At 41.4% G+C, this 57,671-nt stretch carries 51 protein-coding genes, 1 tRNA gene, 1 other RNA gene and 1 pseudogene (1 of these 54 running past the window's edge); 31 read left to right on the plus strand and 23 right to left on the minus strand.

What is annotated here, in order from left to right; translation table 11 throughout:
- Positions 1-429: 429 nt before the first annotated feature.
- The 3 genes from RMX89_RS11700 to RMX89_RS11710 all read right to left on the minus strand — a co-directional run bounded on the left by RMX89_RS11700 (position 430) and on the right by RMX89_RS11710 (position 2,282).
- Positions 430-502, minus strand: a tRNA-Phe gene (locus tag RMX89_RS11700).
- A 74-nt stretch (positions 503-576) separates the two neighbouring features.
- The gene (locus RMX89_RS11705; protein ID WP_322689055.1) at positions 577-1,458 is read right to left on the minus strand and encodes a metal ABC transporter permease; all 882 of its coding nucleotides are present in this window, start codon (positions 1,456-1,458) and stop codon (positions 577-579) included.
- Positions 1,459-1,505: 47 nt separating this feature from the next.
- A complete protein-coding gene (locus RMX89_RS11710; protein WP_322689056.1) occupies positions 1,506-2,282 on the minus strand; it encodes a metal ABC transporter ATP-binding protein in 777 nt (258 codons plus the stop codon).
- Here RMX89_RS11710 and RMX89_RS11715 point away from each other — a divergent pair.
- A complete protein-coding gene (locus RMX89_RS11715; RefSeq protein WP_322689057.1) occupies positions 2,269-2,394 on the plus strand; it encodes a hypothetical protein in 126 nt (41 codons plus the stop codon). The two genes, RMX89_RS11710 and RMX89_RS11715, sit on opposite strands and share 14 nt — an antisense overlap.
- Before the next feature lie 64 nt (positions 2,395-2,458).
- On the opposite strand, the gene RMX89_RS11720 is transcribed toward RMX89_RS11715, so the two are convergent.
- Entirely contained in the window at positions 2,459-3,400 is a 942-nt protein-coding gene (locus RMX89_RS11720; protein WP_322689113.1) for a metal ABC transporter substrate-binding protein, read from the minus strand.
- A gap of 388 nt (positions 3,401-3,788) precedes the next feature.
- Here RMX89_RS11720 and RMX89_RS11725 point away from each other — a divergent pair, with 388 nt between their 5' ends.
- On the plus strand, positions 3,789-5,393 hold the full coding sequence (locus tag RMX89_RS11725) for an iron uptake porin (protein WP_322689058.1): 1,605 nt from the start codon (positions 3,789-3,791) through the stop codon (positions 5,391-5,393).
- Between the two features lie 287 nt (positions 5,394-5,680).
- On the opposite strand, the gene RMX89_RS11730 is transcribed toward RMX89_RS11725, so the two are convergent.
- Positions 5,681-6,304 (minus strand): TenA family protein, encoded by a 624-nt coding sequence (locus RMX89_RS11730; RefSeq protein ID WP_322689059.1) that lies wholly within the window; start codon positions 6,302-6,304, stop codon positions 5,681-5,683.
- 172 nt (positions 6,305-6,476) lie between these two features.
- Positions 6,477-7,247: a pentapeptide repeat-containing protein gene (locus RMX89_RS11735; protein WP_322674293.1), complete on the minus strand. Its 771-nt coding sequence runs from the start codon at positions 7,245-7,247 to the stop codon at positions 6,477-6,479.
- Between the two features lie 525 nt (positions 7,248-7,772).
- Between RMX89_RS11735 and RMX89_RS11740 the strand changes: the two genes are divergently transcribed.
- Together RMX89_RS11740 and RMX89_RS11745 are read left to right on the plus strand one after the other, a co-directional pair.
- The gene (locus RMX89_RS11740; protein ID WP_322689060.1) at positions 7,773-8,039 is read left to right on the plus strand and encodes a type II toxin-antitoxin system HicA family toxin; all 267 of its coding nucleotides are present in this window, start codon (positions 7,773-7,775) and stop codon (positions 8,037-8,039) included.
- A complete protein-coding gene (locus RMX89_RS11745) occupies positions 8,026-8,235 on the plus strand; it encodes a type II toxin-antitoxin system HicB family antitoxin (RefSeq protein WP_416211976.1) in 210 nt (69 codons plus the stop codon). The genes RMX89_RS11740 and RMX89_RS11745 overlap by 14 nt, the downstream gene beginning before the upstream one ends.
- Positions 8,236-8,593: 358 nt before the next feature.
- Here RMX89_RS11745 and RMX89_RS11750 read toward each other — a convergent pair whose 3' ends face one another.
- Positions 8,594-9,655, minus strand: a complete 1,062-nt coding sequence (locus RMX89_RS11750) for an L-histidine N(alpha)-methyltransferase (RefSeq protein ID WP_322689061.1) — start codon at positions 9,653-9,655, stop codon at positions 8,594-8,596.
- Between the two features lie 212 nt (positions 9,656-9,867).
- Here RMX89_RS11750 and RMX89_RS11755 point away from each other — a divergent pair, with 212 nt between their 5' ends.
- The 4 genes from RMX89_RS11755 (at position 9,868) to RMX89_RS11770 (ending at position 14,518) form a co-directional block, all read left to right on the plus strand.
- Positions 9,868-11,646: an ABC transporter ATP-binding protein gene (locus RMX89_RS11755; RefSeq protein WP_322689062.1), complete on the plus strand. Its 1,779-nt coding sequence runs from the start codon at positions 9,868-9,870 to the stop codon at positions 11,644-11,646.
- Between the two features lie 86 nt (positions 11,647-11,732).
- Positions 11,733-13,535 carry an ABC transporter ATP-binding protein gene (locus RMX89_RS11760; protein ID WP_322689063.1) on the plus strand — a complete coding sequence of 601 codons (1,803 nt, stop codon included), beginning with the start codon at positions 11,733-11,735 and terminating at the stop codon, positions 13,533-13,535.
- 45 nt (positions 13,536-13,580) lie between these two features.
- Positions 13,581-13,835, plus strand: a complete 255-nt coding sequence (locus tag RMX89_RS11765) for a TIGR03643 family protein (protein WP_322689064.1) — start codon at positions 13,581-13,583, stop codon at positions 13,833-13,835.
- Positions 13,836-13,984: 149 nt separating this feature from the next.
- Positions 13,985-14,518: a dihydrofolate reductase family protein gene (locus RMX89_RS11770; RefSeq protein ID WP_322689065.1), complete on the plus strand. Its 534-nt coding sequence runs from the start codon at positions 13,985-13,987 to the stop codon at positions 14,516-14,518.
- Between the two features lie 82 nt (positions 14,519-14,600).
- On the opposite strand, the gene trxA is transcribed toward RMX89_RS11770, so the two are convergent.
- Together trxA and RMX89_RS11780 are read right to left on the minus strand one after the other, a co-directional pair.
- Entirely contained in the window at positions 14,601-14,939 is a 339-nt protein-coding gene (trxA, locus tag RMX89_RS11775; RefSeq protein WP_322674300.1) for a thioredoxin, read from the minus strand.
- 228 nt (positions 14,940-15,167) lie between these two features.
- Positions 15,168-15,479 (minus strand): hypothetical protein, encoded by a 312-nt coding sequence (locus tag RMX89_RS11780; RefSeq protein ID WP_322689115.1) that lies wholly within the window; start codon positions 15,477-15,479, stop codon positions 15,168-15,170.
- Positions 15,480-15,944: 465 nt separating this feature from the next.
- Here RMX89_RS11780 and RMX89_RS11785 point away from each other — a divergent pair, with 465 nt between their 5' ends.
- A complete protein-coding gene (locus tag RMX89_RS11785; protein WP_099101757.1) occupies positions 15,945-16,160 on the plus strand; it encodes a hypothetical protein in 216 nt (71 codons plus the stop codon).
- A gap of 157 nt (positions 16,161-16,317) precedes the next feature.
- Here the strand turns inward: RMX89_RS11785 and RMX89_RS11790 are convergent, their stop codons facing one another.
- The 3 genes from RMX89_RS11790 to aroB form a co-directional block, all read right to left on the minus strand.
- Positions 16,318-16,638 (minus strand): hypothetical protein, encoded by a 321-nt coding sequence (locus RMX89_RS11790; RefSeq protein WP_322674302.1) that lies wholly within the window; start codon positions 16,636-16,638, stop codon positions 16,318-16,320.
- A 262-nt stretch (positions 16,639-16,900) separates the two neighbouring features.
- A complete protein-coding gene (locus RMX89_RS11795; RefSeq protein ID WP_322689066.1) occupies positions 16,901-17,479 on the minus strand; it encodes a Uma2 family endonuclease in 579 nt (192 codons plus the stop codon).
- Between the two features lie 102 nt (positions 17,480-17,581).
- A complete protein-coding gene (gene aroB, locus RMX89_RS11800; RefSeq protein ID WP_322689067.1) occupies positions 17,582-18,703 on the minus strand; it encodes a 3-dehydroquinate synthase in 1,122 nt (373 codons plus the stop codon).
- 235 nt (positions 18,704-18,938) lie between these two features.
- On the opposite strand from aroB, the gene petL reads away from it, so the two are divergent.
- The 11 genes from petL (at position 18,939) to RMX89_RS11855 (ending at position 26,616) form a co-directional block, all read left to right on the plus strand.
- Positions 18,939-19,034, plus strand: coding sequence for a cytochrome b6-f complex subunit PetL (petL, locus tag RMX89_RS11805; RefSeq protein WP_099101760.1), 96 nt, complete (start codon positions 18,939-18,941; stop codon positions 19,032-19,034).
- A 268-nt stretch (positions 19,035-19,302) separates the two neighbouring features.
- The gene (locus RMX89_RS11810; protein ID WP_322662783.1) at positions 19,303-19,743 is read left to right on the plus strand and encodes an ATP synthase subunit I; all 441 of its coding nucleotides are present in this window, start codon (positions 19,303-19,305) and stop codon (positions 19,741-19,743) included.
- Positions 19,744-19,803: 60 nt separating this feature from the next.
- Complete coding sequence (gene atpB, locus RMX89_RS11815) at positions 19,804-20,565, plus strand: F0F1 ATP synthase subunit A (protein WP_012411161.1); 762 nt, start codon at positions 19,804-19,806, stop codon at positions 20,563-20,565.
- A gap of 151 nt (positions 20,566-20,716) precedes the next feature.
- The gene (atpE, locus tag RMX89_RS11820; RefSeq protein WP_012411162.1) at positions 20,717-20,962 is read left to right on the plus strand and encodes an ATP synthase F0 subunit C; all 246 of its coding nucleotides are present in this window, start codon (positions 20,717-20,719) and stop codon (positions 20,960-20,962) included.
- A gap of 181 nt (positions 20,963-21,143) precedes the next feature.
- On the plus strand, positions 21,144-21,575 hold the full coding sequence (locus RMX89_RS11825; protein WP_322674306.1) for a F0F1 ATP synthase subunit B': 432 nt from the start codon (positions 21,144-21,146) through the stop codon (positions 21,573-21,575).
- Positions 21,576-21,768: 193 nt separating this feature from the next.
- A complete protein-coding gene (locus tag RMX89_RS11830; RefSeq protein WP_322674307.1) occupies positions 21,769-22,341 on the plus strand; it encodes a F0F1 ATP synthase subunit B in 573 nt (190 codons plus the stop codon).
- Positions 22,338-22,892 carry an ATP synthase F1 subunit delta gene (gene atpH, locus RMX89_RS11835; RefSeq protein ID WP_322689068.1) on the plus strand — a complete coding sequence of 185 codons (555 nt, stop codon included), beginning with the start codon at positions 22,338-22,340 and terminating at the stop codon, positions 22,890-22,892. Before RMX89_RS11830 ends, atpH begins: the two co-directional genes overlap by 4 nt.
- A 208-nt stretch (positions 22,893-23,100) precedes the next feature.
- Positions 23,101-24,615 carry a F0F1 ATP synthase subunit alpha gene (gene atpA / locus RMX89_RS11840; protein WP_322689069.1) on the plus strand — a complete coding sequence of 505 codons (1,515 nt, stop codon included), beginning with the start codon at positions 23,101-23,103 and terminating at the stop codon, positions 24,613-24,615.
- 96 nt (positions 24,616-24,711) lie between these two features.
- Complete coding sequence (locus tag RMX89_RS11845; RefSeq protein WP_322674310.1) at positions 24,712-25,659, plus strand: F0F1 ATP synthase subunit gamma; 948 nt, start codon at positions 24,712-24,714, stop codon at positions 25,657-25,659.
- 171 nt (positions 25,660-25,830) lie between these two features.
- Positions 25,831-26,221, plus strand: a transfer-messenger RNA (tmRNA) gene (gene ssrA / locus RMX89_RS11850).
- Positions 26,222-26,445: 224 nt separating this feature from the next.
- A complete protein-coding gene (locus RMX89_RS11855) occupies positions 26,446-26,616 on the plus strand; it encodes a hypothetical protein (RefSeq protein ID WP_322689070.1) in 171 nt (56 codons plus the stop codon).
- Here RMX89_RS11855 and RMX89_RS11860 read toward each other — a convergent pair.
- Positions 26,609-27,064, minus strand: coding sequence for a helix-turn-helix domain-containing protein (locus RMX89_RS11860; RefSeq protein WP_322674311.1), 456 nt, complete (start codon positions 27,062-27,064; stop codon positions 26,609-26,611). The two genes, RMX89_RS11855 and RMX89_RS11860, sit on opposite strands and share 8 nt — an antisense overlap.
- Positions 27,065-28,158: 1,094 nt before the next feature.
- On the opposite strand from RMX89_RS11860, the gene RMX89_RS11865 reads away from it, so the two are divergent.
- The 5 genes from RMX89_RS11865 to RMX89_RS11885 all read left to right on the plus strand — a co-directional run bounded on the left by RMX89_RS11865 (position 28,159) and on the right by RMX89_RS11885 (position 34,474).
- On the plus strand, positions 28,159-29,898 hold the full coding sequence (locus tag RMX89_RS11865; RefSeq protein WP_322689071.1) for a diflavin flavoprotein: 1,740 nt from the start codon (positions 28,159-28,161) through the stop codon (positions 29,896-29,898).
- A gap of 148 nt (positions 29,899-30,046) precedes the next feature.
- Entirely contained in the window at positions 30,047-31,759 is a 1,713-nt protein-coding gene (locus RMX89_RS11870; protein WP_322684061.1) for a diflavin flavoprotein, read from the plus strand.
- Between the two features lie 395 nt (positions 31,760-32,154).
- Complete coding sequence (locus RMX89_RS11875) at positions 32,155-33,216, plus strand: hypothetical protein (RefSeq protein ID WP_322689072.1); 1,062 nt, start codon at positions 32,155-32,157, stop codon at positions 33,214-33,216.
- 336 nt (positions 33,217-33,552) lie between these two features.
- Entirely contained in the window at positions 33,553-33,759 is a 207-nt protein-coding gene (locus RMX89_RS11880) for a hypothetical protein (RefSeq protein ID WP_322689073.1), read from the plus strand.
- A 535-nt stretch (positions 33,760-34,294) separates the two neighbouring features.
- The gene (locus RMX89_RS11885; protein WP_292785777.1) at positions 34,295-34,474 is read left to right on the plus strand and encodes a hypothetical protein; all 180 of its coding nucleotides are present in this window, start codon (positions 34,295-34,297) and stop codon (positions 34,472-34,474) included.
- Positions 34,475-34,514: 40 nt separating this feature from the next.
- Here the strand turns inward: RMX89_RS11885 and RMX89_RS11890 are convergent, their stop codons facing one another.
- Positions 34,515-35,807, minus strand: coding sequence for a dicarboxylate/amino acid:cation symporter (locus RMX89_RS11890; RefSeq protein WP_322689074.1), 1,293 nt, complete (start codon positions 35,805-35,807; stop codon positions 34,515-34,517).
- 193 nt (positions 35,808-36,000) lie between these two features.
- Here RMX89_RS11890 and RMX89_RS11895 point away from each other — a divergent pair, with 193 nt between their 5' ends.
- Together RMX89_RS11895 and tnpA are read left to right on the plus strand one after the other, a co-directional pair.
- A complete protein-coding gene (locus tag RMX89_RS11895; RefSeq protein ID WP_322689075.1) occupies positions 36,001-38,631 on the plus strand; it encodes a DNA polymerase III subunit alpha in 2,631 nt (876 codons plus the stop codon).
- 323 nt (positions 38,632-38,954) lie between these two features.
- Positions 38,955-39,368, plus strand: coding sequence for an IS200/IS605 family transposase (gene tnpA / locus RMX89_RS11900; protein WP_322684066.1), 414 nt, complete (start codon positions 38,955-38,957; stop codon positions 39,366-39,368).
- Between the two features lie 86 nt (positions 39,369-39,454).
- On the opposite strand, the gene RMX89_RS11905 is transcribed toward tnpA, so the two are convergent.
- Both RMX89_RS11905 and RMX89_RS11910 read right to left on the minus strand, forming a co-directional pair.
- Positions 39,455-41,188, minus strand: a complete 1,734-nt coding sequence (locus RMX89_RS11905) for an NFACT family protein (RefSeq protein ID WP_322689076.1) — start codon at positions 41,186-41,188, stop codon at positions 39,455-39,457.
- Positions 41,189-41,683: 495 nt separating this feature from the next.
- Positions 41,684-42,919, minus strand: a pseudogene (locus tag RMX89_RS11910) (glycosyltransferase family 4 protein); the annotation flags it as partial.
- A 627-nt stretch (positions 42,920-43,546) separates the two neighbouring features.
- Here RMX89_RS11910 and RMX89_RS11915 point away from each other — a divergent pair.
- Entirely contained in the window at positions 43,547-43,714 is a 168-nt protein-coding gene (locus tag RMX89_RS11915; protein WP_322674320.1) for a hypothetical protein, read from the plus strand.
- A gap of 137 nt (positions 43,715-43,851) precedes the next feature.
- Here the strand turns inward: RMX89_RS11915 and RMX89_RS11920 are convergent, their stop codons facing one another.
- The 4 genes from RMX89_RS11920 to RMX89_RS11935 all read right to left on the minus strand — a co-directional run bounded on the left by RMX89_RS11920 (position 43,852) and on the right by RMX89_RS11935 (position 50,095).
- Entirely contained in the window at positions 43,852-44,424 is a 573-nt protein-coding gene (locus RMX89_RS11920; RefSeq protein ID WP_322689077.1) for a Uma2 family endonuclease, read from the minus strand.
- Positions 44,425-44,467: 43 nt separating this feature from the next.
- Positions 44,468-46,630 (minus strand): DNA helicase RecQ, encoded by a 2,163-nt coding sequence (gene recQ, locus RMX89_RS11925; protein ID WP_322689078.1) that lies wholly within the window; start codon positions 46,628-46,630, stop codon positions 44,468-44,470.
- 344 nt (positions 46,631-46,974) lie between these two features.
- Positions 46,975-48,549 carry an AAA-like domain-containing protein gene (locus tag RMX89_RS11930; protein WP_322689079.1) on the minus strand — a complete coding sequence of 525 codons (1,575 nt, stop codon included), beginning with the start codon at positions 48,547-48,549 and terminating at the stop codon, positions 46,975-46,977.
- A gap of 139 nt (positions 48,550-48,688) precedes the next feature.
- Complete coding sequence (locus RMX89_RS11935) at positions 48,689-50,095, minus strand: AAA-like domain-containing protein (RefSeq protein ID WP_322689080.1); 1,407 nt, start codon at positions 50,093-50,095, stop codon at positions 48,689-48,691.
- Between the two features lie 585 nt (positions 50,096-50,680).
- Between RMX89_RS11935 and RMX89_RS11940 the strand changes: the two genes are divergently transcribed.
- Both RMX89_RS11940 and RMX89_RS11945 read left to right on the plus strand, forming a co-directional pair.
- Positions 50,681-51,640, plus strand: a complete 960-nt coding sequence (locus RMX89_RS11940; protein WP_322689081.1) for a protochlorophyllide reductase — start codon at positions 50,681-50,683, stop codon at positions 51,638-51,640.
- A 579-nt stretch (positions 51,641-52,219) separates the two neighbouring features.
- Positions 52,220-52,840 carry a TMEM165/GDT1 family protein gene (locus RMX89_RS11945; protein ID WP_322689082.1) on the plus strand — a complete coding sequence of 207 codons (621 nt, stop codon included), beginning with the start codon at positions 52,220-52,222 and terminating at the stop codon, positions 52,838-52,840.
- Between the two features lie 168 nt (positions 52,841-53,008).
- Here the strand turns inward: RMX89_RS11945 and RMX89_RS11950 are convergent, their stop codons facing one another.
- A complete protein-coding gene (locus RMX89_RS11950; RefSeq protein WP_322689083.1) occupies positions 53,009-53,902 on the minus strand; it encodes a tetratricopeptide repeat protein in 894 nt (297 codons plus the stop codon).
- 378 nt (positions 53,903-54,280) lie between these two features.
- Between RMX89_RS11950 and RMX89_RS11955 the strand changes: the two genes are divergently transcribed.
- Entirely contained in the window at positions 54,281-55,303 is a 1,023-nt protein-coding gene (locus tag RMX89_RS11955; protein WP_322689084.1) for a hypothetical protein, read from the plus strand.
- 135 nt (positions 55,304-55,438) lie between these two features.
- On the opposite strand, the gene RMX89_RS11960 is transcribed toward RMX89_RS11955, so the two are convergent.
- Together RMX89_RS11960 and RMX89_RS11965 are read right to left on the minus strand one after the other, a co-directional pair.
- Positions 55,439-56,608 carry a homocysteine biosynthesis protein gene (locus tag RMX89_RS11960; protein WP_322675073.1) on the minus strand — a complete coding sequence of 390 codons (1,170 nt, stop codon included), beginning with the start codon at positions 56,606-56,608 and terminating at the stop codon, positions 55,439-55,441.
- An 881-nt stretch (positions 56,609-57,489) separates the two neighbouring features.
- A protein-coding gene (locus RMX89_RS11965; protein ID WP_322675072.1) for a hypothetical protein crosses the window boundary here: on the minus strand, positions 57,490-57,671 show its 3' end. Its footprint extends 565 nt past the window's final position; only the last 182 of its 747 coding nucleotides appear in the window; the start codon falls outside the window, past its right edge; it ends in the stop codon at positions 57,490-57,492.

The raw sequence follows: 57,671 nt of genomic DNA on the forward strand, positions 1-57,671 counted from the left end.
TGACCTTTGTGAAGGTTGGCTGCTTGCAAAAGAGACTTAACGGGAAAAGTCAGCTCAGAAATGAGGGGCAATAGTTTACTGACTCAATAGCCCTAACGCCATTTCAAGGTACACCTTAGCCTTGTGAGCGCTAGCAGCTTCTCTTGGCTGTATGAGCGCAGTGAGCGATCGCAGTTATCAGCCCGTCTAGCCTTGATTACACGGCATGGCTAGCAAGAAGAACTGTTTTTGTGTCAAACATGTCAGATACACACACTAGTATCTCAGGCTTTAATAAGTTGGTGCATCTTAAAACGACTAATCGATATAAAGCTCTGCACTAGCAGAATACCCAAAATTCAGTGCTGACAACATGTCTACCATTATGTTAATGCGGTTTTTTTGTATCAGTGAACCACTGTGTCAGGGTTTTATTTGTGCTGTAATCTATGCCAGGAACCGGACTTGAACCGGTGACACGAGGATTTTCAGTCCTCTGCTCTACCAACTGAGCTATCCCGGCTGGGGCTTTTGTGAGCCACGATTAATCAATGTAGCAAAGATAAAAGAATATAGCAAGTCTTTGGAGAAAAATAGTTATGCAGGTTTCAAACTCAACTTAAACCAGACGAAAACGGCTACAAATAGGAGAAACTGGACAAGAACAATACTTGGCCCAGAAGCAAGGTTGAAAATACCTGAAACAATAATGCCAGCAATGCTGCTAATGGAACCAACTATCACCGACATGACTAGAAAGCGGGTGAAGTGGTGACTCATCAGTTTGGCGGTGGAGGCGGGAATGACCAAAAAGGCGTTCACCAGTAAAACACCAACAGCTTTAATCGCCACAGCAACGGCGAGTGAAAGCAAGACCACAAAAGCGTAGCGGTACAATTGGACGGGAACGCCTTGAACTTGCGCTACATCGGGGTTAAGGGTTAATAAAATTTGCTGTCGCAGAGTTGATAGTAAAAATATGCTACCTCCCACAAGGACTAGCAGCGTCAAAATCAAATCTGTGGTGTCGATCGCTAGAATATCCCCGAACAGTACAGCCATCAAGTTGCCACGATATCCTTTAATTTGGCTCGTGAGAATTAAACCGATCGCTAATGCTCCAGATAGCACGATGCTAAGTACGCTATCGCTAGCTAAGTCGGTTTTGTCGATGAAGTAGAGGACAATAACCCCAAAAACTAAGGTAAAAGGTAATAGCATCCAAGTAGGATTTATTTGTAGCAGCACACCTAACGCCACACCTACTAATGCTGCATGACCAACCGCGTGGCTAAAAAATGACAACTGGCGCAAGGTGACAAAACTACCCAACATCCCGCCAAGTATTCCCATCAAGGCAGCACCGACAATCGCACGCTGTATCGAGGCAAGTTGTAACAACTCTAGCAAGTCATTACTACTAGCGATCGCAAGCCAAGTTATCTGACAATCATTGAATAAATTTATAATTACTGGCATAATTCATTCTTTAATTACGAATTACGAATTACGAATTACGAATTCTTTTAATGTTGGTGCTGGTAGCGGCTAAAACCTGGCCCGTAGGTTGCTAACAGGTTTTGCGGTGAAAGGGCAATTTCTGGCTTACCAGTACAAACAATGCTTTGGTTTAGGCAAAGCACGCGATCGCAATGCCGATTTACCATATCAATATCGTGAGAAACTTGTAATACTGTCCAACCTTCCTCTCGCTTTAATTCATTTAACAAAGCGTAAAAATCTGCTGCACCTTGTACATCAACACCAGCAAAGGCTTCATCTAGTACCAAGAGTTTCCGAGGCATTACCAAACAATAAGCCAATAAAACCCGCTTGAGTTGACCGCCACTAAGAGTACCAATAGCTTGATGCTGTAAATGATAAGCATCAGTTCGCCGTAAAGCTTCTGTTACTGCTGCCGATTTTTCTCGGTCTTGTTTCCACAGTTTGGAGAAAAATAAATTCTTTTTTTTCCCTTCCTTAGTCCATCCCAGTCCAACTAATTCGCTGACAGAAATGGGAAAGCTGCGGTCAAAAATGAAGTTTTGCGGCATATAGCCCAATGCGTGGCGTAAATGCCCCAATCTGGAAATTGGACGATCTAATATTTCAATCGTCCCAGCACTTCGAGGTATCAAATCTAAAACCGCTTTTACCAAGGTACTTTTACCAGCACCATTGGGGCCAACAATGGCTGTATCTGTTCCTGGTAATAATTCAAAGGAAACATCTCGAACAGCTAGATAGCTGCCTTGATAAACAGTTAATCCTTCTACTTTCAAAATAGGAATGTCATTAGTCATTGGTTATTGGTCATTGGTTATTGGTCATTGGTCATTGGTCATTGGGCATCGGGCATTGGGCATTAGGCATTGGTCATTGGTCATTGGTCATTGGTCATTGGTTTATGCTTAGTAACTTTAAATAAAAGACAAAGGACAAATGACAAATGACAAATGACAAAGGACAAAGGACAAATCTATTTACATGATGTTTCCAAAATTTTTAAATTAGCTTTCATTGCCTTGAAATAATGCTGTGGATCTGTTTCTCCAGTTTCTAAAGAATCCAGAGTACGCAAATTTAATTTCAAGTCTTTAGAGAGGCTGTTGAGCAGTTTATTATCTACTCCTGGTTCGCTAAATAAAGCTTTAACTTTGTATTTTTTCACAGCGCTGACGGCATTTTGGACATCTGTTGGTGAAAGTTGATCTTCAGGAATTTGCACCACAGCAACTTGCTTGAGGTTATAGCGTTTAGCTAAATATGGAAATGCATCATGAAAGGTAATAAAGGTGCAAGTGGGATTTTTCTGTAAAGTCTGCTGAAATTCACTGTTTAAACTTTCTAATTCTTTAATATAAGCTGTAGCATTTGCTTCGTAAGTAGCTTTGTTCCTCGGATCGGCAGTAATTAATCCGTCTCGAATATTTGTTACCTGCTGTTTTGCTAAAACTGGATCTAACCAAACGTGAGGATTACCTTGACTATGTTCGTGGTCTTTTTCATCTGACGTAGTTTTTACAACAGGTGAAATTGCATTTAAGGGTTTAATACCAATACTTGCATCAATTTCAGTTAATTTGGGATTTTGGGCATTTTTGACAGTACCTTCCAAAAATTCCTCTAAGCCTAAACCATTTTTCACTAACACCTTAGCAGTAGCGATCGCTTTGACATTTCCTGGTGTCGCTTGGTATTCATGTACCTCCGTACCAGGTGGCACTAGAATTTCTACATCTGCAACATCCCCAGCTACTGCCTTAGTAAACAAATATATCGGCAAAAACGTCGCTATTATTTTAGTTTTTCCCGACTGCGCCTGTGGGGTAGAAGCAGCTTCCTGTGCTTGCGGCGATTGTTCGGAAGTTGTTCCCTGATTTGGATTCGATTGGCTACACCCAGTAGCCATCGACAACATTAGCAGAGCAATTATAGGCAAGATGCCGCTTCTTTGCCTACCTGTTCTAATTTCTCTGCAATTCACAATCACCTATTTTGCCTCCAAAACGGATGCTGACTCTGCCTATGTCAAAATTCCTATTGACAACTTTATACTATAATAATTCTCATTCTCATTCTCCGTATATAATATCATTCTGGGTTTGCTGTGTAATGAGTAATAACAAAACTTTTTCAGACGGTACAGCCCTCTCCAATTTAGTTTTCCCTAAATAATTAGGATTTCTTGACTTTTTTTGTTAAAAAGTTTCCTGACTTCTGATAAGATTGCTGACAAATATTCTCATAAAATACACGTTTTTTAAACGTGGTTTGGGTGTGAGTTGGAGATCGGTGTGAGGAGAGAAATGCAAAAATTCTGGAAATATCTGCTAGTTAGTCCAGCAGTCTGCAATGTCATGCTATTTGTGAATACTGCTACATTTGCAGGTGAAACTTCTAGTATGTCTGAAATCAATCAAGTGCAAGTTTTAGCTAATCCAGACACAAAAGTTCAGACAAAAGCGCAAGTTACCTCCGTGTCTCAATTTTCTGATGTACAACCAACCGACTGGGCATTTCAAGCATTGCAGTCTTTGGTTGAACGCTATGGCTGTATTGCAGGATACCCAAATAGCACTTATCGCGGTAATCGGGCATTAACGCGATATGAGTTTGCTGCTGGTTTGAATGCTTGTCTCGATCGCGTTAACGAACTTATTGCTACAGCCACTGGCGATTTAGTTAACAAACAAGATTTAGCCACATTACAAAAGTTGCAAGAAGATTTTTCCGCCGAACTGGCGACACTCCGAGGTCGTGTGGATACAGTAGAAGCGCGAACTGCTGAATTAGAGGCGAATCAGTTCTCAACTACAACTAAATTGCAAGGACAAGTTGTTGCAGTTGTTAGCGATGTGTTGTCAGGAAATACAGTCAACGGTGCGGAAATTACAGATAAGAATACAACTTTAGGGTTACGGGCGCGGATAGAATTAGTAACCAGTTTCACAGGGAAAGATACGCTGTTCACCAGAATCCAGGCTAATAATATTCTCGGCCCTAATATTGGTACGCCAGAGGGTAACTTATTTTTTACTGGCGAGGATGGTACTACTGATGCTGCGATAGATGCACTGTTTTACAGATTTCCCTTGGGCGAAAAAACAGAGGTTGTTGCTATTGCTAATGCAGGTGCAGCAGACGACCTTACCACTACTGTGAATCTCTTTGATGGTGATGGTGCTTTTGGTGCTTTGTCCACCTTTGGTACACGTAACCCAATTTATAACCAAATAAATGGCGCGGGGTTGGGAGTAACGCACGAGTTCAATGATAAATTGGCACTAAGTCTAGGGTATTTGAGTGGTACAGCTAATGACCCTACACCCAATAATGGTTTGTTCAATGGTTCTTATGGTGCGTTGGCGCAGCTGACAGTTAAACCAAGCGATCGCATTTCTATCGGTTTAACTTACATCAATTCCTATAATCAACCACTACTCACGGGTAGCAATGCCGCCACTTTCCAGGATATAGCAGCTATCCAGGGTTTACCAGAAGATCAAGTAGGATTTTCCAGTAATTCTTACGGTGTCGAAGCATCCATTGGCATCACTGATAACATCGTCTTAGGTGGTTGGGCTGGATACACCAACAGCCAAAGCTTGAGAGGAACTCGTGGAGACGTTGATATTTGGAACTATGCTGTCACCTTGGGCTTCCCTGACCTCGGTAAAAAAGGTAACTTAGCAGGTATCATCGCTGGTGTGGAGCCGAAAGTGACAAGTTCTGACATCGCAGGGTTGGATAGCGATCCTGATACATCCTATCATCTTGAGGCTTTTTACCAATATAAGCTGAGTGACAATATCACCATTACTCCTGGAGTCATCTGGTTAACATCTCCAGATCACAACGACACGAATGATGATGTTGTTATTGGTGCATTGAGAACCACATTCAGTTTCTAATTTTTAAAATCTTAAAAGAAGACGCAAAAGATAAATTTGCGTCTTTTTTTGTGTATAGGTTTAAAAATAGAACTTAGCATTTTTACCCAGCTTGATATAGCAAGGGACTGGGGACTGGTGACACTTCGACAAGCTCAGTGCATCGCTGGGGATTGGGTGAAAAGTCTTGTTGTGTCTAAGTTTTATCATCTGTTAATGTCCTAACCACCAAGGCTTGTGCTATATCTGAAAACAACGCGAGTTTGACAGTTAGGAAAAGTCAAAAAAGTTGCTCGATATGAATTTGCTTAATTGAACATCCACGCAGCTTGAAAAAAGTCGCGTTCGCAAAACATTGCATAACGATAAGTTGAATGCACAACAGAGTTGGTAGCGGCATAATTGTCAACCAAATTTTCTAATTGTTGTGTTAGTGGTTGAAAATCTGCACTGCTATAAGTACGAATCCAGTCTGCATATTGATGATCGGGAATACCGTTACCAGCCAATTTTTCTCCTAAAAAGGCATACAAACGCATACACGGAGACATCGCCGCCGCAGTTAAACCTACATCTTTGCTCCAAGCAGTTGCTAACAAAAAATCAGTATAGCGGCGGGTAGCAGATGCAGGTTCTACAGCATACAAATTGACTCCCCACTCAGAAGCATAACTACTATGCAGCCGTAGTTCTTCTAAAACCCCACTAGCTAAATTATGAAATGTGGTGAAACCTAACCAGTCTGGTGCTTTAGCTGCGGCGATACTGTAGGCACGGGCAAAAGCTTCTAAGAAAAAAGCATCTTGCCCTACGTAGTAAGCAAATTTAGCTCGCTCAAGAGTACCATCGCCAATACCTTGAACGAAAGGATGCTCTAAGCAAGCTTGGGCTAAGTCTTGATTTGCTGCCCATAATTCGTTAGATAAAGTCATTTGTTATTTGTCATTTGTCATTTGTCATTTGTCATTTGTACTGCCCTTCAACTACGCTCAGGAACCGCGAACGCGAACAGCGTCTCGTAGAGAAGCCGTAAAGCCTGCGGCATAGCTTCGCTTAAGGCGCAGCGTCTCGTAGAGAAGTATTTGTTAACTGTTATTATCTCTTTTAAAAAGGGAAGAAATTGAGCAAGACTGAGCCAATACTTCCCAAAAAGTCAACGAAGCTGGGTTTACCAGTACTTACCTTCTCATTGACGGGTGTTTGCAGTTCTTTGATAAAAGTTTGGGCTGTTAGGGTTCCAGTGCTGTTGTTTTGGGATGTAAACAATTTTTGTGCAACTTGAGCATCTTGGAATGCACCTTGTCTATCTAGTATTTGGTAACGGGCGACACCACGAGCTAGATAAGCATCTGCATATTCTGGTTTAATTGCGATCGCTTGATTAAAATAACTGATTGCTTGCTGTTGGTTGCCTTTTTGCCCTTCTGCTACACCCAGAGCATAAAAATCTGCTGGTGAAGCAATTTGTGATGGTATCGCAACTGCACCTTGAAAGTTAGTCCCATTCAAGTAAGCGCCAGTTAGTTCTGCATTTGCTAAATAAGTATTTCTCAAATCAGCACCCGTCAAATTTGCCCCATTAAATTTAGCTTCGCTCAGGTTAACGCCAAATAAACTCGCGCCACTTAAGTTTGCACCCCGCAAATCTGCACCGCTCAAGTTTGCACGGCTGAGGTTAGCACCTGTGAGATTAGCACCGCTCAAATTGGCTCCAGATAAGTCAGCCATCACTAAACCTGCACTCGTCAAATCACAGTTTTGACATTGTTTGGTTGCTAATAACTGTTTAACATGTTCAGAATTAGCTGCTTGTACGGTCGTTGTCAAACTAATCGTGGTTAAAAATGCAACTGCACTTAGAAGTTGATTCTTCATATTTATGTAATATTTTTTACTTAATAGCAGTATGAACTGAGATGGATTTATACCTCAGCATTATGATATGAGCAATCTCAATAATTTGTCCTCTGTAGTTGCCTACATCACTTATAAATTGGTGATACCTTTCCTGTGGAACCTTACGCTAAAGGATTATAGAAAAGTCGGAAAAGTATAAATTGAGCCGATATTAAGATTGATAACCCCAGTAACAAGGGTAAATGAGCATCATTCGTCAAGATAAATGATACACTTTACTAGAGGCGAAACTGATGTTACAAAATTAAACTCACTGCAAAATATCGCTTCCAAAAAATCATCTGTAACATCCAAATAATTAGTATTTTTTAAAATCAAGTCAATTAGTAGAGCAGTATCCAAGCCTAAAGTTTGCCCTATAACTGGACTAGTCATTGTCATCAGGGATGCTCTAACTCAGGAGCAAAATGATAGATTTGCTTTTGGATACCCTGATTTTAAATAAATATGAGACTATAGAAACATTAAGGCAGTCAGAAAAACGTGAGTCAGCAAGACAAACTCTTAGACAAAATTATCTCTGGGACTTCTGATACAGATATCCCCTTCGCCCAACTGTGGCAACTTTTATATACACTAGGCTTTGAAGAACGGATTCGTGGCGATCATCGTATTTTTGTCAAAGCCGATGTTGAGGAGATATTGAACCTGCAACATAAAAAAGGAAAAGCCAAAAGTTATCAAATTAAACAAGTTCGGGCAGTGATTCTCAAATATAAGCTAGGAAGTAAAAATAATGTTTCGGTATGAAATTATTCTCTACTGGAGTGAATTAGATGGAGCTTTTATTGCTGAAGTTCCAGAGTTATCAGGCTGTGCTGCTGACGGTGATACTTATCAAGAAGCACTGCATAATGTAGAATTAGTTGTGCAGGAATGGATAGAAACTGCTAAAGATTTGGGGCGTCCAGTTCCTGAGCCTAGACCACGTTTGATGTATATTTAATTGATACACAAAGCAAGTTAAACTGATTTTTTAGCACCATCAGAAATATTTAATACCACATTAGATACGGTTCGGAAAAATTTTCGCTAAAAGACCTAAAAATTTCTACTGGCTGCCATTATAGTATCTAAGTTATAGCGATTCTCATTTGAATGGGTACATAGTATTGCCCATTATTGTCAACTTCAGATCAAATGCTTGTACCACAAGTCGAATTACCCCCCTTAATTCCCCCGATATATTGGGGGTAAACAAGAAAATCCGGTTCCCTCCCCTTTATAAGGGGAGGGTTAGGGTGGGGTAAAAGAATATTTGATACATTAATCATAACTTTTCAAACATTCTTTAAGTGAAAAACTTAGTTACTGGCAACCTTACAAATTACCATAATATGTGATTTATATTTGTTAGTAGTATAGTGAATAAGTTGTAGTCCAGAACGTTCTAGCTCTTGCAATAGTTTAGGTATTTCATACTTGTGATGTCGCCAAATAGTAATCTCTTCACCTTTAGAGATTTCAATATTTTTATCTACACCCATGCGACTAAAATTTATAGTGTAATCATGACGTAGTTTCAGATTAGCAACAATACTATCTGTTTTTAAATCATATTTTCTCACTAGTTCGCAATCTTCAGATTTTATCCCAATCTTCTTTTTAACCCATCCATATACTTCTTCTACATGATACTTGCAGCCACCTCTAACTATTCCATCCCATGTAGAGTTAGAACCAGTTTCGTTAGTAAATACTAAAAGATCATTTTTTCCCATGCTATCTCTAAAATTTTTGAACACCTCATCTCTATTTTGATGATTTCCAATGGTAACACCTAAGTGTAAAAATATTTTTGTTGTGTCGTCAATTTCAAGGCTAGCTTGATTTTGGAATAAACTTTTGGGTACACAACTACTTTCTATGTCAATTGTGTAACTGAGAAAATCAATTAATGGAAACCATTTTTTAAAATTGCTTTTGGATACATGAAGCAATTCTTCACTAATATCTAAGGCAATATATTTATTAACTTTTCCTAGTTTGTTTAGTTTGCAAATAAACTTTTTAACTGGATAGGAATTACCTGCGCCAACGTCTATAATATTTACTCTATCACCAGCTTTTATATTACCATTTAGGTATTTAAAATTATCTTTTAAAAGGTCAATTTCTACATTTGCTCTTCCATACCATCTAGGAATAGCGTGTTTCAGATAAAAATCGTTCCAAATTTTGGCACCTCTCCCTTTATAAGAATACTTGAGAGGAATTTCTCGTCTGACTTCTAATGCATGAATTATCCCTGAAACTTCTTCTTCAGAAAAAAGAGAGTAGAACTCAGAACTTGGCTTTGCTGTGCGACTGATAGCAGGTGAAATATCACAGGGAAGTTGGGAATTGCTATGAAAATTTTGAGCCATTATTCTTGTTCTTTGGTTTTCTTCGGTCTTGAAATTGATTAGCCGCAATGCTTGCTAAAAATGTATTCTCCCATGCCACTGTCCCAAAACTCGGAATTTGCACCACAAACAAGAGAGGTACTCTATATTTCACATTCGCCACTATCAAATGGTCAATTGTTTTTTTACAATCAAAGTACGATAATTTTCCAATGATACAGGGGTAAATACCATTGGTTCAGCAACCAGAACTCCAGGAAACTTCGTCGATAAAGGCAACCCAGCGCGTGCTTAAAAGTTTAAGCACTTACCGATGGACTTCGCTTGGAGCATTGGTCAGCCTGTTGCTGTTGACGATCGCAAACGCACTCACTCCACAACTATTTCGGTGGGGAATTGATGAGGGAATCGCGCCAAAAAATCTCCAAATTGTGCTATATAGCGCCGCCTGGATGGTAGTCGCGGCGATCGCTCGTGGTGTATTTAACTTTGGACAAAGCTATTTAGCAGAAGCAGTGTCTCAGGGTGTTGCTTATGACCTGCGAAACAAAATTTTCAGCAAAATTCAAAATCTCAGTTTCAGCTTTCATGACCAGGCGCAGACTTCCCAACTACTAACCCGTGTTACCAGCGACATTGAACAAATTCGTACCTTTGTTGGTACTAGTTTAATTCAGGTCGTCAGTTCAGTTGTGACATTGGTGAGTATTTCGGTGGTTTTGCTGGTGATGAACTGGCAATTAGCACTGATTAGCCTAACAGCAGTGCCGATAACCGCATGGTTAATGGCACGATTCGTCAGCCGAAATAACAAACTTTTTCGGCAAGTACAAGAGCAACTGAGCAACCTCAATGCTATATTGCAAGAGAACTTGCTAGGAATCCGCGTAGTAAAAGCCTTTGTGCGGGAGTCAACCGAAAGGTCGCGTTACACAACTCTGAATGATGGCCTAGTCAAGGCAAACATGAAGACCATTAGCGCCATCCGCGATACCTTTCCCTTGATATTCTTGCTGAGTAATTTGGTAACACTGGCAGTTTTCGCCTATGGGGGAGCGCAGGTGATTGGGCGCAGATTTTCCATTGGCGAGCTGGTGGCGTTTAACTCCTATCTAGCGTTGATTCTCCAACCGATTTTGTTGATTGGATTTGCCGCACCCGCGATCGCTCAAGCAGCTGCTTCCGCCGAACGAGTCTACGAAGTTGTGGATGCAGAGGTAGAAATTCACGATTGCCCCGGTGCTGTCCCCTTTGACACCTGCGGTGGTAGAATTACCTTTGAAAATGTTTCCTTTCGCTATCCCGGAGCGACAATCGAAACTCTCAAAGAAGTATCCTTTGAAACCAAGCCTAACGAGCTAATCGCCGTTCTTGGAATGACTGGTTCGGGAAAAAGCACAATCATGAACCTGATTCCTCGCTTTTACGATGTCACCAAGGGAGCAGTTCGCATTGACGGACGAGATATAAAAAGTTTCACACTCAAAAGTCTCAGATCGCATATTGGTATTGTTTTTCAGGAAACCACCCTCTTCTCTGGCACAATCCGCGAAAATATTGCCTACGCCAAACCCGATGCTACCTTAGAGCAGGTGATTGAAGTTGCAAAAACCGCCCAAATGCACGATTTTATTAGCGGTCTACCCGATGGCTACGAGACGATTGTGGGCGAACGGGGCGTAGGCTTATCTGGTGGACAAAAGCAGCGAATTGCGATCGCTCGTACCTTACTAACCGATTACAGCATTCTGATACTCGATGATAGTACCTCAGCTATAGACGCGAAAACTGCTGCCCAAATTCAAGCCGAACTAGATGGTTTAATGCGCCAAAAAGCTTGTACAACCTTTGTAGTAGCTCAACGTATTAGCACCGTGAAAAATGCCGACCGCATTTTTCTCATGGATAAAGGACGCTTGGTAGCACAAGGCACTCACGAAGAATTGATGCAAACCAGTCCACTCTACGGTGTGATTTTGGAATCTCAGGTAAAGCCGAAGGAGAAAAAATGATCTCCAATTAGCATCATTAATTTTGCTTACAGCCTTGTAATCAAGACTTTTAATCTAAAATCCAAAATCTAAAATCCAAAATTTTTATGAGAGGCACTATTCCCGTTGTTGCATCTGAGGAAAACGCGAGTCAGCAATTTTCCACCCTGCGGCGCTTTTTACAATACGTGCTGCTTTATCGCAAAGAAATTCCCATCGCTCTGACATTAGTATTAATTGGTGCCATAACTCAGGCAGTTGGGCCATTCTTTCTCGGCTGGTCGATCGATCGGCTGATTGCACAAGGGAATTTGCAAGGACTGCTGATGTTGTTAGGGCTACTAGGGCTAAACTACGGACTTGGTGTCTTAGCAATTCGGGGTCAAATTGTTCGAGTCGGCTGGATTATGCAGCGATTGCTGGCTCAACTAAGGCAAGATATTTTCATTAAAATCCAAAGTCTGCCACTCAGCTTTTTCGATCGCAGCGAAGCAGGCGATTTAATGAGTCGCTTGCTCAATGATGTCAACACCGTGAATCAAGCATTTGGACTGACGATTGCCCAAATGCTGGGCAATACTTTCAGTTTGGTGGGCATTGTGATTGCCATGCTCTCAATCAACCTGCGACTTGGTTTGTTGAGCAATCTGGTTGTGCCACTGATGATTTTTACCACAAGCTTATTTGCACGTTGGGCAAGAGCCAGATTTCGCGTCACCCGACAAACCATTGGGGAACTTTCTGCCAAGTTAGAAGAAGATATTGGCAGCGTCCGAGAAGCACAAGCATTTAATCGCGTACAGATGAATATCGCAGAATTCGACGTTCTTAACGCCGCTAATAGAGATGCCAACGTTGAGGCTGTGGCAATTACTTCCGCCTTTTTGCCTTCTATCGATTTTCTCAACACACTAGCAACGGCTGGCGTGCTAGCCTATGGCGGTTATCTAGCGGTAACAGGAGCTGCAACAGTGGGTGTAGTGACATCCTTTTTACTTTACGTCCAGCAGTTCTTCCGCCCGATCCAAATTCTCAGCCAGTTTTATACTCAAGCTCAATCTGCTTTTGCCGGATTAGAGCGAATATTTCTATTATTAGATGAACCGTCAGAACTCAAAGATGCACCCGATGCCATAGAAATGCCGCCTATTCAAGGTGAGGTGACATTCTCAAATGTCAAATTTGGCTATAACCCAGATCGACTGGTTCTTAAAGGAGTGAATTTACACGCCTATCCAGGAGAGATGGTTGCATTAGTCGGGCCAACTGGTTCGGGAAAAAGTACAATTATTAACTTGATTTTGCGCTTCTATGATGTATCAAGCGGTGCAGTAAAAATTGACGATCTTGATGTGCGTAGCGTGACTCAAGCAAGTCTGCGCCGTCAAATTGGCATCGTCCTACAAGATAATATTTTATTCACCGGTACCGTCGCCGAAAATATAGCTTTTGGCGCTCCTTACGCCAGCCAAGCTGATATCGAAGCGGCTGCACAACTGGCAAATGTGCATGAGTTCATTACCTCACTACCACAGGGTTATACAACTCAATTGGGTGAACGGGGAGCGCCTCTGAGCCAAGGACAGCGACAACTAATCAGTATTGCTCGGGCGGTATTAATTAATCCCCGAATTCTGATTCTGGATGAAGCCACTAGCAGCATCGATACCCGCACAGAAGCACTAGTACAAAGTGCGATCGCTCGTTTGCTCCAAGGCCGTACTAGTTTCGTAATTGCCCACCGCCTCAGCACAGTTACTCAGGCAGATCGGGTATTAGTAATTCAGCAAGGGCAAATTGTCGAACAAGGTACTCACGCCGAACTCGTTAATCAGCAGGGTGTTTATGCCAACCTTTATGCTCTGCAACTGGGTGCAGCAGACACAATGGTTCTTCAAAACGAGAAGTAAAATATATAGATATATAGCTCAAATTTACTAATTGTCAGCAAAAAAATGAAGCTCCCTAACCTAGATTCGGAAACCATCGATCGCATCATTGAAATGGCATGGGAAGATAGAACATCTTTTGATGCGATTGAGGCTCAGTTTGGGCTACTGGAGAAACAGGTAATTGCCCTAATGAGGCGCGAAATGAAAGAATCTAGTTTTAAAATGTGGCGAGAGCGAGTCACCAAACGCAATACAAAGCATTTATCTCAGCGAGAATTTATTACAGGTCGGTTTAAGTCGCACAATCAAAAAACGTAAGTAATTGGGTAAGCGTAGGCGTAGCCCGTCGTCGTAGACATCGCTCTTTTATGATATAAACCAACAGAGGCTAAAATGCTGTCGGTCGAAAAAATAAACCTGCGATTGCTTGCACTCATTGAGTGAAAACTACCAAATTCACAAACCCCATGACGAAAGTTACACTCTACATTGCAGCTAGTTTGGATGGCTACATTGCTCGCAGCGATGGCAAAATTGAATGGCTATCAATCCTTGATACAGAAGGTGAAGATTACGGTTACACTGATTTTTACAAATCGATTGATGCGATCGTCTTAGGTAGCAAAACGTATGAAGTAGGGCTGGGTTTTGATCGATGGCCTTATCCAGAAAAAAAATCCTTCGTATTCACCCAGCGTAATTTACAATCCGAGCGTCAGGACGTTGTGTTTGTCTCTGACCCAGTAAAACAGGCGTTAGCTAATATAGAGGCTCAAGGTTTTAAAAATATCTGGCTAGTTGGTGGCGGAAAATTAATCAATTCGTTTCTTCAGCACAGCTTGATTGACGAATATATCATTTCAACGATTCCAACTATCTTAGGTGGCGGGATACATCTTTTTCCACCACCTACCCCTGAAGTAAAATTGGAGCTGATTAACTCACAACAATATTCTACTGGTTTACTTCAAGCACATTATAGGCGAAAAGTAAATGGTTAAAATAATTCGTAATCCTTAACGATCTTCTCTACGAATTACATTAGCGCAGCATTAGCGACGCAGGAGCGTCATTACAGATTAGCTAAACAAGCTTCTGAACAGCGTTGCTAAAGTCTTCGTAAGGAGAAACCCCTACTATAGTTTCTGCTAAAATACCATCTTTAAAAATTAAAACTGCTGGAATACTGCGAAGACCGAATTTTTTGAAAATGGGCTTATTCCTGTCAACGTCTACCTTGACTACTTTAGCGCGACCTTTATATTCTTCGGCAAGTTGATCCATTAACGGACTGACTAAGCGACAGGGGCCACACCAAGTAGCAGTAAAATCAACAACAACAACTTTCTCTTCACTTCCATTTAAAACAACATCAAATTCACTTTCTTCAACGTAAGTAACTATGTCAGTATCAGTAGACATTTTTTAATTCCTTAGTGGCAAACTAAAATTTCAGCAAAAAACTAACTATACAAACTATACTCCCTTCTGAGTGTCAGATTCATTAGTTACCTACATTCATGGGAAAACTCCCGCAGATGATTTTTGCTGACGAGGGTATATTTAATTACTTATCATCTTTTTACGTAGGGTGCGATCGCATAACGCACATTACTATCTAAAAACCCATACCTTCAAGGCGTAGAAGCGTCAACAGTCATCCTCCTGACCAAATAATTCTAACAACCCAATTGTGCCGACAAAAAAAGTATAAGTAGCATATTTTATTGGTATCTTTTGTCTTGAAGGTGCATAAAAAGCTGCTATAATACTTTCAATAAAATGGCATATCATTGCAAAACGCTCAATCCAAAAAATTGGATTAAGGCTGCTTGGTACATGAATGTTAGTTATTACTGCATAAATATTCCACGATTCCAATCCAATTGCGCTTGTTATCAGCGCTGTAGATATAATTTTTATAAAGATATAAATCTTTTTCTTGATAAACTTTAAGTCCATACTGCCCAAAATAATATTTAACATATCTACAATACTTGGAAAATTAACCAAAAAGTTAATATGTGTTGTCTAAAAATTTGCCTTAAGCCAACCAATTTTATTTTATAATTTTCATTTTTACAAAAGTCTATAAAAATATAAATATGCTACACAGGTAAATTAGCACAGCTAGCTATATGCCCTCACGATGATAACCTCTATATTAGTAACTTACAAAAAAGAAATTATCCCAAATTATTCGTACATTTGTATTAGGGGCGCACATTTGGGCATCCCTAAAATAAGATGTTTTTTAACTGGAAGTACCTGAAGTCAATATTCCCAAAATTTTGAGAAGAGAACAGATTAAAAACTACGAACGAGCGAGATTAAATCGCCAGATATTTAAAAAATGACAAAAGTGTGGAATAATACATAAGTGGAAAATTTAATTGAACTCTATAGATTGATAATAAATGTAAAGCTATGATTGCTCAACATTACAACTCAATTCATGTTGAAAATGACTTGCTTAAACAAATCAAAATTAAAGAAAATCAGCTAAAAATTGCACAAGAGTCTGAGATGCTTCATGTAGCAGAAGAATTACAGAGTCAATTATTAAAGCTACAATCTCAATTATCAGAGCCGCAAGAGCAAGACGTTGAAATTCAAGCGTTGATGAGTTTGCTAGACGAATAAAATTGTAAAATTTTGTTGCGAAATTTATTGGTAATACAAAACCTCTGTTGCCCAAAAGCAAAGCATAGTGATTGTGATGTCTGGGAATGTAGCTTATGTGCTACAGCTTAAGAATTAACAAGACAAGCAAAAGCCATAGAAGAGTGATGATTCTTACTTAGATAAGACGTTGGGGTTTTTGCTGAGTATGTGGTCTTTTGCTTTGCGGTACTGAATCAATCTTCAGAATAGGTTTAATTGGGCGCTGTTGTCTTTGATTAAGAATTTGAATTTCTCTCTCAATTGAATCTTTTCCTTGTCTAAAAAATTCTTGAGAATTATATGGAACCAAGTCACGGGATAAATGTTGAGCTTGTCTTGGAGTCAAACTAGGAACTGCTTGTTCAGCATTGGCACAAGTCTGTACAGCCAGTAAAAAAGCTGTTGAAAGCACCAAAGGTTTTATTTTTATACATCCGGTAAATATTAGGTTTAACATAGTTGATAGATCGGTTACGTGAAGACAGTTTCCAACCATATTAGTGTTGGTCTGATTATAAATAAAGTAGACTTATTCCCTTGCTAATTACCTCCTACAAATGGATGAATTATCAATTAATCAGCTAAACTATTAGTATAGTACAGCGTAAATACAGCTACTATCTAAATTAACCAGATAAGTTGCTCAAGCAACTGGTTAAAGTTAGACAAACCTTCCACTACTTGAAATTTCGATGGATGTTGAAAACAAGAGAATTGTGCTATTCAGTAGCTAATGGTATTTTCGCCTTTTGAAACACCTGCTCAACAGTAAATTGCAGTCCCTCAAACAAAGAATCTGTGAGTAGTTCTTCTCCCATATAAGTTTGTGGTGCTGCATCGGGATAAAAAACAGTAATGCTTCTGGCTTTACTATCTAATATCCACACTCGCAGCACCTTAGCATCTAAATAGTCTTTGGCTTTAGCCGCCATTTGTCCAAAAGTTTGCCCTGGGGAAATAATCTCAATTACCAAATCAGGAGGAACAGGACAAGCTTCATTTTCATCCCAGTTGGCGGGTAAACGCTCATAAGAAATGTATAAAATATCTGGAATTGGCATCCAATCTCGTCCTCGACGAGTTAAGGCAACAGCCCATTCCGGGCAAACTTCTCCTTTACCCTCACACGATTGCTCAATCAAATTGAGAATAACGCGGGTAAGTTTCGCGTAAAAAAATTTTGCTTGTATTTTAGGACTTGCTTGACCATCAACAAGCTCATAAGTTACATCTCCCTCGCCTGGTGGAAGATTTAGGAACTCTTGCAAAGTTAATTGATTTTTGGCTTGGAGTATCATGACTCATTAATTCGTAATTGAGGGACAGAGCAACTAACTTTTATTCTGACTCCTGTTAGCGGTAGCGGGGCGTTTAGCCCATTCTGACTTCTGAATTCTTCTTCAAATTGTTCGCATTCCCCGCAACACTTGCCGAATAATATCCGATGGCACTTCATCGGTAATTGTTACCACACCAATCTCTGTTGGTAAAACAAACCGAACTTTCCCGGCTTGGACTTTCTTATCTAATTGCAACGCCTCAATAATTGCTTCAATATCTACCCCATCTGGTAACTGAGTCGGTAAACCCGCTTTTTGAATTAAAGCGTTTTGACGTTCTGTGTCTTCCTTTTGCCACAGTCCTAAATCCACAGCAATTTGACCGGCTGCTACCATACCAATAGCTACCGCTTCACCATGATTTACTAGACGATAACCAGTCAAACTTTCCACTGTATGACCGATGGTGTGTCCATAATTGAGAATTGCGCGTAATCCGCCTTCTTTCTCATCTTTGCTAACAACATCAGCTTTCGCTTGACAAGAGCGCGTTAATATGTTTGTTATTAGGTCAGGTTTGACATAGCGGAGTTGGTCGAGGCGTTTACTTGCTTCCAACTGGGCAAACAATTCGGCATCCCAAATCACGCCGTACTTAATAACTTCTGCCATTCCTGCCCGAAACTCGCGCATAGGGAGAGTTTTTAACACATCTGGGTCAATCAAAACTAAACGCGGTTGATGGAATGCCCCAATTAAGTTTTTACCGTGGGGATGATTCACGCCAGTTTTGCCACCAATCGCCGAATCTACCATCGCTAACAAAGAGGTAGGCACTTGGACAACATTAATACCGCGTAGCCAAGTTGCGGCCGCAAAGCCAGTCATATCGCCAATTACACCTCCGCCCAAAGCCACCATCGTAGAAGAACGTTCTAGACGGTTTTCTAAGGCTACATGGTAGAGTTTTTGGATGGAATTGAGGGTTTTGTAGCGTTCACCAGGCGGTAGAGTGCAGCTAGCAACTTCAAATCCAGCAGATTTTAGGGATTTAATTGATCTTTCGCCAAAATGCTTAAAAATCGTCGGATTAGAAACTAGCAGTACCTTCTTGCCCAGCTTGAGACTGACCATCCGTTGACCCAGTTGATCTAAACTCGAAGGTGCGTTAGCGTAGCTCAACGAAGTTATCGCAATCTCATAAGACTGCTCTGGTAGATTTACATTAATTACAGAAGTCATTGCCCAACCCCAAACAAGCGTCCGTGGGCTGTATTGTATCGCAATCTAGAAAATGGGCATAGGGCATTGGGGATTGGGGATTGGTAAGAATCAGGGAAGCAGGGGGAGAAGTTGCAGTAACTATTTCTCTTCTACCCCCATACCCAATGCCCCATGCCCCATGCCCAATGCCCAATGCCCAATACCCAACAACTAATGATTCAATAGATTTAGGAAGTATTCTGGAGAGCAATAAATGTTTGCAATTGTATCTTATATCGTCTTCTTGGGTTTATTCTTTGGCTTATCTGTAGGATTGCTGTTCGGTCTACGGACTGCCAAAATAATTTAATCGAGGTATATTCAACCCAAGACTCTTGTGGGGGCGGGCATCTTGCCTGCCCTCAGTTTACAAATAGGCTATAAAACCTTTACTTTTTCACCAAGTCCGGCAACGTGGACTTGGTAAAATTGCTGTAGGCTTTAGTCCGTCGGTACTTACTGCCTGATGTTGACAAGAAGTTAATTGTTTTTTCCTAAAGTATTGTTACCGCATCGTGATATGATTCAGCTGACTGAATGTGCAGTCATCATATTTAACTGTACTGGTTTCAAGTCCCGTGAGCTTGTCAGACGAATCAATTGCGCCCACTCCGACAACGCAACAAGATGCTAAAACTGGTTCTGGAGGCACAGAATCAGGTAACTCCATGCAAGAGTTCCATGAACTCTTCCAGCGATTGTTGGTAATCACGCTTGTCTTGACGGGGGTTATTTTTATCTCTGTGTGGATTTTTTATTCCTTAAACATTGCCCTAAATTATTTAATTGGGGCGTGTACAGGTGTGGTTTACTTAAAAATGTTGGCTAGAGACGTTGAGCAGCTTGGTAGTCAGAAAACCAGTCTGAGTAAAACTCGTTTTGCTCTGTTTATTGGAGTGATGATCGTGGCAACTCAATGGCGTGAGCTACAGATTCTGCCCATTTTTTTGGGATTTCTAACTTACAAAGCCACGCTCTTCGTCTATATGGTGCAAATTGCGTTCATTCCTGATTCTTAAAAAGTCAGGCTCACAAAGATAGTAATCCCATCCTCGCTCGTTGGGGAAAATGCTTGAAGAATGCAAATGCTTAGTGTCTTAAACGCCTTTAATTCTTTTCCCCTCGCCGAATTAGAAGTAGGACATCATTTCTACTGGCAGTTGGGCAATCTTAAAATTCATGGGCAAGTTTTTCTCACCTCATGGTTTGTGATTAGTATTCTAGTAGTGGCTTCAATAGCTGCTACTCGCAACGCACAAAGAATTCCCAAGGGCATCCAGAATTTGATGGAATATGCCTTAGAATTTATTCGCGATCTGGCAAAAAACCAACTTGGTGAGAAAGAGTACCGCCCTTGGGTGCCATTTATTGGCACATTGTTCTTGTTTATTTTCGTATCGAACTGGTCAGGCGCGTTAATTCCCTGGAAGCTCATCAAGCTACCTTCAGGCGAGTTGGCTGCTCCCACCAATGACATCAATACGACTGTTGCATTAGCATTGCTAACTTCCTTAGCGTACTTTTACGCAGGTTTTAGCAAGCGGGGTTTAGGCTACTTTAAGAAATATATAGAGCCAACACCCGTTTTGTTGCCGATCGCAATTCTAGAAGATTTCACCAAACCCCTCTCCCTAAGCTTCCGGCTATTTGGTAATATTTTGGCGGATGAATTGGTTGTAGCGGTGTTGGTGCTGCTAGTTCCTCTATTTGTACCTCTGCCTGTAATGGCCTTGGGTTTATTTACCAGTGCCATTCAAGCTCTGGTTTTCGCCACCCTAGCCGGAGCATACATTCATGAGGCAATGGAGGGGCATGGTGGAGAAGAACATGAGGAGCATTAAACTTCTCAGTTGATAGCACAGTCAAGAAGAGCATATTCGCTCAAAACATCGCAAAGCGCGATCGAAAGAACTCCTGTGCAGCGTGAAAATCACGTTTCTAATCGTTAACGTAATGTCTGTTAGTTTTGTAATCAAAGCAAGGAAAATCAACATGGATCCATTAGTTCAGGCTGCTTCAGTTCTCGCTGCTGCTTTAGCGATTGGTTTAGCTGCAATTGGCCCTGGTATTGGTCAAGGAAACGCTGCTGGACAAGCAGTAGAAGGTATTGCTCGTCAACCTGAAGCAGAAGGAAAAATTCGCGGTACTCTGCTATTAACCTTGGCATTCATGGAATCCTTGACTATCTATGGTCTAGTAATTGCCCTGGTATTGCTGTTTGCTAATCCTTTCGGCTAATACCTGAAATTTTTGTGAGTGTGGAGACGTGAACCATCACGCCTCTACAATCGAAATGTTTTAGGTATCTCAATAGTTATAATGTTCAGTTGACCCTTGTTGGCTATGGGTCTCTAAAATATGAAAGGTTGGATGATGTTGCTAGCCATGAAAACTGCTACTCCAGCCAAAGAGGAGACAAATGTTTGATTTCGATGCTACCTTGCCCTTCATGGCATTGCAATTCCTGCTACTAGCAGCTTTGTTGAATGCAATTTTCTATAAGCCACTGACCAAGGTACTAGACGATCGCGATAGTTATATCCGAACGAATACCCTTGAGGCGAAAGAAAGCTTGGCAAAAGCCGAGCGTTTAGCCGCCGAATATGAGCAACAACTCGCAGACGCTCGTAGACAATCGCAAGCTACTCTAGAAGCAGCTCAACTGGAAGCTAAAAAAATTACTGCCGAGAAAATCGCTGAAGCCCAAAAGGAAGCTCAGTCTCAACGAGAACAAGCTTCTGTTGAAATAGAACAACAAAAGCAAGAAGCTTTTCGCACCTTAGAGCAACAAGTTGATGCTTTAAGCCGGCAGATTCTAGAAAAACTATTGGGGCCAACTCCAGTTAGATAAGCTAACTAGACTGGCTCTGCGAAAGCATACGCGCAACTGGGCCCTAGTCCAGAGCGCAAAATTTAAGTGTCAAATAAAGGCACTTTTTCCCTTCTGGGGAAAGATACTTAATTTCCTTACGGGGAAAAGATACTTAAATTTCCTTCCCTTGGGAAAAATACAACGTATTAGCAAGCGAGCAGCGCACTTGTAAATGGGTATCATGGGGACATTCTTATTACTTGCCGCAGAAGCGAACGCTGTTCACTCTGAATTGGCAGAAGGCGCAGCAGAAGGTGGTTTCGGTCTAAACCTAGACATTTTTGAAACCAATCTGATTAATCTAGCGATTCTGGTTGGCATCTTATTCTACTTTGGACGTAAAGTTTTAAGCAATATCCTGAACGAGCGACAATCCAATATTGCCACCGCAATTCAGGAAGCAGAAGGGCGCTTAAAAGAGGCAAAGACTGCCCTTTCCCAAGCGCAAGAGCAGTTGAAGCAATCTCAGGCAGAAGCAGAACGTATCCGCCAATCGGCCACAGAAAACGCCCAAAAGACGAAAGAAGCCTTGTTGGCGAAGGCAGCGCAAGACGTAGAACGCTTGAAACAAACAGCAGCAGCAGATTTAAATACCGAAACAGAGCGAGCGATCGCTCAACTGCGGCAAAGAGTTGCTGCACTAGCATTGCAAAAAGTCGAATCGCAACTCAAAGGCGGGATTGCCGACGATGCTCAACAAAGTTTAATTGACCGCAGCATCGCACAACTGGGAGGCAATGTATGACAAGTCAGGTAGCAACAGCCGAAATAGCCCAGCCCTATGCACAGGCACTTTTGTCAATAGCGCAATCGAAAAATTTGACAGAAGAGTTCGGGGAAGATGCGCGTACTTTACTGGGACTCTTAAGAGCCGACAAACAGCTACAAAACTTCTTCAGCAACCCGTTTATTCAGGCTGAGAACAAAAAAGCTCTCATCAAACAAATACTCGGTGAAGGCTCTAACCCCTACTTACGCAACTTTTTGTTAGTGCTAGTAGACAAACGCCGCATTGCATTCTTGGAATCAATTTTTCAACAATATCTGGCGCTGTTGCGGCAGCTGAATCAAACCGTATTAGCGGAAGTAATTTCAGCCGTTCCCCTCACAGAAGCTCAACAGCAGGCAATCATCCAAAAGGTCATTGCCATCAGTAATGCTCGCCAGGTAGAACTAGAAACCAAGGTAGACAGCGAGTTAATTGGTGGTGTAATCATTAAAGTAGGTTCGCAGGTAATTGATGCCAGTATCCGGGGTCAGTTGCGTCGCCTTTCATTGCGCTTAACTAATAGCTAGAAAGTTAGGAGTAGAGACGCGATTAATCGCGTCTGTACAGGAGTTAGGAGTTAGAAGTTAGGAGTTAAGAGTTAAGTAAACAATAATTTATTTTGACTTTTAACTTTTAACCTTTGCTTTTTTAACTCATCCGTCTTAACTCATCACTCTTAACTCATCACTCCTAACTATTGAATTTTCCCGTCTCGAAAGCAAACAAGATAGACACATGAGCATATCAATTAGACCTGACGAAATTAGCAGCATTATCCAACAACAAATCGAGCAATACGATCAAGAGGTCAAAGTTGCTAACGTTGGTACCGTGCTACAAGTAGGTGACGGTATTGCCCGGATCTATGGTCTGGAAAAGGCTATGGCTGGGGAACTCTTAGAATTTGAAGATGGCACAATTGGCATCGCCCAAAACTTAGAAGAAGACAACGTGGGCGCGGTGCTTATGGGTGAAGGGTTGGAAATTCAAGAAGGTAGTTCTGTAACTGCTACCGGTAGAATTGCCCAAATTCCAGTAGGAGAAGCCTTAATTGGACGAGTTGTAGACGCTTTGGGTCGTCCCATTGATGGTAAAGGAGACATCAAATCCTCAGACAGCCGTTTGATTGAATCTCCAGCACCAGGTATCATTGCTCGTCGGTCAGTACACGAACCCATGCAAACGGGGATTACAGCTATTGACTCAATGATTCCCATCGGTCGCGGTCAACGGGAATTGATTATTGGCGATCGCCAAACCGGCAAAACTGCGATCGCAATCGACACAATCATCAACCAAAAAGAAGAAGATGTAATTTGTGTCTACGTTGCGATCGGTCAAAAGGCTTCCACAGTCGCCAACGTAGTACAAACATTGCAAGAAAAAGGCGCACTTGATTACACCGTCGTCGTCACCGCTAGCGCCAGCGAACCAGCAACCCTACAATACTTAGCTCCTTACACAGGCGCAACTATTGCCGAGTACTTTATGTACAAAGGCAAAGCTACCCTGGTAATTTATGACGATCTCTCCAAGCAAGCCCAAGCTTATCGCCAAATGTCACTACTGCTGCGTCGTCCACCCGGACGCGAAGCTTACCCTGGAGATGTATTCTACATTCACTCCCGCTTGCTAGAAAGAGCAGCAAAGCTAAGTGACGAATTAGGTAAAGGCAGTATGACCGCCCTACCAATCATCGAAACCCAAGCTGGTGACGTTTCAGCATACATCCCCACCAACGTAATTTCCATTACCGATGGTCAGATATTTCTGTCTTCTGACTTGTTCAACGCTGGTATCCGTCCGGCTGTGAACCCCGGTATTTCTGTATCCCGCGTGGGTTCTGCTGCGCAAACCAAAGCAATGAAAAAAGTTGCTGGGAAGATTAAATTGGAACTAGCCCAATTTGACGACCTGCAAGCCTTCGCTCAATTTGCTTCTGACTTAGATAAAGCCACTCAAGACCAGTTGGCACGGGGTCAACGGTTACGCGAACTCCTCAAGCAGCCACAAAATTCGCCACTCTCAGTATACGAGCAAGTAGCAATTCTATACGCTGGTATCAATGGTTACTTAGATGACGTTTCCGTAGATAAAGTCACAACCTTTACCCAAGGTTTGCGCGAGTACTTAAAGACTGGTAAGTACGCCGAAGGAGTAAGAGCCTCCAAAGCGCTAGGTGATGCAGAAGAAGCTGCCTTAAAGGAAGCACTTACCGAATACAAGAAGACCTTCAAAGCAGCAGCGTAATTAAAGTGAGGAGTGAAGAGTTAAGAGTTAAAAGTTAATGAAATACTCCTACCTCTTAACTCCTAACTCCTAACTCCTAACTCCTAACTCAAGAATATGGCCAATCTAAAAGCAATACGCGATCGCATTCAGTCGGTCAAAAACACCAAAAAAATCACAGAAGCCATGCGTCTGGTAGCTGCGGCTAGAGTGCGCCGGGCGCAAGAACAAGTGCTAGCGACTCGCCCCTTTGCCGATCGCTTGGCACAAGTATTGTATGGTTTGCAAAGCCGTCTGCGGTTTGAAGAAGCAAACTTGCCACTGCTGAGAAAACGCCAAGTTAAATCAGTCGGGTTGTTGGTAATTTCAGGCGATCGCGGTCTATGCGGCGGCTACAATAGTAACGTTATCCGTCGTGCAGAAAATCGCGCCAAGGAAATCAAGGCAGAAGGTTTAAACTATCAATTTGTGTTAGTCGGACGGAAAGCTACACAGTACTTTCAGCGCCGCAATCAGCCAATTGACGCCACCTACAGCGGCTTAGAGCAAATTCCCACCGCAGCAGAAGCTAATCAGATTGCTGACCAACTACTTTCCTTGTTCCTTTCGGAAGAAGTTGACCGCATCGAATTAATTTACACCAGATTCCTTTCCTTAGTTAGCTCCCGTCCTGTGATACAAACTCTATTGCCCCTCGATCCGCAAGGTCTAGAAGCAGGCGATGATGAAATCTTCCGCTTGACAACCCGTGGCGGTAAATTTGAAGTTGAACGGGAGAAAGTGACTAGCCAAGCCCGCACGTTGGCTCCTGACATGATCTTTGAGCAAGATCCAGTGCAGATTCTCGATTCTCTATTGCCCCTGTATCTGAGTAACCAGCTATTGCGGGCGCTACAAGAATCGGCGGCTAGCGAACTAGCAGCGCGGATGACAGCCATGAGTAATGCCAGTGAAAATGCTGGTGAATTGATTAACACCCTCACGCTGTCCTACAACAAAGCCCGACAAGCTGCAATTACTCAAGAACTCCTAGAAGTTGTTGGTGGTGCTGAAGCACTAACTTAGAAAAATACTTGTTGTGGATCGTCGTAAATAGCCAATCGCTAATTTTAAAACCATTAACGATTGGCTATTTTGAGTAATGGCAACCATATATCCTGACTTTGATAATTACGAATTACGAATTACGAATTACGAATTAAGAATCGCGTACTATAATTGAAATATGAAGCGCATGGGTCCGTCACGGTTTCGACAGGTTGGCGAACGCTGCTCTGTGATTCAGGTCGAGAGTGAGTCTCCTCTCGCAAATCAAAGGCTCAAACAAAAAGTAAATGCGAATAACATCGTTAACTTTGCTCGTAAGGATGCTCTAGTAGCAGCCTAAAACACCTCTTATAGGTTCGAGCGTCTTCGGTTTGACTCCGTTAAGGACTGAAGACCAAACCCCAACGGATGCTCTAGTAAGCGTTCTCTGGTTGGCTTGCTGGCTAAGATTAAATCAGAGCATCCTACGTTCGGGATAATGAACGATTCCCGCCTTGAGGGTCAGAAAGGCTAAACCTGTGAATGAGCGGGGGGTCAATACCCAATTTGGACAGCAGTTCGACTCTGCTCGGATCCACTAAAAATAGTTAACAAGTCCACTTGACACTGTGATGTGTAAGTGGGCTTTGTTTTATGGACAACTCCATCATAATTTTCTATAATGCACAGTTAACTTGAGTTCAACGGCTAAAATAGCAATACCCTTCAGTGAAGCTCAAAATTTTTGGTAAAGATGCGAAACTGGACTGTTATCCTGCTGCGCTAAGGTGTCTCTACAATTTTCTCGGCAAACCTTAAACAAAAATGTGTAGACTTCAGCCCTTAAGCCCAAATAACACCAAAAAGCGCAACAAGTATTATCTCTGCAAAAAGCAGGAACTTTTCAAGAATATAATCTTGGTTTTCAACCAAAATCTAGCGATCGCTACCCAAACGAAACAAGCGATTCGATTCCAAGATGGTGTAATCAGCTAATCACGCTGTTTCTGGGTTTGTGTGCGCTTCCAAGCCTTCTTCCTCTTTTTTTCAGTACCCGTCGTAGTCGATCTGCACTCAAGTTTACTTGACGCTCAGATGCTAGTTTTTTTGCTAATTGTTTAGAGTTATAAGTCTCTGACTCTTGAGCTAAACAATTTTCGAGATAAACCAAATCTGATTCTGAATATCGTGGTTTTCCTCCTCGGCCAGGAGCATCCCATAAACCTGCTAAACCCATTTTTTCCCAGCGATGAAGGGTTTGACGCACTGTTGAAATCGCCCAATTCAAGCCTTTTGCAATTTGCTCATTTTTTAAGCCGCGAGTATTCAGCAGTAAAACTTGAGCGCGATCCTTAGTACGTTGAGGAACATCTTTGGCTTTTCTCAATTCTTCTAAAGTTAGCTTTTCTTCTTCTGTGAGAAACACTTTTAATCGGCATCCCATAAACAATAACCTTTTACAAAATCAATTTTTGTCATTTTTGTATCTATTTACGCCTGTATACTGAAACTATTTAGGTATTTCATAATACATTTTAAATATCTTAACTACAAGTATTAGGGATGTCGGCGTTTATAAGGCTACTACGCAATAAGTATTGGCTTGGGAAAACTATCAAAATTTGCATTTTTTCATCAACAATGGATTTTGATAAGAAGTTCGGCACATCAAGATTACACATTAACCTATATAGGTAAACTTATCTGATAGCCTGAAGCTGTAGCTTATAGCTATAACAAGAAAAATTTGTTGGCGTTATCTTGATTAATGTTTAAAGTCGATAATAAAGGACTGTATCATTAAATTCCTGAGATTATTCTTATGCTTACGGAGGTTTATCGAAACTTTAAAAATTATTTTTATGCTAGTTTCCTTTTAGATGAGTGGAAAAATATATACAAGCCTACTTTCTTTTTATTCAACTAGTCTCTGGAAATTTGCCTTGATTATCTCCAAAAAAATATCTTTTTTATCGACTTTACATAAAGTTTATATTCTCTGCACCATATTTTTGATTAAGACAAGATATTGAATACCCATTGAATAAACGCTTTTTGGAAGCCTAATAAGGTTTGTCCTACTTTTCCCACTTTTCCTACCTTTCCTACCTTTCCTACCTTTCCTACCTTTCCTACTTTTTTTAATTAAGTGAGTACCCGAAAAACATAAATTTTCCTATTTTATACTTTATAAATATATTTTTTGACAATATGAAATATTAAAAGTAATCTCGACTTGGTAGGTAGACCAGCAATATAATAATAGTAAAATTATATCTTTCTAGTTAAAAATATAATTACTATGATATTTTTAAATTAAGATAAAACCAGATAAATAGCAAAAACAAGTACTCAGTAAAATTTAGGAATCAATTAATATTTAGTATATTTTTTGAGTCATATTTTTTGCTAAAAAACAGCAATAATTGATACAAGTTAAATTTTTAAAAAACTGATATTCATTACAACTTCAAAGAAAAATAATAGAGAGAATGGGGGCAGAAGAAAAACCTGTTAATTTGCGCTCGGAGACGAATAATGGTAACGATGTCTACGACCGGCAAGGCCCACGCAGAGAACGTTCAACATCGGTTAACTATACAAACTGTAGAAATTGCCCCTAACACAACGGCGATTCGCTCTCTTGACTGGGATCGCGATCGCTTTGATATCGAATTCGGACTGCAAAACGGTACAACCTACAATTCATATCTAATTAGGGGCGAACAAACAGTTTTGATTGATACTTCTCACCAGAAGTTTCGCGATCTGTATTTAGAGACTCTCAAAAGTCTTGTCAACCCCAAAACAATTGATTACATAATTGTTAGTCACACAGAGCCAGACCATAGCGGCTTGGTAGAAGATGTCCTTCAATTAGCTCCTAGAGCCACTGTTTTAGCCTCAAAAGTTGCACTGCAATTCCTTGAGGGATTAGTACACGATCCTTTTTCCAAGCGGGTTGTGAAAACTGGCGATCGCATCGATATCGGCAAAGGGCACGAAATGGAATTCGTGAGTGCGCCTAACCTGCACTGGCCGGATACAATCTTTAGCTTTGACCGCAAAACCCAAATTCTCTACACCTGTGATGCTTTTGGAATGCACTTCTGTGACGATCGCACCTTCGACGAAGATTTAGAAGCGATCGAAGCGGACTTTAGGTTTTATTACGACTGCTTGATGGGCCCTAACGCTCGTTCGCTGCTGAATGCGATGAAGCGGATGGGCGATCTCGGAAAGATTAATATTATCGCCAATGGTCACGGGCCATTATTATACCACCATTTAGATGTTCTAACCGGGTGCTACGAAAATTGGAGCCAAAGACAAGCGAAAGCAGAAACAACAGTTGGCTTGTTTTTTGTCTCAGAATATGGATATGGCGAACGCCTTGGTCACGCAATTGCCGAAGGTATCCTGAAAACTGGCGTTGGCGTAGAAGTACTGGATCTGAGTACTGCTGAAAGCCAAGAAATTCAAGAATTAGCTGGGAGAGCAGCTGGCATCATTATCGGGATGCCTCCAACTACCTCCGCCGCCGCCCAAGCTAGTATCAGTTCGGTGCTAGCTGTCGCCAAGAACAAGCAATTTCTTGGGCTGTTTGAATGTTACGGTGGGGATGATGAACCCATTGATACACTCCGCAGACAATTTCTTGACTCTGGCATCAAAGAAGCTTTTCCACCCATTCGGATTAAAGAGACTCCCAGCGCCTCAACATTCCAGTTGTGTGAAGAAGCGGGTAAAGACATCGGACAATTGCTAGTGCGCGATCGCAACATCAAGCAAATCAAGTCCCTTGATGTCAACATGGAAAAGGCACTGGGTCGCATTAGCAGCGGACTATATATAGTCACCACGAAAAAAGATAATGTCTCAAGTGCAATGCTGGCATCTTGGGTAACGCAAGCGAGTTTGCAACCATTAGGATTCACAATTGCCGTTGCTAAAGACCGCGCCATTGATTCCTTAATGCAAGTAGGCGATCGCTTCGTCCTCAACGTTTTGGAAGAAGGCAATTATCAAGAACTCAAGAAACACTTCCTCAAGCGCTTGCATCCTGGTGCTGACCGCTTTGCAGGAGTGAAAACTCAAATTGCGAAAAACGGTTCGCCGATTCTGACTGATGCTTTGGCATACATGGAATGTGAAATCCAGACCAGCATGGAATGCAGCGACCACTGGATATTATACTGCACCGTCCAAGAAGGTCGTGTCTCCAAAAACGATGGATTGACAGCCGTTCGCCATCGCAAAGTAGGTAATTACTACTAGGGATTAGGGATTGGGTATTGGGTATTGGGGATTGGGAAAACTCTTCCCCAGTCCCCATTCCCCATTCCCCAGTCTCTGTTCCCCAGTCCCCAGTCCCCAGTCCCCATTCCCCATTCCCCAGTCTCTGTTCCCCAACTATAAAACAGCTATGACCAATTCCAAGCCACGCGACGTACAAGTTTTACCAATTGCTACCAATACTAAGGCTATCAGAGCGCGTAGTTGGTCACGTCTGCGGTTTGAAATTGAATACGCACTTGAAAGAGGTACTACTTCCAATTGCTATTTAATTGAAGCTGATAAAACCGCACTTATCGATCCACCGCCAGAAAGCTTTACCGAAATTTATTTAGAGGCATTGCGGCAGACTTTAGATTTGCAAAGTTTGGATTATATAATCTTGGGTCATTTTAGTCCCAATCGAGTTGCAACCCTCAAAGCAATTTTAGAACTAGCACCACAGGTAACTTTTGTCTGTTCTCTTCCTGGTGCGAACAATTTGCGTGCTGCTTTCTTAGAGCAAGATTTAAATGTCTTGGTGATGCGGGGGAAAGAAACTCTGGATTTAGGCAAGGGTCATGTTTTGAAATTCTTACCCACTCCGAGTCCGCGTTGGCCGGAAGGACTTTGTACCTACGACCAGCAAACCCAAATTCTCTACACAGATAAGTTATTTGCAACTCATCTTTGTGGTGATGATGTGTTTGATGATAACTGGGAAGCGCTCAAAGAAGACCAGCGTTACTACTTTAACTGCCTGATGGCTCCCCAAACTCCTCATGTGCAAGCAGCTTTGGAGAAAATATCAGATTTGCAGGTGAGAATGTATGCTGTAGGTCACGGGCCCTTGGTACGCACCGGCTTAATCGAACTTACCAAAGCTTATGGAGAGTGGAGCCGTTCTCACAACGATCGCGAAATTTCCGTTGCCTTACTTTACGCTTCAGCTTACGGAAATACAGCGACTTTAGCACAAGCGATCGCTCTGGGATTAACTAAAGGTGGAGTCGCCGTCAAATCGATTAACTGCGAATTTGCTACCCCTGATGAAATTCGCATCAACCTCGCACAGTCAGAGGGTTTTATCATCGGTTCTCCTACTATTGGTGGTCATGCGCCAACTCCGATTCATACTGCTTTAGGGATTGTGCTATCGAGTGGTGACAACAGCAAACTCGCTGGAGTTTTTGGTTCCTACGGCTGGAGTGGCGAAGCCTTTGACTTAATCGAAGGTAAACTCCGGGATGCTGGGTATCGCTTCGGTTTTGACACTTTGAAGGTGAAGTTTAAACCTGATGATGTTACCCTCAAGTTCTGTGAAGAATTAGGTACAGACTTTGCCCAAGTACTGAAAAAGGCTAAAAAGGTACGCGTACCCCAACAAGCGGCTACTCCAGTGGAACAGGCTGTTGGTCGGATTGTTGGTTCCGTCTGTGTGGTGACAGCGAAACTTGGAGAAGTGTCTACCGCGATGTTAGGCGCTTGGGTTTCTCAAGCCACCTTCAACCCACCCGGAATAACAGTGGCGATCGCTAAAGAGCGAGCGATCGAATCTTTGATGTATCCAGGCGGTAAGTTTGCCTTAAATATTTTACCTGAAGGCAATCATCAAGATTACATGAAACATTTCCGTAAATCTTTCGCGCCTGGGGAAGATCGATTTGCCAACTTTAGTACAGCAGTTGCAGATAACGGTTGTACTGTCCTCACTGATGCATCAGCATATTTGGAATGTTCAGTCAACCAACGTCTGGAATGTGGCGATCATTGGGTTGTGTATGCAACTGTAGATGAAGGGAAATTACTCAAGCCTGATGCTGTGACTGCCATTAACCATCGCAAAACTGGCACTCATTATTAACTTTTATTGGTACTCTCCAATTTAGGAGATTACCGTGCAATGCGACTCTAGCAGCATTTTTGCTACTTACTCAGTGTGCTAGGGATACAATCAACCACCCTAGATGTCTGCACATCTGATAAATCCACCTACACATGAGAGTGATAGGTGGATTAATTTTTTTTGCTGAGAAGAATGCGTTTAGAAAAAACAGCAATGGTTAAACACACGTATCTACATAATAAATTCATATTTTCTTTAGCATAAATTTACACGTATAGAATTTAACATACACAAAATATGATTAAGTAAAGGTTATGAAGCTATTAAAATCCGATCTCATGAATTATTGTAATGTTTCATGACTAAGCTTAAAAATTTATTACATTCAGCCAGTGAAAATAAGGAGATCCTAATTGATTAGGAAAATAGACGCGCAAAATTTTCAGCTTAAGCCGCTTGGGACTTACTTGGTTGAAGCTGAACTAATTACTCCAGATCAATTAGACACAGCACTCAAGACACAAAAGTTAAGTGGTGAACAGTTGGGAGAAATTCTGGCAATACATGGTTTTGTTAAGCAGCAAACCATTGAATACTTCATGTCAAACGTTGTATTGCCAGAGCGACGCAAAATCTTGAAAAACCAATCTTATTCAGACAATGGTAAGAGCGATCGCATATCTGTAATTGAGTCAACGAGTTCGATAAAACCAGAAGATGCGATCTTGCTGTTGCAATCATCGCATCAATTCAAAGTATATCTTTCTGCCAACAAAACCCTCAAATTCCTGCTTGGCGTGGTTTTATGTTTGGCTCTTGTCAGTCTTTTTGCTAATTACAATGTCTACTATCTACCTGACTTCCCTGGGAGAGATATCTTTAGAATTATATTCGACCTCAACAGCGAGGATAGTATTCCTACAATTTACTCTGGAGGAGCTTTACTATTTTGTTCTATTCTGCTAGAAATCATTTTCCAAGCTCAGAAGTCAACTAAAAATAAAGACTTCTGGGCATGGAGAGGATTATCAATAGTCTTTGCTGGTTTGTTCTTAGACGAATTGCTCAGTCTTCATGAAAGACTAACTACACCATTGCGAAGTACATTCAATACCAGTGGTTTTTTTTACTACGCTTGGGTGATTGTGGGTGCTATCTTTGTACTCGGATTCTTGCTAGTGTTTGGGCGATTTGTGTTTACTCTTCCTAGCAAGACACGACGCTTATTTTTCATTGCTGGAACAATCTACGTGGCAGGTGCAATTGTTAGTGAATTGATAGGCGGATACTATGAATATTACTACACCCCCAATAACATGGTTTATGTCTTCATAACGACTATAGAAGAAGTGCTAGAGATGCTGGGCATAGTTATCTTTATTTATACGCTGTTGTCGTACATAAGTTGCAATATTAAAGGTATAGATATAGGAGTCCACATTAGTGGTTATAGGAAGCAAGACCAGCGGACTTAGCTCAAACATATAGCAATCTGATTTGATTTCTGAATTAATCGTAGGGACTAGGGACTGGGGACTGGGGACTGGGAAGAAGGAATAAAGCTGTACTGAGTTTTTTTCACGCAATCAAATATGAGTCCTATAGCCAAATAAAATATTTGAAACTTTTGTACTTAAAAAGAGGTAGTTTTTGATTAGCAACTTGAGTTATTACTGTCCAAGTAGGCGATCGCCAACTTGAAGGCAACGGTAACGATGTATTCCAAAGCACCCCGGTAATTGCAAAGACACCTCTGTGGCGTCAATGTAACGACCTGTTGTCTGGTGGTCTTGGTAGCGAGCGATATCCTGATGGCTAGCAATGATCGGGATAAATTTGTCTTTGCCCTTGGAGAAGGTACTGATATTATTACCGACTTCTACAAAGACAACAATTTAATTAGCTTGTCTGGTAGTCTAACCTTCAGGCAACTGAGTTTCTGCTGTCACAACATCATCATGACTACTACTGATGAAATCTTGGCAACTCTGACTGCTGCTAATTTCACTATCGTCTAGTATCAAAATCGAGGGGCCAGTTATCGCTGCCTTAAAGAACCAATAATTACTGTAGAACCAGCCTTTTGCTCGAACTGACTGTAAATTCATAGTTGGTAGCATAAATCACTAGTATTTACATACAATACATACATACTGTAGGTAATTTTGGCTTTTGAGCCATATCTAACACCCAACACAGTCAATATGCGACCAAATAAAGGCTGTGTTCAGCACCTGAAAGGTTCATTTTGCATAACACATATTATAGGTGATTTGTAGAGTGTATAAGTCCTAATTACAAGTCTTATTGTGTAAGCCCTTACTAACGTATCTGTAATAGAAATTTCGTGAAATGGTATGACTTTTCACGGGATATGGATTCAGAAAAATGGTGCGTGCAATTTCAGTATTAAAGCGTAAACAACATAAATTCACTTGGTGAAATTCCGCAATTGCCACAAAGACAATAGCAAAAACGCAGGGTAGCCTTTAACTAGAAAAAGAGTATTAGGTAATTCCTAGACACAACTTTTATATTATTTTTCTTCTTCTTATGACTCCAAAACACACCAAAATTAAATTTCCTCTTTGGCAGTATCTGAACCAGCCCTTATTTAGTCGGGATACTAAATTAGTATTGAATCCCCAACGCTTTGTATTGATCTGGCGTCTGCAACTTTTAGAACGTTGCTGGACTAAAGAATGTGACGCCAAAGGGCCTCAACAGCATTAGATATTTAAAAAGCTGCTGAACTCAACTAAAAGCTGGCAAACTAAGCCTCGTCTACAGAACGTGGCTTTTTGCCGTCAAGTAAAGCACTAACAGTCATATCTCCCATAACATTAATTGCGGTGCGGCAGCGATCCAAAAACCAGTCTACAGTAACTAGCAAAGCGATGTATTGGGTAGGTAAGCCAACAGAAGTGAACACTAGTGTCATCGTTACCAGTCCTGCATTGGGAATATTTGCCGCACCCACAGATGCAAAAATCGAGGTAAGGATGACAATTAACTGCTGTCCTAGACTCAGATGTTGTCCAATCAGTTGGGAAATATACAACGCAGACATTGCTTCATAGAGGGCAGTACCATCATTATTGAAATTTGCCCCGACTAATGCCCCCAAGGCAGCAGAAGATTCCCTTAAACCGACTTTTGTTTGCAAAACCTCAAAGGTTACGGGCATTGCCGCCGCCGAGGAAGAAGTTGAGAAAGCTGTCAAAAAAGCATCAGAACCGCCAGCGAGGAATTTTAGCGGATGTACCCAAGAACCAAATTTTACTCTGGTGAGATAGTAGCACGCTTGCAATACCAGTGCTAACAATACGGCAACGATAAATGCACCCAAAGATTTAAACGGTGCAAAGCCCTGCATCGCAATAGTTTTAGCCACAATTCCAAAGACTGCGAACGGTACTAAGGCAATTACCCAGTTGAGGATGCGGACTACCGCTTCAAATAAAATTCCGATGACATCCTCTATCGGCTGAAATCCATTCTTGCCTTGAGCAATTTGTTCAGATTTTAATCCCCGCAGAACGATGCCAAAACTCAAGGCAATCACAATCAACTGGATGACATTATTATCAACCAATGGCTTGAGGACGGCTTCTGGTACAGCATCTTTGAGTATTCCCCAAGGATCGAGACTTTGAGCAGTTATTGCCGTACTTGTTGAGGTGTTTACATTGCCCCAAGTCCCCGGACGCAGTACATTAGCTACCAAAAGTCCCACCAAAATAGCTACGGTAGTGTTAGTTAAAAGTAACACTGCCAACCGCCGTCCGGCTGTACCAGGGATATTGGTAGTCATTAAAGTATGCAGTACTGCTACCAGAATCAGGGGTGTAGCCAAGGCGCGGAGAGCCTTTAACACCAATTCTGCCGGAATTGCTAAATTATTGATTAAAGCGGCGTTGCTGGGATTGGGATTCCCCGCACCAAGGGCAATTCCAACGCTGACTGCCGCTATTAAAGCGATGAGAATTTGCAACGTGAGAGGGATACGCTGCCACCAAGGGCTAGCTTTGGTTTCAGGCGAAGTAGTTCTCTCTGTTTGACTCATTGGCTAGATACTGGTTAACTGCTGTAACTATTAAAACAACACTAATAATAGTGATAATTCCCGAAAAAGAACAGCTTTAATTTTGGTTAAAAACTGTTAATCTAAGATTCCGTTGCTTTGCAAAATCTGGCTCGAAAGGGTATACCACAAGGTAGGCCCCTAGAGGTGTCTTGGCTTGTGGTTGGAGGTGCTTATGTCCTTTGTTCCTTTACATATTCACAGTGACTATAGTTTGCTTGATGGGGCAAGTCAGCTACCAGAGTTGGTAGATCGAGCGATCGCACTGGGAATGAAAGCGATCGCTCTTACCGATCATGGTGTCATGTATGGAGCCGTCGAACTGATCAAAATCTGCCGTAGTCAAAATATTAAGCCGATTATCGGCAATGAAATGTATGTAATTAACGGCGATATCGAGAAACAAGAACGCCGTCCCAAATATCATCAAGTTGTTTTAGCTAAAAATACCAAAGGTTACAAAAATTTAGTCAAATTAACTACAATTTCTCACCTCAAAGGTGTTCAAGGTAAAGGAATTTTTTCTCGTCCTTGTATTAATAAAGATTTACTAAAACAATATCATGAAGGCTTGATTGTCACCAGCGCTTGTTTGGGTGGAGAAATTCCCCAAGCGATTCTCAGTAATAGACCAGATGCAGCCCGAAAAGTTGCTCAGTGGTATAAAGAGGTATTTGGTGATGATTATTATTTAGAAATTCAAGACCACGGCTCCCAAGAAGACCGAATTGTGAATGTAGAAATAGTCAAAATTGCTAGGGAGCTAGGCATTAAAATTGTTGCCACTAATGATTCACATTTTATTTCTTGTTTTGACGTTGAAGCCCACGACGCTTTGCTATGCATTCAAACTGGCAAGTTAATTATTGAAGATAAGCGGATGCGTTATAGCGGCACAGAGTATCTCAAGTCTGGAGAGGAGATGCAGCAGCTATTTCGCGACCATTTACCGGATGATGTAATTGCAGAAGCGATCGCTACTACTGGAGAAGTAGCCGATAAAGTTGAGCCTTACCATATTATGGGTGAGCCTCAAATTCCTACACCTCCCATTCCCTCTGGTCATACTGCTGACACTTACGCTGAAGATGTTGCATGGAGTGGACTTTTAGAACGCTTAAATCGCAAATCTCGTCATGAAGTCGATTCCGTCTATAAAGAAAGATTGGAATACGAACTTAAAATGATTCAGCAGATGGGTTTTTCCAAATACTTTTTAGTTGTTTGGGACTACATCAAATTTGCTAGAGATAATAACATTCCTGTGGGGCCAGGTCGCGGTTCGGCGGCTGGTTCATTAGTTGCCTATGCGATGCGAATTACTAACATTGACCCTGTACATCATGGGTTACTATTCGAGCGCTTTTTGAACCCAGAACGGAAATCAATGCCTGATATTGATACGGATTTCTGTATTGAACAACGAGACAAGGTTATTGAATATGTCACCGAGAAATATGGTGCAGATAGAGTTGCCCAAATTATTACTTTTAACCGTCTAACTTCTAAAGCAGTTTTGAAAGATGTCGCCAGAGTGTTGAATATTCCCTACGGGGAAGCTGACAAAATGGCGAAATTAATTCCTGTGGTGCGGGGAAAACCAACGAAACTCAAGGTTATGGTTTCCGATAAAACTCCAGAACCAGAGTTTAAAGAGAAATATGATAGAGAACCCCATGTTCGCCATTGGCTTGATATGGCTATGCGAATTGAAGGAACCAACAAAACTTTTGGTGTTCATGCAGCCGGTGTGGTAATTTCTGCCGATCCACTTGATGAAATTGTCCCACTACAGAAGAATAATGACGGTTCTGTAATTACCCAGTATTTCATGGAAGACTTGGAATCAATGGGTTTGTTGAAAATGGATTTTCTGGGTTTACGGAACTTGACGCTGATTCAAAAAACTGTAGATTTGATTCAAGAAACGAGAGGATATCGGGTCGATCCCGATGAAATTCCCCGCGATGAAAGAAAAGCCCAAAGGATATTAGCTAAAGGCGAACATAGCACTCTACCTAAAGATGTACAAAAAACTTATGAATTATTAGAAGCAGGTGAGTTAGAAGGGATATTTCAATTAGAATCTTCTGGGATGCGTCAGATAGTGCGAGATTTGAAACCTTCTAATATAGAAGATATTTCTTCAATTTTGGCACTTTATCGACCGGGGCCATTAGATGCAGGGCTGATTCCTAAGTTTATTAACCGCAAACATGGTCGAGAAAATATTGATTATCAACACACTGTTTTAGAACCAATATTAGACGAAACTTATGGAATTATGGTCTATCAAGAGCAAATCATGAAAATTGCTCAAGATATGGCCGGATATTCTTTAGGACAAGCTGACTTGCTGCGTCGGGCGATGGGTAAAAAGAAAGTTTCTGAGATGCAAAAGCAGCGAGAAAAATTCGTGGATGGTGCAGCAAAAAACGGCGTTCAGAAAAAAGTTGCGGATGAACTATTTGAGCAAATGTTGAAGTTTGCTGAATATTGTTTAAGCTATGACACGGAAATATTGACAGTAGAATATGGATTAATGCCGATTGGAGAAATTGTCGAAAAAGGCATTGAATGCAGTGTGTACAGTGTTGATAATAATGGAAATATTTACACGCAACCTGTAGCACAGTGGCACGATCGCGGACAGCAAGAGGTGTTTGAGTATTGTTTGGAAGATGGTTCAATAATTCGGGCAACAAAAGACCATAAATTTATGACTGTTGATGGTCAAATGTTGCCAATTGATGAAATATTTGAGAGCGAATTGGATTTGATGCGGATTGAGAGTTTACCGAATTGAGAATAGCCAGAGAATAGCCAGAATAGCCAGCCAGGGAATAGAATTCCCTGTCTAATAATGCAAGTCCTCTAGAAGAGGACTAGAAAAAACTTGGTTTAATTGTTCACTAGTTTCAGATAGTCGTCTTCAGACGACTTTAGCTTTCAGACAGGGAATTTCATTCCCTGGCTGCTGCTGGCTGCTGCCTTCTGGCTGGCTTCGTGAACTGGCTGATTTGCTGATTCCTACTTCCCTGGCTGACGGACATTGCTAATATGATAATTTTTTCTAGCAATATGGGAAACATAAATGTATGTAAATAAATACAAAATTTAAAAAATCTTATGTCTCTGTGGCGACTTTATTATCATATTGTTTGGGCAACAAAAAAACGCCAACCTCTAATTACCTCCGATAAAGAAACTGAGCTTTATAATTACATCATTAATAAATCCAATAGTTTAAATTGTAGACTCCATGCCATTGGAGGTATTGAAGACCACATACATTTAGTAGTATCTATCCCCCCAACAATCGCGATCGCAGAGTTTGTGAAAAAAATTAAAGGAAGTAGTTCTCACCATTTCAATCACAATCTTTGCCCTACATCAGAAAAATTTACTTGGCAAGAAGGATATGGTATATTCTCCTTGGGCAGTAAGCAACTTGAGCAAGCTGTTATATATGTTCAAAATCAAAAAATACATCATCTTGAAGGCACAGTAAATTCCCATTTAGAAAGGGCAACTCAAAGCTGATTTATTTAATCAATTTGCATTCAGAGAAAAAAGCAAGCAAAGAAAAACTAAAATAACTGATTTAGGTTTTGGTGAAGTAGAGAGCGTCATTTTGAATTTTGAATTGTTAATTGCGGTTTTCCCCAAAGTATGCTTTCTTGCTTGTAAATGGCAATTCCCGGTTTTGCTCCTTTGGGTTTGTAGACGTGTTTTGGCTGAGTGTAAACTACTGGTACTTGCTCACTCTGACGGGCGCGACTGTAATATGCAGCAAGATTAGCTACAAATTGCAAATCAGCTTCTTCTGCCACAGCACCCGGTTCTAAACGTAGTAATACATGACTCCCTGGAATTTCTTGAGCGTGGAACCAGATGTCATAATCCCCTGCTACCCGGAAGGTCAATTGGTCATTCTGGCGATTGTTACGACCGATTAATACTTCAAAGCCGCCAGGGGTAAGGTAACGATGAAAGTTAGTGCTGGGAGGTTCGTTTGCACTGCGGCTGCGGTATTCTGGATCTTCTAGATATTTTTGCCCAATCAACTCTTCGCGGATTTCTTCTAAAGCTCGTAAATCTTCTGCTGTTTGGTAGGTGTCTATCTGAGCGATCGCAGCTTCTACTTGCTCTAAATACTCAATTTCTGTCTGTACTTCCAATAATAGCGGTTCCACAGCAGCACGAGCGCGTTTGAGCTTTTGGTGCTGTTTATAAAGACTTTGGGCATTTTGGACGGCGTTTTTATCTGGTTGGAGAGCGATCGCTACTGGCAAATTTGTCTCAAAATCAGCAATGATAATTTCTTTCATCCCTGGTTCCCAGTTTTGCAAATGAGCCATCAATAAATCAGCTTTTTGTCGATACTCATCGGCTCGATCTGATTGCTGCAAGCGCGTCTCAAAGGTTTGAGCTTTATTGCGTAATTTCGCCAGAATATTATTCAACTTCTGACTCAACTGATGGCGCAATTGGGAAAATAACTGTTGGTCAATTTGGTTACTGTAGTAGCGGTTGAGCAACTCCTGGATATTTTTGACCTTTTCAACTGCACCCCAACCCATTACGGTGTAACCATCTTTTGTCCAAGCGGGTTGAAATTCTTTGGAATCTAGAGCTTGCAGCCATTCTTGCCAACGCTCAAACAACCGTCGCCAGTCGTCGGGGTTGAGAGTATTGGTAGATGTTTCTGATGCGATATTTGCTTCTAGCAGCATTAACTCCACTAGTGCAGCACTCAAGCCACTATAACTTTTGAGCAATTGCCGCTTGATTGCTCCTGGTACTAAACTTACCCGTTCTTGCCAACGTTCTTGAGATTCACTCAAGTAGGGGACACTTCCAGTTAGTTTCGGTGGTGTTTCATAAAATTGTCCGGTTTGGATGGGACGGACGCTAGATTGTTGCTGACTGACTTGATGAGCGGCGGTGATAATTATATTGTTAGCGTCGGTGAGAATAACGTTGCTATACTTGCCCATGATTTCTGCATAGACATGATATAGAGCGCTTTCTCCAGGACGACGGGCAAATTGTAAATCAATCACACGCTCCCAAGGAGCGATCGCTTGAATCGCCACCAGTGCCAAACCACCCAATTGGTGTATTAATTGTTGGCTAAAGGTAAAAGTATCTGGCGATCGCGGTGGCGGATCGCCAATACAAATATGTGCAGCTTGGGGATGCCAAGAAATCTGTAGCCAATCTCGCTGTTCTAGGGTGCGTAATGCCATAGCGATCGTATAGCGATCGCGCTGGTAAACTTGTTCTAAGCGTGATGGTAGCCAGTTAGCGCGGATTTCGCTACAAGCAGCTGTGAGAGTGGTAAAGTCAACTGGTTGCAAAGCGATTAGTTTTTAACATTCAAGTGGTAGCGATCGCTATGCTTTTATTTTTGTTTAGTTAAAGCATAACAGACCTCACCTATCATAGCGGTTACTTGCTTTGGTGATAGCTGCGAATCAAAAAACGCAGAAATTATCATCAGATAAGCTTCTGCGTTTAAGTGATAAGTTCGTTTTTTATACAGTTTGTTTTTGGTGTTGACTTTTCCAAGCTCAGGCGATGCCTACGGCGGGCAACTCTTGGAGAGGCTACGCCCGAAGCGTAGCTATGCCGCAGGCTTTACGCCTACGCTACCAAATTTAAACCCAAAATATTATCCGAGTTACTCACTCACCATTATCTGTTAAACAAAAGCGTTATTTAGCAGCCAAAACTGGTTCTTTTGCTGCTGATTGCACTAGTTCTGTGGTTGAGTGTACTAGTTCTTTTGCTGCTGATTGCACTAGTTCGGCGGTTGAGTGTACTAGTTCTTTTGCTGTTGATGCTACTGTTTGTGGCTGCAACAGTTGGGTGTAAAGTTCACTCAGTTGATTGGCAACACCATCCCAGCTAAACTTAGTTTCGACGCGCTTTCTACCAGCTTTACCCAATTCATCTCGCCATTCTGGATTTAAGAGAATTCGGTCAATCGCAGAGGCAAAAGCATCTACATCTTGTGGTGGAGCCAATAAACCAGTTTCTTCATTAACTACAGTAAACTGAAGTCCACCGACATCACTTGCTACTACTGGTGTACCGCTTGCCATAGCTTCGATCGCCACGAGTCCAAAGGGTTCGTAGTGACTAGGAACAACGCAAACATCGGCAGCAGCGTAATAAGTTGGTAAAACATCTTGACTCAGACGACCTGCAAAGGTGGTAAAGTCGCTCATTCCCAATTCGTTGACGATTTGCCCAATGCGATCGCGCTCAATGCCGTCGCTGTTACCTGGAGTACTACCACCACCAATAATTAGCTGGATATTTTTGGAGTCGCGTAGTTGAGACTCGTTTACCGCCCGTACCAAAGTTTCTATACCTTTGCGTTGGTCAAAGCGCCCCACGTATAGTACAACTTTGGTTTCTTTATCAATCCCTAATTCAGCCCTAGCTGCTTCTCGTCCAATGGAGCCAAAGCGCTGAATATCTGTACCACAGGGAATGATATCGATATTGCCTTTTGTGGAAACTAGCGATCGCATGTGTTCCTGTTCTTGCGGACTTGTCGCTACAATTCGCTCTGCTTTTTCCAATACTTGTTTTTCCACTGCTAATCGCTGACTAGCAATCAAAGGAATATTTTCTATAGTGTTGTACTTGACTGCTCCTAAGGAGTGGTAGGTGTGAACCTGTTTACTCTTTTGGATTTTATTTAACTGCATCCCCACCCAACTAGAGAGCCAGTAGTTAGTATGAACCAATTCGTATGTAAAATCGTTTTTTATTTGAAATTTGAGGAAATTATCCACAAATTCTGGCAGATATTCAAAAATTTCATCTCGCGGCACAAACTCAAGGGGGCCAGCTTTTAAACGGATAGTTCGACAATTGTTGCTATGTTCAACTATTGAGTCTTGCTCCAGACTCACTTTGCGGGTAAACATATCAACTTGCCATCCCAGCTGCGCTAGTGCTTCACCTACATTGCGCACATAAACATTTTGTCCCCCAGCTTCTTCTTTCCCTATTTCAATCGCTGGGTCTCCGTGGACGGAAATCAAGGCGATACGTTTTTCGGTGGTAGAGTTCATAGTTTGTGTGTTGCTGATTTTAACAAAGTTTTAGGTTGTTCCAAGCACGTGTATAGCACACTTACCTGAATTGTTTAGTAACTTTGATTATTATTGATTTTAATTTACTATGTCTAATTTTTTTTAACATCTTCTGTCAGATAGGTTAAAAACAAACATTTAGTTTCTTTAGATATAGGAAATTGTTATATCTATATCTCATCCTTTTGATAGATAAAAATGAGATTTTTTCATTCATGTCTAGCTCCAATTTCATAGATATGGCAATTTTAATTTGCTCTCTACCTATAGACTCAGTTCTTTGACTTCTACGAGAATATATCTGGTGAATAGGGGGTTTGACCCCCTAACACATCTTGGAGTAGGAAGCCAGAAGACTTGAAAAAGAAGTCAGAATTCAGAATTCAGGATTCAGCAATCTTGACGTGACGCTATCTGCTTTTTCGTTCAAAATACCCTTCTTGTATTCTGGCGACTGACGCCTTTATTCTGTTTTGATAAAAATATATTTATTTAGCTTATATTCTCTAAAATAAATCTAAATTCTCTTTTTACGCAATTTTACTGTTTTTGCTTCAAACTAATAAATATAGTCACCACCAATTTTAAAACGGAGAAGATTAGTATATGAGTTTGATAGATGGTATATTTCTGACGATATTAAATACTGTTGCCTGTCTAGCACTGCCTAAGCTGGTATCTGTAATTCTGCCTGTCAGAAACCAAAACACTCAGTCTTCAAAGTCTGCTATGACATCACAAGATTCTAACTCTGAAATTCCCAGTTTTTCTTAATGTAAACTGACGAGCTAGAGATATCGCCTTGATGAGGATAAAACTTAGTTATTGGTGCAAGGCGATATCTGAACAATAAATTATACAGATTGTGTTTTGGGAAAAGAATGAAAGCTGTTTTTCCATTCAACTAAAATTTATACAGGAAAAAACTGGTCTACAGTACAGCTAAAATCAGGCAATAGCGGAGAAATTATATTATCATTACTAAATAGGGTTGCTACCAAATTCAGTTGACTTTGTTCGCGCCGATAGACCTCTAGTTTACGCGATCGCCAATCAGCAATCCAATATTCTTTTACTCCTCTGGAAGAATAAAGTTTAAGTTTTGCTTCCTTATCCCGTCTTTCGTCTGACTTACTTTCAGACAAGACTTCGACTACTAAATCTGGTGCGCCAGTAAAATGTCCCGCTTCATCCAATGTTAGCGCCAAGGTTTCTTTAGTAGCCCAAACTACATCAGGAATCACATTATCGGATTCTGAAAACAAAACACCAGGGCTAGGAATAACTTCCCCTAAACCAGTAGACTCTGACCAAACATCAAGCTGTCCGAAAATCCTACCACAAGTTTGCTGATGCTTGAAATGAGATGCCCTACTGACAAATAATTCTCCATCAACTATCTCGTAGCGCGTCCCTTCATTTTCTGCAAATAGTTCCACATCGTGAATTGTCCAGCGTACTCCTGTATTCAGCATCTCACTCATTGGCTAACTCCTTTAATTTTGTTTATTACTCGTCCTAAGCAAATTATCTCTTGCGATTTTCGCGCCGCCACTTACTCCGTACTAAGCGAATTTCATCAAAAGTGTAGGTTTCACCTAATTGTTCTTTTATGGGAGTCAGGGAAATGTCACCGAGTACTTCTAAAACTTGCCAAATTTTTTGTTGATGTTCTATAGGTACTAATTGATTTAAATCAACTGGCTGATTTTTCTCAATAAGTTTTTCTAGATGATTGCTAACTGTTGCCGGACTAAGATTGCGCTTTTGGGCAATTTGAGCGATATTTAAACCTTGTTGATGCAATTGTAATGTCTGCAATTCGGTGTAAGAAGAAGATGATTTGGGAGATGATACAGAAGTAGCAGATTTATTTTGCAAACCTTTTTCTTGGCGGTAGGCGCGAATTTCTGTAATGAACTTTTCGCCATATTGAGCGAGTTTGTGACTACCTACACCAGAAAGTTTGGCAAATTCAGCTAAATTTTGGGGTTGCACTTGTACCATCAATTTTAAAGTGGAATCGTGGAAGATGACGTAAGGTGGTACAGATTGCTCATCAGCTAATTGTTTACGTAGCGATCGCAATTTCTGTAATAATATTTCTGCAACTTCTGCTTTTTCACTCTCCGGCTCCCAGGTAATCTTTTGAACTATGGTTACAGCTAACGAAACTGTGCGTTGTTTTCGCATGACTTGCCAACTTAAGGCATTTAGTTTTAAAACTGAGTAACCATCGCTAGTTTGTTCTATTAACCCCTGATGTAAAAGCGATCGCCCCAACATTCGCCATTCATCTACAGTTCTATCTTTACCAATACCATAGGTAGAAAGTTTATCGTGTTCGTACTGGATAATTTTGTCTTTTTTTGCCCCTCGCAACACATCAATTATGTGTAGCATTCCAAACCTTTCTTTGCAACGCGCCACACAAGATAAAAACTTCATGGCTTCAATTGTCCAATCTTGCACGGGTTTGGGATGACGACAATTGTCACAGTTACCGCAATTTCCAGGAAACCTTTCGCCAAAATAACCCAGTTGAATTGTTCGCCGGCAATCAGTGCCTTCAGCATAATCGATCATCTGCCGCAGTTGTTGTTTAGCAATCAACTGTTCTTGAGGATCGGTTTTTTGATCGATACTCCATTCAATTGTTTTAACATCACCAAAGCTGAAAAATATTGTACACCTAGATGGTTCTCCGTCTCTACCGGCTCTACCCGATTCTTGATAATAACTTTCTATATTTCTGGGTAGATCGAAGTGAACTACCAACCGCACATCGGGTTTATTAATTCCCATCCCAAAGGCGATTGTTGCCACCATCACCCGGACATCATCTCGAATAAATCGCGTTTGATTGCTACTACGTTCTTCATCACTTAATCCGGCGTGATAAGGCAAAGCAATAACTTTATCATTTTGTAGTTTAAAAGTTAATTCATCAACTTTTTTCCGAGTTAAAGAATAAATAATTGTCGAACCTTCAGTTTCTCGAATTAGTTCTAATAATTCAGCGTAAGCATATTTAGTTTTAGGACGAACTTCGTAATAAAGATTTTCACGGTTAAAGCTGGCAAGATGGATGCTTGGTTGCTTTAGTCCTAGTTGTTGAATAATATCACTACGGACGCGATCGGTTGCTGTGGCGGTGAGAGCGACTGTAGGCACATCAGGATAACGTTTCCGCAGAGATTTTAACTGGCGATATTCTGGACGAAAATCGTGTCCCCATTCCGAAACACAGTGCGCTTCATCAATAGCAAAGCTAGAAATACCGATTTTTTCTTTAACTAAATCGATAAACGGGAGAAACCTTTCACTGAGGAGACGTTCCGGGGCGACGTAGAGTAATTTTACTTTACCGCTGAGGATGGCTTCTTCCCGCGATCGCACTTGGTAAGCGTTCAAACTGCTATTGAGAAATGTCGCATTAATATTATTATTTCGCAATGCTTCTACTTGGTCTTGCATCAAAGCAATTAACGGCGACACCACCACCGTTAGCCCATTTTTTAACAACGCTGGTAGCTGAAAACACAAAGATTTCCCCCCACCAGTCGGCATCACAACCATTAAATCTCGATTTTGCAGCGCATCTTCGATAATTTGCCGTTGTCCGGGGCGGAATTGGTCATAACCGAAGTGATATTTTAGCGCTTGTTCGAGATGGGGATACTGAAGCATAGCGATCGCTTTTTCGGGGCCGTTCTGCGTGGGTAGTTATTAAAGATATCAGGATTTTAACTCACATCATCGGCAGCTTTGGCCAGACCTACGTTTCTGTTTGCCATCCCACTAAATCAATCATCATACATAATGCGATGTCTACGATGGGCTACGCCCACGCTTGAATTTCAAGACAGTTGTTATAAGATAGGCGATCGCACTTGTATTGAGCTAATAAACATTGTCATAAGTAAGTCAGCATTACGACGAGTAAATTTTTGGAAAGCTGTTTTAAATTTGCTAGTGATAACTAACCTATACATCGGCTGCACTTGGGTTATTGAGAGTTTTTTTAACGCTCGTTATTCTGAGGTTTCCCTAGCAGTTCTTGACTTTGGACAGTGAGGAAATTGCAGTGATGTAGTAATATCGGTGCATTTTAACTGTGATTCTAAAACATCAATCTTTCGTAAAAGCGATACTCCCCACACTATAGAAATCACTAATTTGATGGTCATCCCCACGAGCAAAAGTGTCACTATTGTGGCATTTTTCTTTTGTTGAGCCAGCCTTTTTTGTTGTTCTGCAAGTCGTGCTTCTACTTCTTGAGCGCGTTCAGCTTCTAAAGCCTGCTGTACTTCTCGCCGATCTAATTCTTCACTAGCAGCTAAAAACCGATAATCTAAGTTGCTCAAGCTTTTACAATTTGCCCAAGTTTGGCCATCTATCAAGGCTTGTCCGCGTAATAGGCGAGATTTATCTTTTTCCTCTGAGGCTATCCATGCATTGAAGTTTTCGTAGTAGGGACGCAAGTAAGCTAGTTTTTTCCCAACCCATTCTAAATTGAAAACTTCTTGATAAATTCGATTTTTTACTTGGAGAAAACCTTGTTTTTTGATTACCAAACCAGATAGTAAAAGTTCTACCTGTTCTCGACTATCATCGGCTGGTACTTTCACTCCTTGAAGGATTTGTTGATAAATTCCTAGCAATCTGGCAGCATATTTTTCGTTTCTGAGGATGCGATCGCGAATAGTTCGCAAATGCTCCGGTTCATCTTGTGATTCCCATTTCTCAATGACGTGCGATCGCACCACATTTTCTATCCAAAATTCTTCTGTACCAGGGGGAATTTTTAGCTTTCTACCTATATCATCTTGAGATAAACTCACAAGTAGCCGACACAGCTTTTGAGTAAGAAATGGTTGTCCTTCTGTCCAAGCTAATACTTCTTTCAAAACTTTCTGAGGGTGATTGTCTTTAATATCTAATCCCAAGGATAGTGGTTGAGCTTCTTCAAAGGTAAAACCATTAACTTCTATAGTTTTACCAAGATTAAACGGGGTAGTATTATTACCATATATAAATAAGTCTGAAGGTGTCGCAACCCCAAAAATTGCAAATGTTATTCGATGATACTCTGGATTAATTGCTCGTTGGTTATAACAGAATCGAATCATGTTAAAAAAGTCATCAACAGAGAAATTGAGATTGAGTATACTATCAATTTCATCAATAAAAATAAATAGCCTTTCGTTAGGAAACTGAGCTAATAAAACTTCCGAAATAAACCGACTGATTTTCTGAACCAAAGAAAGATCGTTTTGTTCTTGCCACCAGATTTTTAAATTAACTTTTCCTAACAGTTTAAAACTCAACCATAAGTCACCGACAACTCCTTTATACCACTGTTCTGGAGTTATATTTTCACAACCAATATTAGTCATATCAACGGTGGCACATTTAAAGCCCTCTTTTTGCAAGCGGTGCTTTGTTTTTACCATAAGTGAGGATTTACCCATTTGTCTACAGCTTAGGATGTGGCAAAATTCACCCTGTTTCAAAGCTTCATAAAGTTCCACATCTGCTCTGCGCTCGACATAGCTAGGAGCATCATTAGTGAGAGTACCACCAACTTGATATCGATAATTTTTCATTTAATTGATTTTTAATTTTAAGTTTATTCTATATCTCAATCAACACATTTGGATTGTGACAATTAAGAAAATTCTGATAATATCGATGAGTAATTAGGTTCGTAATCAGAACTTTAGTGTTTACTATGAACAATCAAAACTAGCTGGTAAATTCACGATAAACATTAGCATTATTTTGCTTTCCAAACTGTTGACTAAAATAAAGACGATATAACTCACACATGGCACTAGCTTGATTGCCGTTTAGTTGAACCAAACCCATACTTTCTAATTTATAAGCCGCGATCGCGTCTAACTCTACTTTTTCATCTGTTGCAATTACCTGTTCCATAGCTGACATTAATTCTGGTTCTTCTTGCAGTAGGGTCAACAGTTCTCGTAGATGCTGACCGTAAATTCCTACTGGTGTAGATGCAGTTTCTAATAACACCTCTAGCGTCATTTCTCCCTGACATAAATGATAAAATGCAAGGCTCACCAGATAAGGATGACCCCCTACCATTGCTTGTAGGGGTGCAAGGCGTTTTTCCCCTTCCAAGTTTCCTGCCCAATCTAGTCCGTAACGTAATGCTAAACTCTGTACTTGCTTAAGGGTAAATGGTGGCAGTGTAATTGTTATCCCTACATTGAAAGGCGATTGGTTGAGCTTAAGCGGAATATAAATTTCTGTTGTGTGAACCACTATCATCCGCAGTTTTTGCCAAATCCGATCTTGCTTTGCTTGTTCATGCCAAAATCGCAGCATTGGCAGAAAGTCTTGGGCAATATTGGGATATTCAAAAATCCGATGGACTTCATTCAAAGCCAAAACTACAGGATTATCATTAATGTATTGCAACAGATATGCTTCAAAATAGATTTTGCAGCTTACCTTGCTGCCCATTTCTATATCCCAAAAATCATCTACACAAGGAAGAAGATTTAACTGCCTACTGACATTTACACAAAACCAACGCAAAAATTTATCCAGGGAAACAAAAACATCTCGGTCAGCTTCTTGAAAGTCCAAATAAACAGTTTGATAATCTTGCTCTCTAGCATAAGCAATCATCCGATTCAGCAGAGAACTTTTTCCCATCTTTCTAGGTGCTTTGAGCCGGATTAAGCAACCAGGGTGTAAAATCTCGTTACAAACAACTTCTTCCAGGGAAGGGCGATTGATGTAAAGAGGAGAATCTAGTGCTACAGGGCCGCTGGGAAATTCTATCTTGCTTGCTGAAAACAAGTCTGGAGAAATCATTTCTAAACTAGATTCTTCACCAAACTTTTCTTGGATCTGATTTTCTTGATTACCTATCTCGTCTTGCAAGTGTTTATTCAAAGCTAAATGTAGATTTTTTTTCGTTATTCTTTTTCCAAGTGCGATCGAAAGGTCTTGCCACAACTCAGAACCAACTTCCTTGATGTAATTGTTGCCGTAGCCTGACACCTCTGCCATCTCACCATAAGTTTTACCCAAACATGATTGATAAAGTACAAACCACTGAATTGGATCGAGAGGCTTGTCTTGGAGAATTTTTTTTACAGATTGTAGAAGCTTATCCACAGAAAATAAATTGTTAAACAGTTAGGCAATCTACTTATATTTTTCAGCCTAGTAGTAATATACATCTGAAATATATCTGAAAAAAAATAAATATTTGAAAACAAAAAAACTTGATATTGCATTCCTCAGTAGTATACCAAAAATGTGATTGTAATTACTTTTTTGAAGGTTTTTTGTATAGAGGTTAAGTCGGCAAGCACGATAAAACCAATGTATGTTTAGTTTTGTAAAAACTGTGAAATAACGAATTTGTAAAGTATGTGCTGTATTTACATTTCGTAAAAAACTTGGGAATTTTCTCGCCCACTTACTTAGCCCTCTTCCATCACTTTTGGAGAAAGCAATCGCTGCAAGGCTTACGAACCTCACTTTCCAAGTTTAGGCTATATTTTTGGATTTATTATATTAGAAAATAAAGCTTCAAACCTTGATTTAGTCATAGTTTCAGTTTTCTGCTTCGATTATTGTTTTCACCAGAGTGATAGAAGGGCGTTAGTTCAGCCGAAATACAGCCCTGAAAAACCTGGTGACAACGATGGCTCGCTGGTATGAGATTCTAGAGACAGTCAATGGGAGCTGAACAGAATGGAACAACATCAAAAGCCAACGGTTGTAATTACGGGTGCCTCTTCAGGGGTGGGTTTGTATGCTGCAAAAGCTCTTGCTGAAAGGGGATGGTATGTGGTATTAGCGTGTCGGGATTTAGCGAAGGCACAAAAAGCAGCCCAAAGCGTGGAAATCCCCTACAACAGTTATACCAGCATACATATTGACCTTGGCTCTTTGGAAAGTGTTCGACAATTTGTGAAGAACTTCCGAGCCACTGGCAAGTCTTTAGACGCTTTGGTGTGCAACGCTGCAATTTATATGCCCTTAATCAAAGAGCCGTTACGCAGTCCAGAAGGTTACGAGTTAACTGTCACTACAAATCATCTGGGTCATTTCCTATTGTGCAACCTGATGATAGAGGATCTGAAGAAGTCATCTTTAGAACCAAGGCTGGTAATTTTAGGAACAGTCACGCACAATCCAGACGAACTAGGTGGAAAGATTCCACCACGTCCCGACTTAGGCGATTTGCAAGGCTTTGCAGAAGGATTTCAAGAGCCAATATCGATGATTGATGGCAAAAAATTTGAACCAGTTAAAGCTTACAAAGACAGCAAGGTTTGCAACGTGCTGACTATGCGAGAACTGCACGAGCGCTATCACGAGTCAACCGGTATCATCTTCAATTCTCTCTATCCGGGATGTGTTGCAGAAACGCCGCTATTTAGAAACCACTATCCCCTGTTTCAGAAAATCTTTCCATTATTCCAGAAGTACATCACTGGGGGATATGTGTCTCAGGAGTTGGCGGGAGAACGGGTTGCTGCCGTGGTTGCCGATCCTGAGTATAATCAATCCGGTGTTTATTGGAGTTGGGGAAATCGCCAGAAGAAAGATGGCAAATCTTTTGTGCAAAAAGTCTCTCCTCAAGCTCGTGATGACGACAAAGGCGATCGCTTATGGGAACTCAGCGCCAAGTTGGTTGGACTTGCCTGATGAGACAGTGAGGTGGCGTTACACTTGTGCATGATTCATAGATTCATTTTTTTGAATGGCGTTGCTGAATCATGGGATGTTTTCACCTAATTTGGAAGGAATTTTCAATGGTTTCAACCGCCAATTCATCCCGCATTTATGCAACGCCTTTTGAATTAATTAGTATTATAGGACTCATATTTGATTGCGTGAAAAAAACTCAGTACACCTTTATTCCTTCTTCCCAGTCCCCAGTCCCCAGTCCCTAGTCCCTACGATTAATTCAGAAATCAAATCGGATTGCTATATGTGCTGTTTCACTCTCAAGTTATACCTCTATATGTCTACTCTCTTGACTTGATACATAGAAAATATGTATGATTGCGATCGCATAGAAGGGGAGTAGCTGCTGGTATAAAAACATAAAAGCCAGTACATCTGAATCAACATACTGGCGATGAGCCTGGTTCAGATGGCAAATAATCAATATTTGAAAGCGAGACCTTCACTAAGTTCACACCGAAAAGTGTAAACTTGGTGAGGTCTTTTGGTTCTCATCAAGCTTCACATCGGTAAACGATTCTTCAGGAGCTTGAGAGAGTGTTAACAGCTTTTACCGCAGGTTTATTACTAATCACGGTTTCAGAGTTAGGCGATAAAACATTTTTTATTGCTGTGATTTTGGCAATGCACCACCCACGGCGGCTGGTATTTATCGGTGTGACAGCTGCTTTAGCCGCGATGACAATCCTTTCGGTGATATTTGGACAAGCAGTATCTTTGTTACCAAAAGTTTATATTCATTACGCCGAAATAGCTTTATTTATTGCCTTCGGTATCAAGCTGTTGTATGACGCTAGTAAGATGTCCAATGCTGCTTGTGATACAGAAGTTGTACAAGAAGCTGAAACTGCGGTGAAACAAGCAGATTTGCAGTTACCAAAGCAAAAGACTGGTTTGGCAATTATCATAGAAGCCTTTATGTTGACATTTATGGCAGAGTGGGGCGATCGCACCCAAATTGCCACTATTGCCTTAGCGGCTGGTAATAATCCCATTGGAGTGACAATAGGTGCAATTTTAGGACATGCCATTTGTGCTGCGATCGCAGTTATCGGCGGCAAAATGATTGCCGGACGCATTTCTGAGCGTCAACTCACCCTGATTGGCGGATGTCTGTTTTTAGTCTTTGGTGTAGTTGCAGCCATTGAAGGAGCATGAGGGGAAGAAGCAGGGGAGCAGAGGATCAGGGAAGGCAAGGGGACAAGGGGACAAGGTGACAAAAGTTAGAACTTGCAACAAGTCTTTCCCTTCCCCTTATCCCCAAATCTCTTCCTCATGCCCCATACTTCGGCTTCGCTCAGTACAAATGCCCAATGCCCAATACCCTTACTTGGGCGTACTTTCCGGTGAAGGCGCGGGAGATGCAACAGGATTAGGTGTGGGGGAAGCCGTTGCTGCCTTTTTAATTCCGTCTTTGTACTGAGCAGGTGCTAAAGCTACAGCACTATCAAACAAATGTTTTGCATCTGCGTCTTTGCCCTGTTGTTTCAAGAGCATCGCTTTTGCCACGACGGGGCGAAAATCCTTGGGATCTTTCTTAATTGCCTGGTCATAAACAGAGCTAGCTTGAGCGTAGCGTTTCTGAGAAGCATGAACAGAACCTAACAGCACCTGCACCGCTACTATATCTACACTTCCAGGCTGAATTGTATTTGCTTGGGCTGCATTAGAGAGGGTTTCTTGCAACAAACCAATGGCTGCTTCGGGGCGTTGCTGACTGATCAATAGAGCCACCATTCCTCGCAAAGCTTTCAAATCGCCTGGTTTAGTGGACAAAATCGAGCGATAAGCTTGAGCGGCTCCTTCGCGATCGCCAATTTGCTGTTTGGCTTGAGCTAGTAGCACTGAATATTCTGATTGTTCGGGATTCAACTTCGCTAGCTTTTCTAAGGGTTCAATGACTACTTGGATATCCCCTGGTTTAACCTCACTTTTATCTTTTTGACTCAGTAATTGCAGCCGCGCCTGTAACAGACCCTTAAGCGCAGTCTGATTTTCTGGTTCCCGTTGCAAAACCTGTTCATAACCCCGTGCTTCGTCTTCCAGTTTTGATTTTTGGTCAGCAGAGGGCGAACTACCTCTGGTGCTAGCGGTATTCTGACTTGAGGGTGGCGTATTATTAAATGCTCCAATTATGGGAATCACCGAAACACCCACAAAAGCAAGAATTGCCACCGCTAAGACGACTTGAACTATCCAACGATTGCGCGGTTGAGACACGGTTTTGTCTTTCTCCTAAATTTTAATGACATTATCATTTACACAAATCGTAAAGTTAAAAATTTCCAAAACTTTGCGGAATACCGCCAATTGCCTGTGAATTTTATAACAATTAACTATCCACACTGCTAAAGTAAGTGATGACTTTAGGAGGAGCCGTCAGAATTGTAGCTATGATATGCTTCCGAAACTAGTGTAAAGCCGCTAAATTAGACATTTAGTGTTTATACATTAAATTTAGCGCCTTTAGGATTGTATAGAGTACCCTAGTGTGATTTTGTGAAAAGCCAATATACTTTCAGCAGTCGCACAAATGCTCTTTCCAGCTGCCTTTGTAAAATCCCACAATGGGATGTGTCTGTGCCGCAAGGAGTTTTTATGAATTCCGACCTGATGCCGTTGCCTGAATCTTCCAATTCTTCTGCCTCTAACCAGGGCCCAACTAACGTAGAGGCAGGCGCTAATGTTCGCATAGCAGCCCAGTCCTCTAAACAAGTTGACAATTTGCCTGTCAACACCAGCGAGACTGACTCAAATGGAAACTTGATTAATCGACAGCAACCGATTCCACCTCCCAGCGAACCGATGCAGTATCGAGCGATCGGCTTAGTCCGGGGTCGCTATCATGCTAGCAGCGAACAATTTACTCAAGGTACGCTGCTGACCACAGATGGTGTAGAACTCAATGCCGTCCTCCTAGGCCGGATTATGAGCTTAGTCAAGAATCATCTAGACTTAGAAAAAGAACACTTGTGGGTAGTATACCCACGTACCAGACAAGAAAATGATACCTTGCACATCCAAATCGTCGGAGTTTGGGAGCCAGAAAATCTGGCTAAAAACTCAACAGATGAGGACGAATCGGATTTGGAGTTGCAATTACAGACACTCGATGATGGCTTATCCGAGAACTCTGAACTAAATACAACTGCCCCCAGACCTTCATCAGAAGTTACTGATGGTGGTTTTTCTGTTCGTGGTGAAGTAGTATACCAATCTTTTGATGCTAAAAGCTTGGTAGTCAAAATTAGGCAGGCTCCACGTAAATCAACTGACAAACCCAAATATTTTAAGTTGAAATTGAGGGGTGTGCTAACTACCAAAGCAGTGGGAAAATTCTGGGACTTCCAAGCCAAGCGGGAAGCAGACGTTTTAGTAGTAGAAAAAGCTGAGGCGATCGCTGATTTACCCAAAAAACGCAAACCACCATTTAAAGGTGGGCCTCGTGCTGGCATTGGTGGTGCTGGTGGTAGAAAACCATTCCCCCCCAGACGCACTGGCGAAACCCCTCGTCCCATCAAGAAAACAAGTACAGGTGGCGACCCTTCAGTGGTGTCAAAACCTATACCAAGAACACCCGCTCCTAAACCGATCAAGCGACCGAAACCGACTCAAGAGTAGGGAATGGGGCATTGGGCATTGGGCATGGGGCATGGGACAAGGTAGACAAGGAAGATGGGGGAGATTTGTTCAATAATTTCCCCTTGTCCCCCTTGTCCCCCTTGTCCCCCTTGTCTCCCTCCTCCCCTGCTCCAATCAAAAATCCGTCCGCCGGTCTTGGGGTAGAAAAGATCGCTCCATCGGAATTGGAGAAACTGGTTCTGTCAGGGTAAACGTACCTGCTTCGATCCACTTTTTCAACTCTAAGGCGACTTGCCTAGAAAAAAACAAACTCGCTAAGGGGGCAGAGCGTACTGCTTTGCCCTCTATGGCGATCCACCCAGATTTGAGTTGGGCGTAACTCACTAAACCAAAGGTGGGACGGACGCGCCGGGGAATGGAAAAATCTACTATTGGGGCTACTAAGTCTCTATCTTGGACAGCGCAGTGTTCAATTACTTGTTCATTTAATACAGGTAGTGGTACCCCAACCCCTAACATTAATGAGGGGCCATAACTTTTGAAGTAACACCCCCGCACCCAATGAGCATCCATTTGTTTGGCATCACCAATTAAAGCTAAAGTGGCGGAAGGCCCGATCGGTGTACGATTAGCTAAACGCTTTTGTAAGGGGAAGTGCTGAGTGCCTTCCCAAGCGACATAGCCAATACCGCCGCCTAAAAAAATTCGAGTACCTATACCAACGAGTTGCAAATCGGGGTCGTTGAGTAAGGGGGAAATCGCACCGGGGTTAGAATAAACAGCATTCCCCAAACGCGGCTGTAAAGGGCCGAGATAGGTGAAAAGGGGGCGATCGCCACCATTTACACCAACAATAAAATTTTGATAAAGATTGCGCGGATTAAATAAATAAAACTGATTAATTGTGTCACTGGTAATTGTAGTTTCAAAATTTGCTCTGGGGTAACAATCTGTTACTTGCCCTTGCGCTTTCACGTGTATAGATTTACCAGCAATCAAATCTTCGATTACATGACCACCACCACGTTCTCGCACTTCTTCCCCATCCGTCGTCTCCACAGCGCAACTCGCACCCAAATATAAATCTACTGCCCCAAAACCAGAGTATGCTGGCACGCCATCTAACCAACAACGGCGAATTTTTATTGGGGGATCGGTATGTCCCAGATTGATAATTGCACCACTTGATTCCATCGGCTCAAAAGTACCAGTGGTAATTACATCAACTTCTTTCGCAGCTTTAATAACACCGATTTCTACAACTCGTGCTTTTAATTCTTCAGTTGTCAACACTACCGCCCGTTGGCGACTAATTTTCTCGTTAATTTCTGCAATTGTTCGCATCTTATCAGTGCTTGCGCTTCCTGGTGAATGGGGATGGTGGGGCCCCCTCTGGGGATAAGGGGTAATGGGGAGTAGCGTAAATTAGACACTTAGTATAATTAAATACATTTATCTAGAACCTTTGTAGAGATGTAGCATGACTACGTTTTGACATTCATTTTTACTCATACCTCTATTCATCTCGAAACATTTGCCAGCAATATCTGCGTGACAGCTTAACACCCTGGATAAGGTTAAAATTCCAAAAAAACAATTCAAATATTGCAAAGTCCAAATTGTACATTTTTTGGGGGAAGCAAGCTCTATCTGTCTAAAATATTTTTTATCACTACGTAAAATTACTATAAATAAAGCCTTGCATTATCAATCAAAATCAGTTAATTAATTTTGGATTTTAGATTTAGCCGCATTGCAAAATCCTCAATTTTTTAAGAAGCTGAGGATTTTGTTGTTCATGAATAATTTTAACGAACCTCTTCCAATTAAAATCCCCCAGGCAATGTCCATGTCTGGGGGTTGGTACCAAAAGTTTACAGCTTTCAGTATGTTTTCACAATTTCTGCCTAGTTAATTTCCGGTTTCTGCAAATTTAATCTTTAAGTCGTGGTGTTTTACCGCTAAACTACCAGGTCAAGATTTTGGAGACCCGGACGAGATTTGAACCCATGTCCCACTGACATTAATTCGCAGAGGTTGATACAGAACGTGAATTTTTAACCTTAGCTTGGAGCAATAGCCTAAGACTAAATATAAGGTTGATTGTGTCGAGGAGTACCTTTACCCTTTGGCTATCCCTCGGTTTAATTAAGTCGAGGGAGTAGGACTCGAACCTACATATTCTCCTATAGACACTGAAACTAAACTTGCGCTCCAAAACTATTTTACCTAAATGTTGAGGGTGAAAACAAGTAGCCGAAAATTGAGCGGGCAACTTGATTTTGTTGAGTAACTTCTAAACTATTTGCTTGTTCTCTAGCAAAAACCACTTCTTGCATGAGCCTATCTACCCGCCGCAGCAATTCATTTTGTCTTGCTTGAGAAATTGCTCCAGAAAACTTGACTG

Source organism: Nostoc sp. DedSLP04, assembly GCF_034530775.1.
GTDB lineage: Bacteria > Cyanobacteriota > Cyanobacteriia > Cyanobacteriales > Nostocaceae > Nostoc.

Bases quoted from the DNA above. Each gene is read 5' to 3' on its own strand.
- RMX89_RS11725 (WP_322689058.1), top strand. From the start codon at position 3,789: ATGCAAAAATTCTGGAAATATCTGCTAGTTAGTCCAGCAGTCTGCAAT.
- RMX89_RS11865 (WP_322689071.1), top strand. From the start codon at position 28,159: ATGGTAACGATGTCTACGACCGGCAAGGCCCACGCAGAGAACGTTCAA.
- RMX89_RS11770 (WP_322689065.1), top strand. From the start codon at position 13,985: ATGACGAAAGTTACACTCTACATTGCAGCTAGTTTGGATGGCTACATT.
- RMX89_RS11795 (WP_322689066.1), bottom strand. From the start codon at position 17,479: ATGATACTCCAAGCCAAAAATCAATTAACTTTGCAAGAGTTCCTAAAT.
- RMX89_RS11705 (WP_322689055.1), bottom strand. From the start codon at position 1,458: ATGCCAGTAATTATAAATTTATTCAATGATTGTCAGATAACTTGGCTT.
- RMX89_RS11825 (WP_322674306.1), top strand. From the start codon at position 21,144: ATGTTTGATTTCGATGCTACCTTGCCCTTCATGGCATTGCAATTCCTG.
- RMX89_RS11720 (WP_322689113.1), bottom strand. From the start codon at position 3,400: ATGTTGTCGATGGCTACTGGGTGTAGCCAATCGAATCCAAATCAGGGA.
- RMX89_RS11785 (WP_099101757.1), top strand. From the start codon at position 15,945: ATGATTGCTCAACATTACAACTCAATTCATGTTGAAAATGACTTGCTT.
- RMX89_RS11930 (WP_322689079.1), bottom strand. From the start codon at position 48,549: ATGAAAAATTATCGATATCAAGTTGGTGGTACTCTCACTAATGATGCT.
- RMX89_RS11920 (WP_322689077.1), bottom strand. From the start codon at position 44,424: ATGAGTGAGATGCTGAATACAGGAGTACGCTGGACAATTCACGATGTG.
- RMX89_RS11790 (WP_322674302.1), bottom strand. From the start codon at position 16,638: ATGTTAAACCTAATATTTACCGGATGTATAAAAATAAAACCTTTGGTG.
- RMX89_RS11940 (WP_322689081.1), top strand. From the start codon at position 50,681: ATGGAACAACATCAAAAGCCAACGGTTGTAATTACGGGTGCCTCTTCA.
- RMX89_RS11845 (WP_322674310.1), top strand. From the start codon at position 24,712: ATGGCCAATCTAAAAGCAATACGCGATCGCATTCAGTCGGTCAAAAAC.
- RMX89_RS11955 (WP_322689084.1), top strand. From the start codon at position 54,281: ATGAATTCCGACCTGATGCCGTTGCCTGAATCTTCCAATTCTTCTGCC.
- RMX89_RS11870 (WP_322684061.1), top strand. From the start codon at position 30,047: ATGACCAATTCCAAGCCACGCGACGTACAAGTTTTACCAATTGCTACC.
- RMX89_RS11895 (WP_322689075.1), top strand. From the start codon at position 36,001: ATGTCCTTTGTTCCTTTACATATTCACAGTGACTATAGTTTGCTTGAT.
- RMX89_RS11885 (WP_292785777.1), top strand. From the start codon at position 34,295: ATGACTCCAAAACACACCAAAATTAAATTTCCTCTTTGGCAGTATCTG.
- tnpA (WP_322684066.1), top strand. From the start codon at position 38,955: ATGTCTCTGTGGCGACTTTATTATCATATTGTTTGGGCAACAAAAAAA.
- RMX89_RS11880 (WP_322689073.1), top strand. From the start codon at position 33,553: ATGGCTAGCAATGATCGGGATAAATTTGTCTTTGCCCTTGGAGAAGGT.
- atpA (WP_322689069.1), top strand. From the start codon at position 23,101: ATGAGCATATCAATTAGACCTGACGAAATTAGCAGCATTATCCAACAA.
- RMX89_RS11745 (WP_416211976.1), top strand. From the start codon at position 8,026: ATGTTTCGGTATGAAATTATTCTCTACTGGAGTGAATTAGATGGAGCT.
- RMX89_RS11890 (WP_322689074.1), bottom strand. From the start codon at position 35,807: ATGAGTCAAACAGAGAGAACTACTTCGCCTGAAACCAAAGCTAGCCCT.
- atpB (WP_012411161.1), top strand. From the start codon at position 19,804: ATGCAAATGCTTAGTGTCTTAAACGCCTTTAATTCTTTTCCCCTCGCC.
- aroB (WP_322689067.1), bottom strand. From the start codon at position 18,703: ATGACTTCTGTAATTAATGTAAATCTACCAGAGCAGTCTTATGAGATT.
- RMX89_RS11730 (WP_322689059.1), bottom strand. From the start codon at position 6,304: ATGACTTTATCTAACGAATTATGGGCAGCAAATCAAGACTTAGCCCAA.
- RMX89_RS11830 (WP_322674307.1), top strand. From the start codon at position 21,769: ATGGGTATCATGGGGACATTCTTATTACTTGCCGCAGAAGCGAACGCT.
- RMX89_RS11780 (WP_322689115.1), bottom strand. From the start codon at position 15,479: ATGGACTTAAAGTTTATCAAGAAAAAGATTTATATCTTTATAAAAATT.
- atpH (WP_322689068.1), top strand. From the start codon at position 22,338: ATGACAAGTCAGGTAGCAACAGCCGAAATAGCCCAGCCCTATGCACAG.
- RMX89_RS11735 (WP_322674293.1), bottom strand. From the start codon at position 7,247: ATGAAGAATCAACTTCTAAGTGCAGTTGCATTTTTAACCACGATTAGT.
- trxA (WP_322674300.1), bottom strand. From the start codon at position 14,939: ATGTCTACTGATACTGACATAGTTACTTACGTTGAAGAAAGTGAATTT.
- RMX89_RS11765 (WP_322689064.1), top strand. From the start codon at position 13,581: ATGAAGCTCCCTAACCTAGATTCGGAAACCATCGATCGCATCATTGAA.
- RMX89_RS11750 (WP_322689061.1), bottom strand. From the start codon at position 9,655: ATGGCTCAAAATTTTCATAGCAATTCCCAACTTCCCTGTGATATTTCA.
- RMX89_RS11855 (WP_322689070.1), top strand. From the start codon at position 26,446: ATGTGTAGACTTCAGCCCTTAAGCCCAAATAACACCAAAAAGCGCAAC.
- petL (WP_099101760.1), top strand. From the start codon at position 18,939: ATGTTTGCAATTGTATCTTATATCGTCTTCTTGGGTTTATTCTTTGGC.
- RMX89_RS11710 (WP_322689056.1), bottom strand. From the start codon at position 2,282: ATGACTAATGACATTCCTATTTTGAAAGTAGAAGGATTAACTGTTTAT.
- RMX89_RS11960 (WP_322675073.1), bottom strand. From the start codon at position 56,608: ATGCGAACAATTGCAGAAATTAACGAGAAAATTAGTCGCCAACGGGCG.
- RMX89_RS11915 (WP_322674320.1), top strand. From the start codon at position 43,547: ATGAGTTTGATAGATGGTATATTTCTGACGATATTAAATACTGTTGCC.
- RMX89_RS11760 (WP_322689063.1), top strand. From the start codon at position 11,733: ATGAGAGGCACTATTCCCGTTGTTGCATCTGAGGAAAACGCGAGTCAG.
- recQ (WP_322689078.1), bottom strand. From the start codon at position 46,630: ATGCTTCAGTATCCCCATCTCGAACAAGCGCTAAAATATCACTTCGGT.
- RMX89_RS11715 (WP_322689057.1), top strand. From the start codon at position 2,269: ATGTCATTAGTCATTGGTTATTGGTCATTGGTTATTGGTCATTGGTCA.
- RMX89_RS11860 (WP_322674311.1), bottom strand. From the start codon at position 27,064: ATGGGATGCCGATTAAAAGTGTTTCTCACAGAAGAAGAAAAGCTAACT.
- atpE (WP_012411162.1), top strand. From the start codon at position 20,717: ATGGATCCATTAGTTCAGGCTGCTTCAGTTCTCGCTGCTGCTTTAGCG.